The following is a 55,720-nucleotide window of genomic DNA, read 5'->3' as shown; positions in this document are numbered from 1 at the left end:
AGATCCGTACGAGCGCCGACCGCGGAGGCGCGTTGCGCGTGAGCGATCCGAAGCAGCTCCAGAAAATGCGCACGCGCCTTTCGATGGTCTTTCAGCATTTCAATCTCTGGGCGCACATGACCGTGCTCGAGAACATCATCGAGGCGCCGGTCAGCGTGCTTGGCCTCTCCCGCAGCGAGGCCGAGGCCCGCGCGCGCAAGTACCTCGAGAAGGTGGGGCTGGCCGCCGGCGTCGAGCACAAGTACCCCTCGCATCTTTCCGGCGGCCAGCAGCAGCGCGTGGCGATCGCCCGCGCGCTGGCGATGGAGCCCGAAGTGATGCTGTTCGACGAGCCCACCTCCGCGCTCGACCCGGAACTCGTGGGCGAAGTGCTCAAGGTCATGCAGAAGCTCGCGGAGGAAGGTCGCACCATGATCGTCGTCACGCACGAAATGGGCTTCGCGCGCAACGTGTCGAATCACGTCGTGTTTCTGCACAAGGGCAAGATCGAAGAGCAAGGCGACCCCAAGGAAGTGCTCAATGCGCCGCGCAGCGAGCGGCTCCAACAGTTCCTCGCGGGACGGTTGAAGTAAGGTCGTGGCGGGCAGTCGTTTCAGGGCCCGCCAGCACACCTCGGGGCCATGCGCAACGATGTGCGGACATCGACTTGCGGCCCCCGGTTACACGCCTTGTGTGCGCCAGACCACATTGGCGAAATCGCCCGGAGCTATAGTGAAAACGTGCACGAGAACGACGCGCAACGCTCGCCTCCACGCCTGGCATCAGGCTATCCGCCGGGCGAGCGCGCCACTCCATCGTCTCGAAGCAAGGCAGTAATCCGGCTTTCAGGAGACCTCCCATGAAGAAGCTGCTTGCCCTCCTGCTCATCGTTCCCGCTACGGCTTTTGCAGACTCCGCGGCATTCCCGGACGGTTCCGCGAACCCCAGCGCGGCCGACATCCAGCAACGCCTCTCGGGCAAGGCGTTCGACATCAAGATCGCCGACGGCAGCACGTGGCACGTGCAGTACGGCAATAACGGCGACTACGACTTCAAGTCGAGCAAAGGCTTCGCCGACCACGGCGACTGGAAAGCCGAGGACGGCAAGATCTGCAGCAAAGGCAGCAAGATGCCGTATTCGTGCAACGAAGTGCGCATGAAAGGCGCCGACCTGTACCTCAAGCGCGACAACGGCGAGATCATCCAGTTCGTCGAATCGCAGTGAGCGACGCCTGGCAGGCCCAACCGATCGAAAGCCGATCGTCGGCCATCGATCGCCGTTGGGCCTAAACTACCGGCATGCCGCCCGCTCCAGACGAATGCATGCCCGCTAGCGCAGCCCTCCACGCCGATGCGCCCACGCTCGCCCATGCGCATCCTGAACCGCCCGACGCCGAACCGCTTCTGGACCCAGCCCTGCTGCGCCGTCTGTTGCGCGCGAAAGACCGCATGGACGCCGCCTCTCACGAGGCCTGGCCCGTCAAGCGCCTGGCCGAGGTCAGCGGCGTTTCCGAAGCGCATTTCGCGCGCTCCTTCAAGCGCGCCTTCGGCCTCCCGCCGCATCGCTACCTGCTCACGCGGCGCATCGAGCAGGCCACCACCCTGCTGCGCGACACCGATCTCGACATCACGGATATCGCCTTCGCCACCGGCTGGGAGAGTCTTGGCACCTTTGGCCGCACGTTTCGCGACGTGACCGGCTCGAGCCCCAGCGCCATGCGCGTCCAGGCGCGGGCCAACCTGCCCGAGATCGACCGCGTGCCCGCCTGCGTACTGAAAGCCGCGCAGCGCCCCGACCTCACCACAGCAGTTTTGGAGAAGCGGCGGCGTACGGGCAAGGCTAAAGTGCGGACCTGAAGTGCGGTCACTAACCAGGGAGGTGTCATGAATCAGGGTATCAATGTGGTGGGCCTGTACGTCGACGACCAGGACGAGGCGCTCAAGTTCTACGTCGACAAACTCGGATTCCGTGTGCATACCGACGTGCGCAATGGGGCGTACCGCTGGCTCACGGTCCAGCACCCGGAGCAGCCATCGTTCCAGCTCGGGCTATTCCTGCCCGGGCCGCCGGTTCACGACGAGGCCACCGCGCAAACGCTGCGCGCCATGGTCGCCAAGGGCGCCATGCCGCCCCTCGTGCTCGCGGTGGCGGACTGCCGCGCCAGCTACGAGCACCTGAAAGGCCTGGGCGTCGAATTCACCCAGGAGCCGGTTGACCGCTACGGCAGCGTCGACGCGGGTTTTCGCGATCCTGCCGGCAACGGCTGGAAGATGATCCAGGCGCCGAAGCAGTCATAGCAGCCAGGCATGCGCGGCTTCGAAGGCGATGACTCGCGAGGTTTGCACACGCGTGCGATCGCCCACCGGGTCTAGATACGTTTTGCTAATGTTCCTGAACATCGTTGCCTCTATTTCAGCGCTGCCTGCCGCCGACTTTCAGTTACATGACAAGTCAACTATTGTGCCGAAATAACCCGCTCGCAGGCGACACCCTGTCGCGTGCGAGCGTTGAATGGAGCGCATCGGTCTTCAGATCATTGCCATTTGCGCTAATCGAGCGCAGCGAACGGCGCGTGGCCGTCCATCCAGTCGTACTGGCTGGACGGCGTCGCCCACGCCCAGTTCGAAGGCGAACGCGCAGCGGCGCTGCGGCTTGCGCGATCCGCCCCGCTGCGTAGCGCGGCGTTCGTCGCGCGATCCTCGGCGCTCGTCTCCTGGCTTTCCGCGATGATGTCTTTCATGTCAGTCCCGCTCCAAAGAAATTAGATCCGCATGCGGCGGCCGACGGTCTGCACGGCGCAACCCGCATGCTTTTCAATGTGAGCGGACGATACGGCAATCCATCGAAGCGCTTTTCGCTTCAAATGCCATTCTTTTATGCTTGGGCGCCACTGAGCGTTAACGCCTGGTCCGCCACGAAGCGGCATTGCGCTTCGCGGTGGCAATTTGATGACAATTCAATGACTGATCGCGTGCCGGAAATTCATGCACGGACCAGGAGGCGGTCAGGGCGTGGCGTCCCAGCCGTGTGACGCGAGGATCTTGTCGAGCAGGAAGCGCAGCGCGACGCGCTCGGCCTCGTTCAGCCCGTGGTAAAGGTCGCTTTCGCGCTTGTCGAGGGTCGGGCCGATCTTCTTGAAAATCTTGCGGCCTTCGGCGGTGAGCGAAATGATGACGCTGCGCCCGTCCTTGTCGTTGCCCGTGCGCGCGAGGATCTCCTTCGAGAGCATGGCCTCGACCGTGCGGCTCGCCTGACTCTTGTCGAGGTTGGCGCGCCGCGAGATATCCATCACGGTTTGCTGACCGAACGTGCCGATCGCGGCGATGATGCTTGCCTCCGGATACGGCACACCCAGCTTGTCGCGCGACATCTCGCTGCTCATGCGGTCGGCGATCTTGGTCAATGCCTTCAGCCGATAGGTCAGCGAGGCGTCTGCGCCTGGCTCATTCGTGCTTGCCATATACCCACTCGAGAATTGGATCCGGAAACTCGCCAAAGAAACCCGGGTATGTTGCCTTGATCCTGCCCGCGAGGTCAACTGCGAGGCACACATGTGGCAGAAGCCGAGAGTCGGGCGCCGTCCGCTTCAATACGGTGCACGCAATGTGTGACGGCGCGATACGCAAGGTCGATGCCCATATCCATTTTCATCACTCGCTTTCATCGTGGCCGCTTATACTGCACGCGTTCAACGCGCGAAGATGGCCATGAGCAAACGAATGACTGTCCGGCAGTCGCCGGTGCACGGAAAAGGCGTCTATGCGTTGCGTCCCCTGCGGGCCGGCGAGCGCATCTTCGAATACAAAGGCAAGCTCATGAGCTGGCGCAGCGCGGCCCGGCGTTATCGTCTGCGTGAAGACGGTGCGCATACGTTTCTCTTCGGCCTTTCCGATGGCCGCGTGATCGACGGCGGCCAGGACGGCAACTGGGCGCGCTGGCTCAATCACGCGTGCCAGGCGAACTGCGAAACGATCGAAATCAACGGTCACGTATTCATCGACGCGTGCCGCGACATCCTGCCAGGCGAAGAGCTGTTCATCGACTACGCGCTCGAACTGCCCGACGACGCCTGCGAAGACAGCCTGCGTGAATACACCTGCCGCTGCGGCGCGCCGCTGTGCCGCGGGACGATGCTTGCCGGCGCCGGTGTTGGCGTTGACACCGGCTTGAGCAGCATCGTCAGCCTGCTTTAGGCTGCACGTTGCCTGGAACCGGTGCCGCATGCCGATCGCAACAACCGTCTGCTGATTCGTCGATGAAGGCGACTGCCCGCTGATATCCGCACCGAGACCCGATCCATCCGCGCTGATGTGCTGGTAGCTCGCCTGCGCATAGACATCGGTGCGCTTCGATAGGAAGTAGTCGGCCTGCACCGACACCTCGTGCCAGCGCGGGTGATGCTCGCCGCCTGAACTCGAAAGCGCGCCCTGCGTGTAAGTGTACGCGCCGTTCAGGCTGAATTTCGGCGTGAACAGGTAGCTCGCGTTCACCTCATAGTTGCTGAAGCTCGCGCCCTGCCCGTTCTGCACGAGGCCGAGACTGTTCGCGCCGTTGATCGTGTCGGGGCCGCCCAGTTGAGTGCGGGTCCACACGAAGCCGAAGCGCGCCGGATTTGCCGCTGCCGCTCGGCGCGAGCAGCGCCGTGATTTCGCCGCGCGCGAGCGGCCCGGCGCTCAAGTCGCTCAGCACCTCGCGCTTGCCGTAGCGCACCGAAAGCGCGTGAATCGACAATCCGCTCATTGCATGGCTCCCTGCGAGCGCACGACGATGCCGAGAAAGAGCGGAATGCCCACGAGCGCCGTGACGAGCCCAACGGGAATCAGCACGCCCGGCACGAGCAGTTTCGAGGCAATGGAAGCGAGCGAGAGCATCAGCGCGCCGAGCAGCAGGCCGCCCGGCAAATAGAAGCGATGATCCTCGCCGAAAATCGTGCGCGCGATATGCGGCGCAATTCTCGCGCGAGTTTCTGCTCGACCAGGTGTTCAGCAAGAGCCTGACGCCGCTCGTTCGCGCCATCGACGTCTGCGTGAGCCGGCTGCGCCAGCACCTGAAGGACTCGGCGCGCGAGGCCACGCTCATTCGCACCGTGCGTAACGAGGGCTATATGCTCGTGGCCGACGTCGGGTACGAAGCGTGAGGCGGGTCGCGCAGATCGCGGCGCAGTTGCGCCGCTGGCCGCTGCTTTTGCCACTTCGGCCGCTTTGGCCAGACACGCTCTTTGGGCGCCTCGTCATGGTCCTCGCGGCGGGCATGTTCGCGGGACAGTTGCTGACCAGCACGATCTGGTTCGAAACCCACGACAACCTCACGCTCGAAATTCCGGCGCGGCTCTTCGGCAGCCGTCTCGCCGATACGGTGCGCCTCATCGAGCGCGCGCCCGACGCGGCGACGCGCGAGGCGATCGTCGGCACGCTCGGCGACGATCGCTACCGCCTGCATTGAGTGCAAGGCGCGCCGCTGGCCACGCCCGCCACGCTTTCGCTCGCACAGCGCGCCACCGCCGGGCTGATCGAAGGCGTGATCCGCAAGCGCCTGTCCGAAGCCATCGACGTACATCTCATCGACGCTCAGGTGCGCGACGGCGCGCGCCGGGAAGGCGGCGTGCTGAGCCTGTTCGATTCGCGCATGCCCACCGGCGACTTTCACGTGCAACTCGAAGTGCCCGGACACGGCTGGCTCGACATCCACGCGAACGAAGGCCAGGCGGGCATGCATACCGAGCGCGGCGCGCTCGTGATCGATTACCTGCTGCGGATCTATCTGCTGCGCTTCGCCGCTGTGTGCCTGATCGCCATGGTGGCGGTGCGCTTCGCGCTTGCGCCGTTGCGCCGCTTCGCGACGGCGGCCGAAGCGCTCGGGCGCAATATCTATCGCGCGCCTCTCGCCGAGGATCGTGCGCGCGCCCGTTCCGGACTTTGCGCGCAACCTCAAACGCTGTCTGCAGAATCTTTTCGACAACGCGATTCGCTATGGCAGCGAGGCGAGCGTCACCGTTTGCGATGTGGAGGATGGCGTGCACGTGGTGATCAGCGACAACGGGCCCGGCATTGCCGATGCCGCTCTGCTCGAACGCGTGTTCGAGCCTTATTTCCGCATCGGTTCGTGTGGCAGCGATGCGCCCGCCGGCACGGGATTGGGGCTCACGATCGCGCGCAGCGTGGCGGCCGCGCATGGCGGCACGCTCGTGCTGCGCAATCGCGTGGTGGATGAGCAAGTTGTTGGGCTCGATGCCGAGCTGGCTTTGCCGACGGGCGATTGAGCCGACGGGCCGTCAATTCGACGCCGTTTTGCGGGCAGCGTCGTCGGTGGACGGCCCGGTGCCGCGCAGGTTCGTCACGTTTTGCAGCAGATCGAACCAGAACGGCGCGCCGAACAACGTTGCGCTCGCCGTGAGAAGCCAGCCGACGATCATCCAGACCACGCCGTCAGCGTAGGCGTCATCCCTTTGCCAGCCGATCGGCAACTGGTTCATCAGGGAGACCGCACCAGAAGACGCGCTCGAGTGCAGCGCACCCGCGAGCGAGGGATGCACCCACAGAATCCTGAACAGAAAAACCGTATCGATGTTCAGCGCAATCACGATCACGAGCGCCACGGCAAATGAAATGAACTGCGACCAGCGCTTGTAGGTGCCGGAGAGCCTGTCCATGCCATTGTCGAACCACTTGCCGAGCGCGTCTGAAAACTGGCCGACATCCTGGTTGGCGTGCCGATACATCGCCTGCAACACCTCCCTCAATTGCTGGTTCTGGATGGTGGCAATCGACTGACCGATGTCCTGGTCCGCACCGGGCGCGCGCCGAAGGATATCGATCATCGCCAGGGCAAAGTCTTTCGACGGAATATAGGATGGCTTGTACTTCAGGTCGCGCGCATTCGTCGCGTCACCGGAGTCGCGCGGGCTCACGAGCGCGTGGTTATAGAGGTCGCGCGCCATGCCGTTGAACTGCGGGTCGTTCAGGATCTGCTTGACGCCGGATAGCAGACATTTCGCGCGCAACTGCAAGAGCGACGCAAAAAGCTCGGTCACGGTGCTGACGGCAAGGCTCACCGCGAAATAGCAGAACACCAGGCCGATGCCGACTTCGAGTACGGTGCTGTTGAACATGTGCGACTCCGCGTGCGTGCACTTCAAGAGATGAGAGACTGCGCAGCCCGCTGCAGATCGCAGCATGTTCGAGGCAATCGCGTGGCGGGCGCCCTCTCTTCAACGATCAGCGGTTTTGACACGACGCTCAAGACCGCGAATGCGGGTTGTGTGTGGAATGCCACACAGGGAAGGCAACGGAGGGACGACTCATCTTGATTGTTGTTACACGAATCCAAACCTTCGTAGTTCGAATCATTCATGAATCGAAATGATGATTCGAAACCTGTCGCATTCGGCACTTCGCTGCGCATCCAGACGATATCTAGAGCCGGAGCCGCGCAGTCTTCATGCGCGCGCGGCGCACCGGCCCGTTGCTGCCTACGCCAGCATACCTATGCCAGCAGGACCGCAGGGTCGATATAGCCCGGCACCGCAGCCGAAAGCGATTGCTTCAACTCACGGCTGCCCGCATCCGCGAGCACTTCGCTTTCGCCCGCTTCGAGCGCCTCGTAGGCCTGGCGAACGACATCGACGGGACTGGCTTTCGGCACGTCGAAATCCTTCGTGAGATCGGTATCCACGAAGCCGACATGCACACCGACCACGCCGATCTTGCGCTCGCTGAAGTGCAGCCGGATGTTGTTGGTATAGCTCCAGGCCGCCGCCTTCGAAGCGGAATACGGCGCGAGGAACGGCACGGCTCGCCATGAGACATCGGAGAGCACGTTGATCACGCCGCCGTTGCCGTCGCTGGGCAGCACGGATTCGAACGCGCGCGTCGTGCGAATAACGCCATAAAAGTTCGTTTCGAAGATGCGCCGCGCCTGTTCCTCCGCCTCTGCCGCAAGCGGCGACGCGAGAATTTCCGCAATCCCTGCGTTGTTCACGAGCAGCGTCACGTCCGCGGCGATCTTCGCGGCAGCCGTAACGGAGGCCGGATCCGTCACGTCGATCTTGACCGGGACGATGCCGGGCTCGCGGAAGCCTTCCGGATTGCGCACCCCGGCGTAGACTTTGGCGGCGCCGCGGGCCAGCGCCTCGCGTGCAAAAGCCAGACCGAGGCCACGGCTTGCGCCGGTGACAAACACAACGGCATTCTTGATCTTCATTTTGAATCTCCAATGAAATTAGTCCTGCAAAGTGTTCGTTTGAATCAGGCACGGAAAAGCTCGCGATGAGCGCGAACGAATGCCTCGACCGTCTGCGGCGCCTTGCCGGTAACCTGCTCGATGATGCTGTCGGTCCCCTTGAACACGCCGTTCTGGTAATCGACGGCGACTTCGATGAAGTGCTGGATCGCAAACTCGGGAAGGTCGTACTTCTGCAAATGCTCGCGATATTCATCGAGAGTGCCGGGGCGATAAACGATCTTCCGGTCGATCACCTTGCCGATCTCGTCGGCAATGCCCTGGTGGTCGAATTCGACCGGCCCGCAAAGCTCGTAGCGCTTGCCGATATGGCCCGACGGTTGCGCGAGCACCGTGGCGATGAAGCGGGCCTGGTCAACGGCGGCGATCGGCGCGTGGCGTCCCGCTCCGTAAGGCAGCGTGATCTGCCCTTGCTTGACGAGGGTGTCGCGCACCCACGGGAAGATCAGCCATTCGGAAAAAAAGGTCGGGCGAACATGAATGGTCGGTACCCCTGACCAGTCGAGCACGCGTTCGGCGATCCAGTGGTCGCGCGCGGCGTGGCTCTTCGCATCCTCGCGTGCGGAAATCTGCGACATTTCCACGACGACTTCGAGACCGGCGCGGCGCGCGGCGTCCGCGAAATACGCGGTGCCCTGAATAAACCCGGGCCGAACGGGATAGCAGAGGTACGCGCCCGTCACGCCTGAGGTGGCGCGAATCAGGTCGTCGTGATCGAGCAGATCGCCGACCACCACTTCGGCGCCGGCGGCACGCAGCGCGGCACTGCGCGCGTCTTCCGTACGGACCATCGCGCGAACCGCATGTCCGGCTTCGAGCAGGTTATTGACCACGTGCACGCCGGTTTTTCCCGTGGCGCCGGTAATCAGGAATTTTCGCTGTTGCATGATGAGTTCTCCGTTAAAAAGTGCATATACACATATGAGTGCGAATTGAATCGCCAGACTCTGGCGACAGCTTTCGTTCAGATCACTTCGATGTGTTGCCTGACGTCTTCCAGCAACGACGCGGAAGCATCCTGATCGGGGATGATGCGCGCCAGGGTCAGCGCGCCGATCATGGCCGCGAGCGCGAAAACGGCCTGCGAGCGGTTCGCCTCTTCCTCCGGTGTTGCCATGCGCGCCGCCAGCATGTCCACGAGCGCGTCGAACCCGCGCGAAGCCGCCGCGCGGGTCGCGTCGTCCGCGCGCGCCAGCTCGCTGCCCATGCCGGCAAGCGGGCAACCGTTCGCGCGCGCGTCGCGATGACCGGTGGACATGTACGCGTCCACGATCGCCCGGAACGCGTCCTCGCCCGTGGCCCCATCCGCAGCGGCGACGAGGTTTTCGACGATGCCGGCCAGCCCCGCTTCGCACGCCTCCGCGACCAGCTGATCCTTCGACTCGAAATGGCGATAAAAGCCGCCATGCGAGAGCCCTGCAGCGGCCATCACGTCGGCGAGTCCCGTTGCATGGATGCCATTCGCCCTGAATGCTCCAGCCGCGACTTCCACGATGCGCTCCCGCGTCTGCGCCGTTTCGACCTTCGACTTCCTCATGATGACCCGCTCCGTGATTCGATGTTGTTTAGATGCTAGTCATCATCTAAACGGAAGTCAAGGCGCGTTTTGGCTATTCGGGCATCGCAGGGCAGCCGCGGACCCGTTTTCTGCACGCATTTAACGGCGGCGCTACACTCGAACGGTTGTCGAAAGGCCGTGCCCACGGGCCTGCGCTTTTGGCTTGCTCATTAGGCAAGCCAGGCGGAACAGCCGGCGCGCGGACACTTCGATTGCACGATCAAGAACGACAAATCCCCACTTTCCGAGAGCCGCACCATGACGACGCTAACAATCAACGGAGAAACTCATACGGTCGACGCGCCGCCCGACATGCCGCTGCTCTGGGTCCTGCGCGACATTGTCGGCCTCACCGGCACGAAGTTCGGCTGTGGTATTGCACAGTGCGGCGCATGCACGGTGCATCTCGACGGCGTGGCCGCGCGCTCGTGCGTGCTACCCGTCGCGGCCGTTGCGGGCCGCAGGATCACCACCATCGAGGCCATCGGCGCGACCCCCGCCGGACAGAAGGTGCAGAAGGCGTGGCGCGAGATCGACGTCGTGCAGTGCGGCTACTGTCAATCGGGGCAGGTGATGTCGGCGACAGCGCTCATCGCCGCGAATCCGAACCCGAGCGACGCAGATATCGACGCCGCCATGGCGGGAAACATCTGCCGCTGCGGCACCTATGCGCGGATTCGCGCCGCCATCAAGCAAGCCGCGAAGGAGGCCTGAGATGTCACAGGGTCTCCTCGATGCGCAGAACGGCGCGCCAGAACGCAAGCAGCCTGTCACAGCAAGCGGCCCACTCTCGCGCCGCACCTTTCTCAAGCTCGGCGCGGCGGCGGGCGGCGGCCTGCTGCTCGGCATCAGCTTTTCTGCCGGCGCGCAGGGCGACAGCCAGACGCGTCAATCGGTCGTTGGTGGCGATGGCAACGAAGCGCCGCAAGACGGCGTGTTCGAGCCGAACGCGTTCGTGCAGATCGACCGCTCGGGCAAGGTCACGCTGATCGTCCCCAAGGTTGAGATGGGGCAAGGCGTGTACACCTCGATTCCGATGCTGATCGCGGAAGAACTCGAAGTGCCGCTCGATAGCGTCACGATCGATCACGCGCCGCCCAATGCGAAGCTCTTCACCGACCCGCTGCTGGGCGGCCAGCTCACGGGCGGCTCGACGTCGATTCGCTTTGCCTGGCAGCCCATGCGAGAAGCGGGCGCGGCCGCGCGCACCGTTCTGACTCAGGCGGCAGCGCAGCAGTGGCAAGTCGATCCGGCCACCTGCCACGCCAAAGCAGGTGAGGTGCTGCACGACGCGAGCGGCCGGCGCATCGCCTATGGCCAGCTCGTCGATGCGGCCGCCCATCTGCCCGTGCCGCAGAAGGTGGCGCTCAAGGCCCCCAAAGACTTCACGCTGGTCGGCAAGCCCACCAAGCGCCTCGACTCGCCCGAAAAGGTCGACGGCTCGGCGCTTTTCGGCCTCGACGTGCGCCTGCCCGACATGGTCTACGCCGCCATCGTAAACTGCCCTGTGTTCGGCGGCACGCTCGCGAAGGTCGACGACACCCACGCGAAGCAGGTGCCCGGCGTCACGCAGGTCGTGAAGATCGACAACGCCGTGGCCGTGATCGGCGCGCACACGTGGGCCGCGAAACGGGGCGCTGCGGCGCTCGTCGTCGAGTGGAACGAAGGCGCGGGCGCGAACGTTTCGATGCAGCAGATCGTCGCCGATCTCGCGAGCGCCTCGCAACGCGAAGGTGCCGTCGCCCGCAAGAATGGCGACGTGCAGCAGGCGTTCGGCACCGCAAAAACACGCATCGACGCCGTCTATCAGCAGCCGTTCCTTGCGCACGCAACGATGGAGCCGATCAACTGCACGGTCAACGTGCAGGCCGATGGCTGCGAGATCTGGGTGGGCACCCAGGTGCCCACGCGCGCCGTGGATGCCGCCGTGGCCGTCACGGGCCTGAAACCCGAGCAGGTCACGCTGCACAATCATCTGCTTGGCGGCGGCTTCGGGCGGCGGCTCGAAGTCGATGCGATCACCCAGGCGCTCAAGATCGGCAAGCAGCTCAAGGTGCCGGTGAAGGTGTTCTACACGCGCGAGGAGGACATTCAGCACGACATGTACCGGCCGTACTACTACGACCGCCTGTCCGCCGGGCTCGACGCGAACGGCAAGCCCGTGGCCTGGCAGCACCGTATCGCTGGCTCCTCGATCATTGCGCGCTTTGCGCCCCCCGCGTTCCAGCACGGCGTCGACCCCGACGCCGTGGAAGTCGCCGCCGACCTGCCCTACGACCTGCCGAACCAGTTGATCGAATACGTGCGCCAGGAGCCGCATGCGGTGCCCACCGCGTTCTGGCGCGGCGTGGGGCCCACGCGCGGCACGTTCGTGGTGGAGAGCTTCGTCGACGAACTCGCGGTGGCCGCGAAAACCGATCCGGTCACCTACCGCCGCAATCTGCTCGGCAAATCGCCGCGCGCGCTCAATGTGCTCGACGTGGCCACGCGCGCCGCGAACTGGGGACCGCCCATGCCGAAGGGCCAGGGGCGCGGCGTTGCGGTGATGCACGCGTTCGGCAGCTTCCTCAGCATGGTCGCGGACGTCACCGTGGACGACGGCGAAGTGCGCGTGGACCGCGTGGTGTGCGCCGTGGATTGCGGCATGGCCGTCAATCCCGAGACCATCGAGGCGCAGATCCAGGGCGGCATCGTGTTCGGCATCACGGCCGCGCTGTGGGGCGAGATCACGATCGAGCACGGACGCGTCACGCAAACCAACTTCACCGACTACCGGATCATGCGCATCGACCAGATGCCGGTAATCGAAGTGCATCTGGTGAAGAGCGCCGAAGCGCCCGGCGGGATCGGCGAGCCCGGGACTTCGGCGGTCATACCGGCCGTGGCGAATGCGATCTATGCGGCAACCGGAAAACGTCTGCGGCACTTGCCCGTGGGCCGCCAGCTCGTGAACGCGGGCGCGTCCGCGCAATCGGCTTGAGGGAGCGAACCATGACGAAGACGATCGACGCATCCCAACGAGCCCGCGGCCTGCGCCGCGTTGCCGCCGCATCACTCGCACTCGCCGCATTCGCGTGCGTGACTGCGCGCCCCGCGTTCGCCGCGGGCGCAGCGGACGCCGCCACGATCCAGCACGGCGCCTACCTCGCCGCCGTGGGCGACTGCGCGGCGTGCCACACCGCGCCGCACGGCAAGCCGTTTGCAGGCGGCCTGCCGATGAGCACACCGCTTGGCCGCATCTACACGACCAACATCACGCCCGACCCGGACACCGGCATTGGCGGCTACACGCAAGCGGACTTCGCGCGCGCCCTGCGCGAGGGCGTCGCCAAAGACGGCCACAACCTCTATCCGGCGATGCCTTATCCCTCGTATGCGAAGGTGCGCGACGAGGACGTCGCCGCGCTCTACGCGTACTTCATGCAAGGCGTGAAACCGGTCAGGCAGAGCAATCGCGACGCCGACATCAAGTGGCCGATGAACCTGCGCTGGCCGCTCAAGATCTGGAACGCCGTCTTCCTCGAGAAAGGCGCGTACCAGGACAAAGCGGGCAAGGACGTGGCATGGAACCGCGGCGCGTACCTCGTGCAGGGTCTCGGCCATTGCGGCTCGTGCCACACGCCGCGCGGCATCGGCTTCAACGAGAAGGCGCTCGACGAAAGCGGCGACGCCTGGCTCACGGGCGCCGTGCTCGACGGCTGGTTCGCCTCGAACCTGACCGGCGCGCACAACACGGGCCTCGGGCGCTGGAACGAAGCGGACCTCGCGCAGTTCCTGAAGACGGGCGCGAACCAGCACGCCTCGGCGTTCGGCGCGATGACCGATGTGGTCAACAAGAGCACCCAGGCCATGAACGACGCGGATGTCAACGCGATCGCGCTCTACCTGAAGTCGCTGCCCGCGAAGGGCGGCGACGGCGCACCGGCTTACGCCTATGACGCGCAGGCGACGAAAGTATCGCTCTCGCGTCCGGCGAACGATGCGGGCGCGCGCGTCTACACGGCGTATTGCATGCATTGCCACGGCGCCGACGGGCGCGGCTTCGCGCCGATGTTCGCGCCGCTCGCGGGCAATCCGAATGTGCTGGAAAAAGACGCGTCGTCGCTCATCAACGTCACGCTCAACGGCACGGGCGATCTTGTGATCCAGGGCATGCCCGCGCCGTACCCCATGCCCGCTTATGCAGATGTCCTAAGCGACAAGCAGATCGCCGATGTGCTCACGTTCGTGCGTGCGGGCTGGAACAACAAGGCAGGCGGAGTGGGCGCGGCGGAAGTCGCGAAGCTGCGCACGAGGACGCAGGCGGCGCGGTAGGAAGGAATGTTGAAGCGAAACGCGCCGGCCCTGAAGGCGGCCGGCGCGAGTATCGAGAAACGCCAGTAGCGTTAGTGAGCGAGCGGTTGCGTCACGTCCTGGCCGAACCACTGCATGGAGATTTTCTTGAGCGTGCCGTCCTGCTTGAGCGAGGTGAGCGCGTCGTTGATCGCCCTCTCGAACTTCGGATTGCCCTTGCGGAACGGAATGGCCATTTGCTGATCGGCGCCCGGCAACACGGCGCCCGGACGCAGCGGCAGGTTCGACGTCTTGATGATGTACGGCAGCATCAGGCGGTCGTCCATCGTTGCGTCGATGCGCTTCGTGGCCAGGTCGCGCAGCTTCTCGGGCGCGCCGGGATAGGTCTGCACGTTGATGCCGGGCACGGCGCGCGCCATCTGGTCATAGTTGGTGCCGAGCGTCACGCCGAGCTTCTTGTCGCCCTTGAATTCGTCGAGCGTCTTGAATTCGCGTTTGTCGTCGGAGCGCTGGATCAGCTGCGCGGCCGAGTACGTGTACGGCTGGCTGAAGTCGAGCGCCTGCTGGCGTTGCGGCGTGATGGTCACCTGATTGACGATCACGTCGAACTTGCCGGCCTGCAGCGCCGCGATAATGCCGCTCCACTCGGTGGGAATGAACTCGGGCTTAACCCCGAGCTTGGCCGCCACGGCCTTCGCGACGTCCACGTCGAAGCCGACGAGTTCGCCCTTGCTGTCACGGGAATCGAATGGGGGATAGGTGCCTTCCAGACCGATCTTGAGCACCCCGGCCTGTTTGACGGAATCCAGCAGGTCTTCCGCATGGGCGGATATGGCGGTAAATCCAAGTGCCGATACGGCAAGCGCGCTTGTGAACAGGAGCTTCGTCAACTTCATTCAACCTCTCCTCTTTATGTGGATGTCTGGACTGCTTCGCGATGGCACATCAGCGCCCCCCGAGGCCGCGTCGCTAGAGAATACTACGATCGGCAGCGCGATCGTAGCCCGCACAACTGAGTACTTTCCCGCGCTGGGCGGCGCGCAGAACGGGGCACATCGCCTTTGAGACCGGCTGCTGTCTGAAAGGTAGGGATTCGCTTAATAGCGTGTTCACGCGCGGCGCAATCAACCCGCGGCGGCGTTCATCGCCTTCACGGCCTCGAGCGCGCCGCCCATCATCCTGCTCACCACCGGCTCGACTTTCTGCGCGTGCGACGGCATGTAGTCGAACGGCGCTGCCTCGCTCATGTAAGTCGACTGGCACATTTCGAGTTGCACGGCATGCACGCCGTCCTGCGGCGCGCCGTAATGACGCGTGTTGTAGCCGCCCTTGAAGCGGCCATTCGCGATCCACGTGTAGTCGCTCGCGGCCGCCGCGCGCTCGACCGCCGCCTGCACCGCCGCCGCCGCCGTGCGCCCGTCCTGCGTGCCGATGTTCAGATCGGGCAGCTTGCCGTCGAATAGCCGCGGCAGCACGCTCGCAATCGAGTGCGCTTCCCACAGCAGCACGTTGGCGTGCTGCGCGCGCAGGCGTTGCAGCTCGGCGCGCAGCGCGTCGTGATACGGCTGCCAGTAGGTGGCGACGCGGCGTTGCCGCTCGTGCGCATCAGGCGCGCGGCCCTCGCGATAGAGCGCCTCGCCGCGGAACGTTTCGGTCGGGCACAGCGAAGTCGTCGTCTGCCCCGGATACAGGCTTTCGTCGTTGGGCGGCCGGTTCAGGTCGATCACATAGCGCGACACGCGCGCACCGAGTATCGTCGCGCCCAGCGACTTCGCAAACGCATAGAGCCGGTCGAGATGCCAGTCGGTATCGGCGACCGTGAGCGCGATGTCCGTATAGGCGTCGCGCAGCGCCTCGGGGATCTGCGTGCCGAGGTGGGGAATCGAGATCAGCAGCGGCGCCGTGCCGCGTTCGAGTGAAAAGAGGTCGGTCATGGGGGCTCCGTTCGGTTGGCCGCGCGCTCAGGCGCCGGCGAGGAGATGGTTCAACACCTTGCGATAGCTGGCGTACAGGCGCGCTTCGTCGCGATGCCGGCGCTGCGCGACGACTTGCTCGCCGCCCACATAGACGTCGCGCACCGGCGTCTCGCCATGCTCGCAGAACACCACGGCGGAAAGCCAGCTTGGCGGCGTCTGCTGCGCGAGGTTCGGATGCTGCGCGTCGAGCACGAGCCAGTCCGCGCGGGCGCCCTCCTGCAGCGCGCCCACCGCGCGCCCCGTCGCGCGCGCACCGCCCGCGAGCGCCGCGTCGAAAAGACGGTCGGCCACCTGCGCCGTCTCGGCCGACGCGAGCACGTTGCGTTCGCGCCGCGTGAGCCGCTGTCCGTATTCGAGCAGGCGCAATTCGGCGCGCCAGTCCACGCCGATATGGCTGTCCGAGCCGATGCCGAACGCGCCGCCCGCATCGAGATACTCGCTTGCGGGGAAAATGCCATCGCCAAGATTCGCTTCGGTCGTGAGGCACAGGCCCGCAATCGCGCCGCTCTGCGCGAGCGCGGCGGTCTCCCGCGCATCGATATGCGTGGCATGGACGAGGCACCAGCGCGCGCTCACGTCGAAGCGATCGAGCAGCCATTGCACGGGCCGCGCGCCCTCGGTCGCGAGGCACGCGTCCACTTCGGCCGTCTGCTCGGCGATGTGGATATGCACCGGCGCGTGAGGAAGCGCGTGATCCAGGCCTTCCAGCAGCGCACGCAACGAGTCGTGCGAAACCGCGCGCAGCGAATGCGGCGCGACGCCATAGCGCAACGCGCCGTGCTCGGGCCGCCACGCACGCAGCGCCTCGACAATGCCGAGCAACTGGTCGGGCGTGTTGATGAAGCGCCGCTGATCGTCGCGCGGCGCTTGCGCGCCGAAGCCGCGGTACTGGTAGAGCACGGGCAGCATGGTCATGCCGATGCCGGTGACGTCGGCCGCCTCGACCACACACTGCGCCAGTTCGGCAGGGCTCGCATAACGCTGGCCGTCCTGCGCGTGATGCACGTAGTGAAACTCGCAGACGGAGGTATAGCCCGCCTTGAGCATTTCCACGTAAAGCCAGCGCGCGACCGCGGCAAGATCGTCGGGCGTGATGCGCGCCGCGAAGCGGTACATCAGGTCGCGCCAGCTCCAGAAGCTGTCGGTCGGGTTCGCGCGATATTCGGTGAGGCCCGCCATGGCGCGCTGGAACGCATGCGAATGAAGATTAGGCATGCCAGGCGTGATCGGGCCCGGCGCACGCGCGACGCCTTGAGGCGCTTGCGCCAGATCGGGCGTTACGCCGCGCAGCGTGCCCGTAGCGTCCCATTCGAGCAGCACATTGCGGCGCCAGCCGCAGGGCAAATACGCATGGTCCGCGAAGAGCGCGTTCGTCATGGCAAGCGGAGGCATCGGGGGGCTCATGAAATCAGGCTCGCGCGATATCGAGTGTGACGGCCAGCAGCGCGCCTGCGCCGCGCGTTTCGAGGTCCACGGCCTGCGCCGCGTCCACGCGCAACGTGTCGGCGGGCGCGAGCGCGATGAAGCCGTCGCCCGCCACGCTCACCTCGACTCGACCTTGCACGGCATGCAGCAACACGGTCTGCGCATGCACACTGCGCCGCCCTGCCTCGCGCCACACTTCGAGCGCGCCGCGCGCGGCCTCGCGGCGCACCATCAGGTTGAACACGCGCACGGGGCCGGCGGCGATCCGTGCATCGATCGCAGATTCGCCGGCAAAGCGCGCGATGTCCAGGGCGCGATCGAGCGTATGTGTGGCGTGAGGCGCTTGTCCTCCTGCGCACGCTTCGTCCAGCTGCAAGGCGGCGCCCTCGATCAACACGAGCGTACGGTCGATGCCCGCGAAGCACGAAAACGGCCCGGCCTGCGCGATATCCGCGAGACTCGCGCGCCAAGCGAACCCATCGGGCGGCGCGCCCGCTGCGCAACCCGTCACGATTTCGCGCGTCACGCCGCCGCCGTTTTTCCAGGGCGCGGGCACGAGATCGGCGCCGCGCAGCAGCGTCACTCTTGCGCCTGCCCTGCCTTCGGGTGCGGAAGAGCGGCTCATGCGCGCGACAACACCGCTTGCAGGAAACTGCGCGTGCGCGGTTGTGCCGGCGCGGTGAAGATCGTCGAAGGCGGCCCCGACTCGACGATCTCGCCACCGTCCATCACCACCACGACATCGGCCACTTCCTTCGCGAAGCCCATCTCGTGCGTGACGACCACCATCGTCATCCCCTCGGAAGCCAGCAGCTTCATGACCTGCAACACCTCGCCGACCAGCTCCGGGTCGAGCGCCGAAGTCGGCTCGTCGAACAACATCACGCGCGGCTGCATGGCCAGCGCGCGCGCAATGGCGACACGCTGCTTCTGCCCGCCCGAAAGGCTCGCCGGCATCACATGCGCCTTGTGCGCGAGCCCGACTTTCTCGAGCAAGGCAAGCGCGGCGGACTCGGCTTGCGCCTTCGATGCCCCGCGCAACATGCGCGGCCCGACCGTGATGTTGTGCAGCACCGAGAGGTGCGGAAACAGGTTGAACGACTGGAACACCATGCCGACTTCGGTACGCAGCGCATTGAGCGCGCGGTCCTTGAGCATCGCGCCGTTTTCCACGAGGCGATGACCGCAGATATCGACGGTGCCGCCCTCGGCCTGCTCGAGTCCGTTGCAGCAGCGCAGGAACGTGCTCTTTCCCGAACCGCTCGGGCCGATCACCACGACCACCTGTTGCGGCTGAATGTCGAAGTCGATGCCGTTGAGCACGAGGTGCGAGCCAAACGACTTCTTGAGTCCGCGAATGCGAACGATCGGATCCGGTTGCGCGCTCATTGCACCATCCCTCCTGCGCGCAGACGGCGCTCGACGCGATGCAGTGCATAGTTGGTCGTCTGCGTCAGCACGAGATAGACGAGCGCGATCACGAGGTACACCTCCAGCGAGCGATACGAAACGCTGATGATCTTCTGGCCTTCATGCATCAGGTCGTCGATCGTCAGCAGCGAGACCAGCGCGGAATTCTTGATGAGCGCGATGAATTCGTTGCCGAGCGGCGGAATCATGCGAACCACGGCCTGCGGCAGGATGATGGCGCGCATGGCCTGCCCCGACGACATGCCGATCGACCGCGCGGCTTCCATCTGCCCGCGATCGACGGACTGGATCGCGCCGCGCACGATCTCCGAGACGTAGGCCGCCGAATAGAGCCCGAGCCCCAGCATGCCGCAGACGAACGCCGGCAAGAGGATGTTGAACTGCGGCAGTCCGAAGAACAGCAGGAACAGCTGCACGAGCAGCGGCGTGCCGCGAAAGAACACGAGGTAGCCCGTGCAGAAGCCGTAGACGAGCCGCCGCTGCGGCGCGAGCCGGCCGATGCCGATCAGGAGGCCGAGCATACAGCTGAGCACGAGTGCGGCAGCGGTCACTTCCACCGTGACCAGCGCGCCGTGTGCGATGTCGGCCCAACCGGCGATAGCCGGAGAGAAGTCGAATTGCATGGATCAGATCCACCGGGTCACTTCGAACTCGAGCCGAACCACTTGTTCACAATCTGGGCGTAGGTACCGTCCGCCTTGATCTTCGCAAGTGCCGCGTTCAGCGAATCACGCAGCTGCGGTTCATCCTTGCGCACGGCAATGCCATAGGCCTCCTTCGTCAGCTCCGTGTCGAGCACGCGAAAACCCGAGCGCGTGCGGGCGAACTGGTACGCGGCGGGCTTGCCGGTCACGGCGGCGTCGGCACGGCCAATGCCGACCAGGTCGAACATTTCCTGGTTCTTCTCGACCTCGACGCGCGTGACCTTCGGGTAGTTGTCGCGCAGGAAGTTCACCGACTTCGTGCCGACCTGCACCGAGACCTTCTTGCCGTCGAGATCGGCGAGCGTCTTGATGGGCGAGTCGGCCTTCACGAGCGCGACGAGGCCGCCTGCGAAATACGGCTGCGTGAAGTCCACCACCTGGCTGCGTTCCGGCGTGATGTAGATGCCGGAGATCGCGGCGTCGAAGCGGTGTGCGATCAGCCCCGGAATCAGCCCCTTGAAGTCGATGTCGGTCCACTGGACCTGCTTGCCCATTGCCTTGGCGAGCGCGTTCATCAAGTCGACGTCGAACCCGGTGCGCTGACCGTTTTCCGTGAACTCCATCGGCGGGAACGTCGCATCGGTCGCGACCTGGAGGACGTTCTGCGCTTGCGCGCTCGCGGTGCCGGGAGCGGCGGCGGCGAACATCGCGAGGGCGACGCACGTGGCGGACAGCAGTTTGTGCAGTTTCATGTTGGACTCCTGTGTGGTTGGTCGGGACGCTGCGTTTTTTTGCTTCGATCGTTGGCTTTGCTCGTGGGCTTCGTTCGTTGCGGTCAATCGGTCTGCAGGCGGGCGGAAATGGTGTGCGCGGTGCGCAAGGTCCAGTCGGCGAGCTGCAATTCGCGGCCTGCCACGCGCGAGGACGGCGCCATCAAGGTGATCGACGCGTTGGCCCCCGCGCCGCGCGCAACGCGCCGGAACACGGGCGCGCTCACGCCCCATACGCCGGGGTCGACTTCGCTTTCGCTCACCGCGTAGCCGCGCGCGCGAATCTGCTTCAGTTCCGCTTCCATGGCGGCGCGGCCCTTGGTGTCGCCGGCGAAGAGGCGATCGAGCGTCTCGCCGCGCGCCTTTTCGTGCATGAACGCGAGCAATGACCTGGCCGACGCCCCGGCCTTGAGCGGCACCGCGCGCCCCTTCTCGAACGAGCAGCGCAGCGAATGTGTGCTTTCGACCATTTCGAGGCAGACCACCTGGTCGTTCACGGCGACGACGAGCCCGACGCTCTCCTGCGAGGTCCGCGCGAGTTGCAGCATGCCTTCGCGGCTCGATTCGACGAGCAGCGAATTGACGTCGAAGCCAAGCGCAAGCTGCAGACTGATGGGGCCCGGCGCGTAGTAGCCGGCGTCTTCGGTCACGAAGCCCCAGCGCTTGAGCACCGCGACCTGGCGGTAAAGTGTGCTTTGCGCGAGCCCGGTGGCCGCGAGCATGTCCTTCGCGGACATTGCCTTGCCGCGGCTCGCGAGTGCCGAAAGCACCAGTAGCAGGCGCTCTGCGCCAGTAACACCGGGTTCCTGTTTCACCTGGAAGACGAAGGCTGAATTGATGCACTCAGCATGCCACGTCACTCCCAGAAATCAAAAATACGATTCCCAACGAATGGGAATGCCATGAGAGGGTTTTCCCTGGAGATGTTCGATGTCCCGTGTGGGTCCGTGCGATGTCTTTTACCCGCTTCTGGTAATGTCACGCACATGCAAACGATCCTATCCATCGAGAATCTCTCGAAAGTCTATGCATCGGGACTCCGGGCGCTCACGAACGTCAATCTGGACATTGCGCGGGGCGAAATCTTCGCGCTGCTGGGGCCGAATGGCGCCGGTAAGACGACGCTGATCAGCATCATCTGCGGCATCGTCAATGCGAGCGAAGGCAGTGTGCGCGTGGCCGGTCACGATATCCTCGCCGACTATCGCGCCGCGCGCTCGCTGATCGGCCTCGTGCCGCAGGAGCTGACGACCGACGCGTTCGAAACGGTCTGGGCCACCGTATCGTTCAGCCGCGGCCTGTTCGGCAAGCCGCCCAACCCCGCGTATGTCGAGCGCGTGCTGCGCGACCTCTCGCTGTGGGAAAAGCGGAACAACAAGATCATGACGCTCTCGGGCGGCATGAAACGCCGCGTGCTGATCGCGAAGGCGCTCGCGCACGAGCCGCAAGTCCTGTTTCTGGACGAACCGACGGCGGGGGTGGACGTCGAGCTGCGCCGCGACATGTGGGAACTCGTGCGCGGGCTCAAGGCGAACGGCGTGACGATCATCCTGACGACGCACTACATCGACGAGGCGGAGGAGATGGCCGACCGCATCGGCGTCATCAACGCGGGCAAGATCATGCTCGTCGAGCGCAAGGACGTGCTCATGCGCAAGCTCGGCCGCAAACAGTTGACGCTGCAGCTCGACGCGCCGCTGGGCGCGATTCCGGACGGGCTGGCTGCCTGGGGGCTGGAGCTGGCCGACGGCGGCTCCGAACTCATCTATACGTACGACAGCGAAAACGAACGCAACGACATCATCACGCTGCTGAAGAACCTGAACGAGGCCGGCATCGGCTTCACGGACCTGAAAACGAGCCAGAGTTCGCTCGAGGACATCTTCGTGAGTCTCGTCCATAGAGACCCGGCGGCCGCTTCACGGCCCGCCGCAGCTTCGGTCGCAGAAGACGGCAAAGGACAGGTAACCTCCCGATGAACCACTACGCAATTCGCGCCATCTACCGATTCGAAATGGCGCGCACCCGGCGCACGCTGATGCAGAGCATTGTCGCACCGGTCATTTCGACCTCGCTCTACTTCATCGTCTTCGGCTCCGCAATCGGTTCGCGCATCAAGGAAGTGAACGGTGTCAGCTACGGCGCGTTCATCGTGCCGGGCCTGATCATGCTGTCGCTGCTGTCGCAGAGCATCTCGAACGCATCGTTCGGCATCTACTTCCCGCGCTTCACGGGCACGATCTACGAGCTGCTCTCGGCGCCCGTGTCCTACCTCGAAATCGTGGTCAGCTATGTCGGCGCGGCGGCGACCAAGTCGGTCGTGCTCGGGCTCATCATCCTCGCGACCGCGGCGCTCTTCGTGCCGATCCAGATCCAGCACCCCGTATGGATGGCGCTGTTCCTGCTGCTGACCGCGGTCACGTTCAGCCTGCTCGGTTTCATCATCGGCATCTGGGCGGACAACTTCGAGAAGCTGCAAATCGTCCCGCTCCTGATCATCACGCCGCTGACCTTCCTCGGCGGCGCCTTCTACTCGGTCGACATGCTGCCGACGGCGTGGAAGGTGATCACGCTATTCAACCCGATCGTCTATCTCATCAGCGGTTTTCGCTGGAGCTTCTACGGGCTCGCCGATGTCGACGTCGGCGTGAGTCTCGGCATGACGGCCGCCTTTCTCGCGGTGTTCCTCGCGATCACCGCGTGGATCTTCAAGACGGGCTACCGGCTGAAAACCTGACGTTAGCGAATCAACCGGGTGCCCGCCTCGAACTTCAGGCCGGCACCTCTCCCGGCGCGCCGTCGAGCGGCCGGTCCTTCGGGCCGTTCAGGGGAGCGTCGAACGAGCCGTCCAGAATACGCAGCTTGTCGGTCATATCGGGAAAGGCGTGACCTGCCGCGCGCAGCTCGTTCACGAGCCGGTGCGCAACGGCCCGGCAGTGGGCCAGCGTCTCATGCAGGCGCGGCTCCGACTGCAGACCGGTCACCGCCCTCTCCAGCTCCGGTGGAGATTCGCTCAGCAGAGCCGGAACGACTTCGTCCGGCGGGATCAGCGAGCCGTGACTCAGCAGTTGCGCGGTCCAGTCGCAGCCATACAGCAGTGCGCGCCGTTCGGCCCTGCGCGCTTCGTCCTGCTCGAGCGTGGCGAGGCTGTGGCGATTCTTCTGAATCTCGGCGCGCCACGGCGCCAGAATCTCGGCACGCAGCGCCGCTATCGCTTCGCCGAGCGCCGCGTTCTGCCCGCCCGCAACGAGGCGGCGCTCGTCGAGCCTGTCCACCTCGTCCCGGTAGCTTTCGAGGTACGCCAGCCAGTTCAACGGCAGCTCCGGCTTTTCGAAGAATGCGCGGCGCACTTCATTGAGTTCGTTGCGAATATCCTGCAGCGCCTGGTTATCGGCAAGACGCGCCTCATGCACGTCGTGAGCCGTCACCATCTGCCGATGCAGCGGAAAGAGTGGATTGCTGTAGCGCCGCTGCAGATGCCGCTCGGCCGCGCCCGGCCGGGCGCTCCATTTCCAGTTGGGCAACGATTTCGCGTCGAATTCGACCGCCTGGATCATCGGCCGGAACACGGACAGCGCTTCGTCGGTGGCGTGGCGAAAGCAGTCCGCCAGCTTGTAGTCGTTGCCTTGCAGGGAGGCGGCCACATCCCCCGCGTAAGGCGAGTCGGGCCTGAGCCTCAGGGTGCCGGTGGCCAAAAAGAATTCCATCGGCAGTTCGACGCTCTGGCCTTCCAGTCTGAACGCGCGCTGCTCGGCGGAAATCGCCTCGACAGCGTGCGCGAGGCGGTTTTCCTGATCGAGGAGCGCATCGATCGCGTCTCCCGACGACGGCTGCGCTGCGTCGGCCAGCAGGCAAAACGTCTCGCGTGCCATTCTCGCCGCGATGGTGCCGTGCTTCTCGGCAAAGAGCCAGAACCAGAGGGCGAGCTGGTAGCCCTTGACCCCATTTTGAGCGGTCGCTTCGACCTCGGGTGTGAATGCGATGCCGGGCGCGGCCCAGTTCGCAAACGGCGGCGTGCCGACGCCCTGATACATGCCCAGGAGTTGGCGTATCGATTCATGCGTGTTGGCAGGCCAGTTGCGCGCCTCTTCCTGGCGCTTCTCGGTCTTCCAGAACCTCCAGTCCATTCTGCACCTCGCAAGAGAGCAAGAGTCTCGGTGCGACTCGCTGCGAGGGATACTTGCACACTCCGCCGAGGGCGTAAACCGGTGATCTCCGCGCTTGCCCTTTAAGCCCCGCTCAGTTCCTGATGGAGCGCGAGGAATTCGCGCGTGAGCTTGTGCGCCGGATCGAGGTGAACGACGGGCTTGGCCTGCTGATGCGATTCGCGAATCTTCACCGACGATGAAAGCCGCGACGACAGCACCGGCAACCCTTCATCGACGAGTTCGTCGACGAGTTGCTGCGGCAGGCTCGCGCGCGGCTGGAACTGGTTGATGACGATGCCTTCGACCGTAAGCGCGGCATTGTGGTCCTGCTGAATTTCTTTCACGTTTTCGAGCAGCGTGTAAAGTGCGCGGCGCGAGAAGTCGTCGCAGTCGAACGGAATGAGGCAGCGCTCGACTGCGATCAGCGCCGAGCGCGTGTAGAAGTTCAGTGCGGGCGGCGTGTCAATGTAGATCGCGTCGTACATGTCGAGTTCTTTGAGCGCGTCGCGCAGCTTGTAGATCTTGTAGCGCGACTCGAGCTTCCCGTGCAGCGTGTCGAGATCGGGATGCGCGGGCATCACGTCCAGATTCTCGAAGGGTGTCGAATGAATGAACGACGTGACCTCGACCGGCCGGAAGCTGAACGTCAGCGCGGTTTCGAAGAAGTCGGCGACATTGGGCTTCGCGTCGGTGGAAGCCGCGCCGAGCAGGTACTGGCTCGAATTTGCCTGCGCGTCGAGGTCGATGACGAGCGTGCGCCGGCCCTCGTTCGCGCTGATCGCAGCGAGATTGCAAACGATCGTTGACTTGCCTACGCCACCCTTCTGATTGAACACCACGCGCCGCATCTCTTCGCTCCCCTGTTTCTCTCTCATTCAATGAGATGGATGGGGATGAGCATACCCGATGCGGCGGTGCAAAAAGATTTTGGTGGCCGTTTTCCAGGCAAACGGCTAGTTATCTAACCGTTTCATTTTCCAGAGCCTGGCTGGTTGTAACCCGTACCGTCGCATGCGTAACTCGCGGTGGCTGGCAGCGCCAGGACAAGCGATACAGCCAACAGGGCTGCAAAGATGCGCCGAGCTTTCATTTGCGTTTCTCCTGTTCAAAGGTACGCCGGTGCGTTAAGCATAGGTCAGCCGACTTACAGAGCGATTTCGCGTGATTACGGCATGAAGTCACTGCTCAAATGTGTCCCCAAAAATTGCGCTGCACCTGCATCACTTCTTCCTCGACCTCGGCTACGGGCCCGATCAGGTCAACGCGCTTCTGGCAATGATCGAAGACATAGCGCGACGACACACTCATCGTCGGATTCTCCGCGTGATTGCCCGTGGCCTGCAGCAGCCGCTCTTCCGTCATGCCGAACACCACGCGCCCAATGTTCGCCCAGTAGGCCGTGCCCGCGCACATGCAGCACGGCTCGACCGTCGTATACAGCGTGCAACTCCACAAGTATTGCGGCGTAAAGTTGAGCGCGGCGATGCGCGCGAGCACGGCTTCCGCATGATTGACGGTATCGACATTGCCCTGTTCGATGAGAACCGATTCCTGATCGGGCCCGACGAGAATGGCGCCAAACGGGTGATGGCCCAACTGCGTCGCGCGTTCCGCGATCACGCTTGCGTGCCGCAAATGGCGGACGATCTGATCGCGCGTCGGCGCGAGCCCTTGCTCCGGGAATTCAGAAGCGTTCTGTTGTGGGGAAATGGTCAGGCTCAAAGCGAGCCTCCTCCTTGTTGGCGGTTTCATTTCGGCAACGCACCGTCTACGCCCTGCACGAACCAGTTCAGCCGCAGCAACTCGGCGTCGGGCAGCGACGCGCCCGCTGCCACCTTGATCGCGCCGCTCTGATCCTTGATCGGCCCCGAGAACGGATCGAATTTTCCGGCGATGATGTCGTCGCGCTTTTGCGCGAGCGCCTTTTGCGCGGCGGGCGAGACGGTTGCGGTGTTGATGTCGGCGAGGTCGATGGCCTTTTCCTTGAGGCCCCACCACGTCGGCGTGTTGGTCCACGTGCCGGCTTGCACCTCTTCGACCAGGTGAGAGTAATACACGCCCCAGTAACTCACGCAAGCCCCCAGTTGGGCATTCGGGCCGAACTTCTTCATGTCGGAGTCCCAACCGAACGCATGCACTTTCTTCTGCTCGGCAGTCTGCATCGTCGCCGTCGAGTCGGTGTTCTGGATCAGCACGTCCGCGCCCTGGCCGATCAGCGTTTCGGCCGCCTGCTTCTCCTTGCCCGGATCGAACCAGCTATTGATCCAGATGACCTTGACCTTCGCATTCGGATTGACCGAACGCGCGCCCATTGTGAAGGCGTTGATGTTGCGCACCACTTCGGGCACCGGCACCGAGGCGACGAAGCCGAGCGTATTCGTCTTCGTCGTATAGCCGCCGACGAGCCCGGCCAGATACGCGCTCTGGTACGTGCGCACGTCATAGGTCGCGAAGTTCGCGGCCTTCTTGTATCCCGTCGCATGCTCGAACACAACGTCGGGATAATCCTTTGCGGTCTTCAGTTCGAAGTCCTGAAAGCCGAAGCTCGAGCCCACGATAATCTTGTTGCCCTTGCTCGCGAGGTCGCGAAACACGCGCTCCGAGTCGGCGGATTCGGGGACGTTCTCCACACGTGTGACCTTGATCTTGTCGCCGTATTTCGCTTCGATCGCCTTCACGCCCTGTTCGTGCGCGTAGGTCCAGCCTGCGTCGCCGGGGTTGCCGAGATAGACGAACGCGACGCCCATCGGGGCCGCAGCGATGGCGGTAGGGCTCAACGCGACCCAGACGCCGAGCGTGGCGAACAGCGCAGCCACGAGGCGCAGTGAGCGCACCGACTCGCGAGCGAATCTTGTTGCCATGAGGTCTCCGAAACAGGGAATGGAAAGGTCAGATACTGGTCAGTCAAAATTGAGGTCGAAATTTCGATTCATTATGTGATGAATAACGGAATCGATATACCGCTCAACGCGCCGTTGAAGCACGGAATCGTCGGTGGCTTCATGCTGGAACGCGTCGTGCTTGCCGAACCCCTTGCCCCTTCAACCTTTGCGCTCGGGAGACCTGTCATGCAAACCGCACTCGCCACGGATTTTTCGCACGTCAAGCCGCAGGACACCTCGTTCACGGGCGGCGGGCTGCGCGACTTCTTTGTCTATCGCGACCTGGGCATCGCCAAAGCCACGCATGGCAAGGTGGTCGCGCAACTCGTCAGGGCAAATCTTGCGCCGGAACTGGGCACGGGCTGGCACCGGCATGAGGCAGAGTTTCATATCGTCATCATGCTCAAGGGCTGGGCGCGCTTCATGTACGGCGAGAAGGAAACGCTCGTTGAAGCGGGCGACTGCGTGCATCAGGCGCCGGGCATCGCCCATTACCTCTTCGATTACTCGCCCGACATGGAGTACCTCGAAATCGTGAGCCCCGCCGACTTCAAGTCGATCGATGTGGAAGCGCCCTGCGCGGTGCCCGCGCCGACACCCTGGCAAGCGAGCCCCGCAATCTAACGCGCTAGCCCTGGTTGGGCTGCGTTTCGGCGGCGCGGCTGATTGCCGTTGCGGCATGCGCATCGGCGTCGAGCAGCGCGCGCAGGGTTACCCGATCGTCGCCCATCGCCTCCGGCGCCGCAATGCGCCGCGCGCGCGGCTCGTGGTCGTGAATCGTCGAACGCACGAGCGGATAGATCTGCGTGTCCCAGCGACGGCCATTGAAGACGCCGTAGTGACCCACGCCCGTCTGCACATGATGCGTCTTCATATAAGGGCGCAGCCCCCGGCACAGGTCATGGGCGGCAACGGTCTGGCCGACCGCACAGATATCGTCCTTCTCGCCTTCGATCGTGAGCAGCGCGGTGCGGCGAATCGCGTGCGGCTCCACGAGGCGCTCGCCCACCTTGAGCTTGCCTGACGGCAGGGCGTATTCCTGAAACACCGATCTGACCGTTTCCAGGTAGAACTCCGCGGTGAGATCGGAAGTGGCGAAGTACTCGCGATAGAACACGTTGAGCGCATCCGCTCTCGTGGGGTCGCCCTTCGCCCGCTCGTGGCGCATCTCCTCGAACGAAGCGATGTGACGCTCCAGGTTCATCGACATGAACGCACTGAGCTGCACGAAACCCGGATACACGCGCCGCTGCGCGCCGGGAAAACCGCCTGGCACCGCGCTGATGAGATTGCGCTCGAACCACGCGATCGGCTTGCTGTTGGCGAGTTCATTGACCTTGGTGGGATTCACCCGGCAATCGATCGGTCCCGCCATCAGCGTCATGCTCGCGGGCTGCGCGGGATCGTTGTCGGCGGCCATCAACGATACGGCCGCGAGCGCCGCGACCGTCGGCTGGCAGATCGCCACCAGATGTGCATCGGGGCCGATCCGCCGAATGAAGGACATGACGTGCTCGACGTATTCGTCGAAGCCGAAGCGCCCCGCCGATAAAGGTACGTCGCGCGGGTTGTGCCAGTCGGTGATATAGACGTCGTGATCGGCGAGCATGGTGCGCACGGTGCCGCGCAGCAGCGTCGCGAAGTGCCCCGACATCGGCGCGACGAGCAGCACGCGCGGCTGCGGCGTGGCGACGTCCTTGCGAAAGTGCAGCAGCGAGGCAAACGGCGTGCGCTTGACGATGGCTTCGGTCACCGGCGTGCGCACGCCACCCACTTCCACCCCATCGATTTCGAACGGCGGCCGCGCGTGCGAGAGCCCGGCAAGCTCGATCTGCTCCCACCAGGCGTCGAGATAGCGCGCGTCGAAGCCGCACGCGAGCGCGGGCCACGCCGCGAGCGCCGCGCGGGAGAACGACGCGGTGGCGCGCCCGAACCTCGTGAAGTCCGCGAACGTCTGGTAGGCCAGATAGGCGAGCAGGTTCATGGGCAGAGATCCCGATTTGTCTTGAACGCGAAGCAAAGCAGGCAATACGTATGCCAGAAGCGCTCGTTGGCACAGTGCTTGCACTTTCCCGGCATGGCGCGCTTGCACTCGCGCCCTGGCCGGCGCGCTGCGTCACGGCAGCACGGCGCGGACGCTTCGCAGGAAGCGGCGGCATTGCCTTCCTGCATGCCGCAATGTAGTGCGCCCAGTTGGCGTGAGCGGTGCATGCAGCGGCGATGCGCGCATTCGGTGCATGCGGCTGCCTGACCGTCACACTGTTTGCCGTCATGTCCTCACCGTTCAGGAGCCTCCATGAGTCAGACGAATACGACCCTGACGATCAGCAGCCGGAACTATTCGTCGTGGTCCATGCGCGGCTGGCTGCTTGCCAGACTCGCCGGACTCGAATTCGACACGGTGACGGTGCCGCTCGACGACGCGGCCACGCGTGCCGAACTGCTGCTGCTCTCGCCTTCCATTCTCGTTCCCTGCCTGCGCCACGACGGCATCGCGGTCTGGGACACGCTCGCGATTTGCGAATACCTCAACGAGATCCAGCCGCAGGCGCAACTGTTGCCCGCGGACCGCACGGCGCGCGCGCACTGCCGCTCGGTGAGCGGGGAAATGCACTCGGGCTTCAGCGCCTTGCGCTCCGCACTGCCGATGAACCTGCGCGGCCACTTTCCGAACTTTCGCGTCTGGTCGCGCGCGCAGGACGACATCGCGCGCATCGTGACTATCTGGCGCGAATGTCTGCAGAAATATGGCGGGCCCTGGCTCTTCGGCGAGATCGGCGCGGCGGACGCGATGTATGCGCCCGTCGTCACGCGCCTGCTCACCTATGACGTGCCGATCGACCCCGATATCGGCGACTACTGCATGCGCGTGCTCAAGCAGCCTTACGTCGCCGAATGGATTGCAGCTGCACAGTCGGAAACCGAGGACATCGACGAGCTCGATATGGAGTTCTGAGCGTCGCCGCGCACCAACATCGAGCACGTCTTGCCGCGGGCTTCGGCATGGAAGTTGCATCGCCCCCATGCAGCCCGGCACGAACAAACACGAATAAGCGAGCGCAAAAAAGCAGCGAACGGAAAAACGCACATGACGCCAACAGTCTTCAACGAGATGTTCGAGTACGGGGAGTTCGACGTTCGGGGCCTGGCCGCCACGGCGTTCGCGCAGGCCGGCGAGCCGCGCACCCACTACCGCGAATTCTTCGCCTGGATGCGCAGCCAGAGCGAGCAGCAGATGCTCAAGAAGCGCACCGAAGCCGATGCCATCTTCCGGCGCGTGGGCATCACCTTCGCCGTGTATGGCGAAAAGGACGTAACGGGCGCGGGCACCGAGCGCACGATTCCCTTCGACGTGATCCCGCGCATCTTCCAGCGCCAGGAGTGGAACACGCTCGAGCGTGGCCTGCGCCAGCGCGTAAACGCGCTCAACCGCTTCATCCACGACATTTATCACGAACAGGAGATCGTCAAGCGCGGCATCGTACCCGCCGACCAGATCCTGCGCAACGCGCAGTACCGCCCCGAGATGCAGGGCGTGAACGTCGCGCACGGCATCTATGCGCATATCGCGGGCATCGATGTCGTGCGCGCCGGCGAGGGCGAGTTCTACGTGCTCGAGGACAACCTGCGTGTGCCCTCCGGCGTCTCGTACATGCTGGAAAACCGCAAGATGATGATGCGGCTCTTTCCCGATCTGTTCGTGCGCAATCGCGTGGCGCCCGTTGCGCACTACCCCGACCTGCTGTTCGACACGCTGCGCGCCGCCGCGCCGTCCGGCGCCGACAACCCGACGGTCGTGCTACTCACGCCAGGCACGTACAACTCGGCCTACTTCGAGCACGCGTTCCTCGCGCAGCAAATGGGCATCGAACTCGTGGAAGGCCAGGACCTGTTCGTCGAGAACGATCACCTCTATATGCGCACCACGCAGGGCCCGCAGCGGGTGGACGTGATCTACCGGCGCGTGGACGACGACTTTCTCGATCCGCTCGTCTTCCGCTCCGACTCGACGCTCGGCGCCGCAGGCCTCATGAACGTCTACCGCAAGGGCAACGTGACGCTGTGCAACGCCGTGGGCACGGGCGTCGCCGACGACAAGTCGATCTACCCCTACGTGCCCGACATGGTGCGCTTTTATCTGGGCGAGGAACCGCTGCTCAAGAACGTGCCCACGTGGATGTGCCGCAAGGCCGACGACCTGCACTACGTGCTCGACCATCTGCCGGAACTGGTCGTGAAGGAAACGCACGGGGCGGGCGGCTACGGCATGCTGATCGGTCCGGCCGCCACGCGCGCCGAGATCGAGGCGTTTCGCGCGGCGCTCGTCGCGAACCCGGACAAGTACATTGCGCAGCCCACGCTCTCCCTTTCCACCTGCCCAACGTGGGTCGAAACGGGCGTGGCGCCGCGCCACATCGACCTGCGTCCGTTCGTGCTCTCGGGCAAGGAAGTGCGCATGGTGCCAGGCGGGCTCACGCGGGTCGCACTGCGCGAGGGCTCGCTCGTGGTCAATTCCTCGCAGGGCGGCGGAACGAAGGACACCTGGGTGCTGGAGCGCTGAGCCGGCGCAGCAACGAATTCGCGCGGCGCGTGGGCGTTCACGACCGCGAACACGAAGCCGAGATCACGCGATGAACGAAGCGCAACTTGTCGATGACGGGCGAAGCCAGCGCGAACGGATAGCCGTCGGGCATGCCGAGGCTGCGGTTCAGGCTGTTCAGCGCATAGGTGAGGGGAAACCAGCGCGCCATCAGGCTGTCGAAGCTCGCCTCGTCCACCGGCGTCTGGTCGACCAGCGTGGGCTCGTCGGGGCTGTCGGGCAGCAGCGCGAGGCCGCAGGCCGTGGCCGTGTCGAGCGTATCGACGATATGCAGGTAATGCGCCCACGTCTCGGCCCAGTCCTCCCACGGATGCACGGACGCATACGCGCTCACGTGGCGCTCGGCCCAGTCGGGCGCGGGGCCTTCGGCATAATGGGCGGCGAGCGCGGCCGCATAGTCGGCGCGCTCGTCGCCGAAGCAGCGGCGAAACGCTTCGAGCCAGCGCCCCGTTGGCTCCTGCGCGATGAGACGGTCGAAATAGTAGTGGCCGACCTCGTGGCGGAAATGCCCCAGCAAGGTGCGATACGGCTCGTGCAGCGATACGCGCGTGCGCTCGCGATGCGCGTCGTCGGCCTCGGCGATGTTCATCGTGATGAGGCCATGATCGTGGCCCGTCATGATGCGCTGGCCGTCGCCCGTCTCTTCGAGAAACTCGAATTGCAGGCCATGCTCCGGGTCTTCGGCGCGCGTGACGAGCGGCAGGCCGAGCGCCCCCAGCGCGTAGAGCAGGCGCCGTTTGGCCGTCTCGAGGCGATACCAGTAAAGGCGGTTCTCGGGCCGCGAGAGGTCGGGGATCGTGTGCGTGAACTGGCAGGCGCGGCACAGCGTGTCCTCGCAATCGGCCGGGATCATGCCGTTGCAGACATTTTCGATTGCGTAGTTGTGGCACTGGCGAAAGAGCGTGCCTTTAGCCTGCGCATTCAGGCTGCGCCAGCGGCCCTCGCCCGCCTCCTCGAACGCGTGCATCTCTCCTGTCAGCGGCACGTAGCCGAGGCGCGCCTCGCAACGCTCGCAGCGCTCGTTTTCGAAAAACACCAGCTGATTGCAGTGATCGCAGTGAAAGGTCTTCATTGCCGTATTCCTGTGAGGGCCGCGCGCTCCGCTGTGCCTCGCGCAGCACGCCGCGTGCCTCGCACGCACGTGGCCGCCGCTGTCACATCCTGCACTCGCGCCATGCGCATCATAGGCGCGCTGTGCCGTACGCTTTTTCCGCCGTTCCATCCACGTCGATCGAGGAGTCGGGAGTGTCCATCCGTGTCGCGTTAAACCATGTCACGCAGTATCGCTATGACCGGCTCGTGCGCCTCGCGCCTCACGTGGTGCGCCTGCGCCCCGCGCCGCACTGCCGCACGCCCATCCTCTCGTACTCGATGCGCGTGGAGCCCGCCGGTCATTTCGTCAACTGGCAGCAGGACCCGTTCGCCAACTACCAGGCGCGGCTCGCGTTTCCCGAGCCGACGCGCGAGTTCCGCGTCACGATCGACCTGGTCGCGGAAATGGCGGTCTACAACCCGTTCGACTTCTTTCTCGAACCCGGCGCCGAGCGCTTTCCGTTCGCGTACGCGCCCGAGCTGGCCGCGGAGCTTGCGCCGTATCTGGCGCACAGCGAGCCGACGCCGCGCTTCGCCGCGTTCGTCGAAACGATCGACCGCACGCCGCGCGTGACCATCGACTTCCTCGTCGATCTGAACCAGCGCCTGCAACGCGAGATCGGCTACCTGATCCGCATGGAGCCGGGCGTGCAGACGCCCGAGGAAACGCTGGAGAAAGGCTCCGGCTCGTGCCGCGACACGGGCTGGCTGCTCGTGCAGACGCTGCGTCAGCTCGGGCTCGCGGCGCGCTTCGTGTCGGGCTATCTGCTGCAGCTCACGCCCGACGTCAAGGCGATCGACGGCCCGCGCGGCGCCGAGGCCGACTTCACCGACCTGCACGCCTGGTGCGAGGTCTATCTGCCGGGCGCGGGCTGGATCGGGCTCGATCCGACCTCGGGCCTGCTCGCGGGCGAAGGCCATATTCCGGTGGCTTGCACCCCGGAACCCGGCAGCGCCGCGCCGATCTCGGGTGCGCTCGAAGAATGCGAAGTCGAGTTCGCGCATTCGATGTCGATCTCGCGCGTGCTCGAAACGCCGCGCGTGACGAAGCCTTACACCGAAGCCCAATGGGCCGATATGCACGCCATGGGTGTCCAGGTGGACGCCGCGCTCGCCGGCCAGGACGTGCGCCTCACGATGGGCGGCGAGCCGACCTTCGTGGCGGCGGGCGACCGCGACGCGCCCGAATGGAACACCGATGCGCTCGGCCCGACCAAGCGCCGCTATGCCATCGCGCTGATGGACAAGCTGCGTGCGCACTATGGCGCGCTGGGCTTTCTGCATATCGGCCAGGGCAAGTGGTATCCGGGCGAGCAGTTGCCGCGCTGGGCGCTTTCGCTCTTCTGGCGCGCGGACGGCGAGCCCTGCTGGCACGATCCCGCGCGCTTCGCCGACGAGCGCTCGCTCACGCACCACACGGCCCAGGACGCGCAGCGCTTCATCGAACACGTCGCTGCGAAGCTCGCGGTCGATCCACAACACGTGCAGCCGGGCTACGAGGACACCTGGTATTACCTGTGGCGCGAGCGCCGCCTGCCCGTGAACGTCGATCCGTTCGACTCGCGCCTCGACGACGAACTGGAACGCATGCGGCTGCGCCGCGTGTTCGACTCGGGCCTCGATACCGTGACCGGCTACGTGCTGCCGCTTGCGTGCGAGCGCGACGAGCCGTCTGCGGCCCAGCCCGCCATGCAGGGCCCGCGCTGGGTGAGCGGCCCATGGTTCTTTCGCGACGACCGCATGTATCTGATTCCCGGCGACTCGCCGATGGGCTACCGTCTGCCGCTCGATTCGCTGCCGTGGGTCGCGGCGGGTGACTACCCGTGGCAACACTCGCGCGATCCGTTCGCCGCGCCGGCGCCGCTGCGCAGCGCGGCCGAACTGCGCATGCAGTACGAGGCGGGCTTCGATGCTGCCACGCAATCGCGGCAAGAGGAAAGTGCGGGAAGCGCGAACGGACCTGAAACAAACCGCTACCCCGAGCGCGGCGAATCCGCCGGCTGGACCCACCGCACCGCACTGTGCGTCGAAGTACGCGACCCCGCGCGCGCCGCTGGGCCGAAAGCCGAAGCCGCCTCCTTTGGCCGCTCGCAAGGCCAGCTGCATGTATTCATGCCGCCACTCGCCGAACTCGACGATTACCTCGCCCTGCTGGCCGCCGTCGAAGCTACCGCCGCCGAGCTGGAACTGCCCGTCGTGATCGAAGGCTATCCGCCGCCGCGCGACCCGCGCCTGAAGATGCTCCAGGTCACGCCCGACCCCGGCGTGATCGAGGTGAACATCCACCCGTCGTCGACCTGGGACGAACTAGTCGAGCGCACCGAATTCCTCTATCAGACCGCGCACGAAACCCTGCTCTCCACCGAGAAGTTCATGCTCGACGGCCGGCACACCGGCACCGGCGGCGGCAATCACCTCGTGCTCGGCGGCGCCACGCCCGGCGACAGCCCGTTCCTGCGCCGGCCCGACCTGCTCGCGAGCCTCGTGGCCTACTGGCACAACCATCCGTCGCTGTCGTACCTGTTTTCTGGCCTCTTCATCGGGCCGACGAGCCAGGCGCCGCGCGTGGACGAAGCGCGCAACGATCAGGTCTACGAACTGGAAGTCGCGTTCGCCGAGATTCAGCGTCAGGTCGATTTGCTGCGTGGCTTCGGGAGCCCCTTCGACGACCGCCCGCGCGTGCCGCCCTGGCTCATCGACCGCACGCTGCGCAACATCCTCATCGACGTGACCGGCAACACGCATCGCGCCGAGTTCTGCATCGACAAGCTCTACTCGCCCGACGGTCCGACCGGCCGCCTCGGCCTGCTCGAGCTGCGCGGCTTCGAAATGCCGCCGCACGCGCGCATGAGTCTCGCGCAGCAACTGCTGCTGCGCGCGCTCGTCGCGCGCTTCTGGCAGACGCCGTACACGCAACGCCTCACGCGCTGGGGCACCGAACTGCACGACCGCTTCATGCTCTCGACCTTCGTGCGGATGGATTTCGACGACGTGCTCGCCGAAACGTCCGCGGCGGGATTCGCGCTCGAGCCCGCCTGGTTCGCGCCGCACTTCGAATTCCGCTTCCCGCTGGTCGGCGAGTTGCAGACGAGCGGCATCGCGCTCTCGGTGCGCCATGCCCTCGAACCGTGGCACGTGATGGGCGAAGAAGGCGGCGCCGGCGCGACGGTGCGCTATGTCGATTCGTCGGTGGAGCGGCTCGAAGTGCGCGTGCTCGGCATCAACGAAAGCCGCCACGTCGTGACCGTGAACGGCCGCGCGCTGCCGCTTCAATCCACCGGGCGCGTGAGCGAGAGCGTGGCGGGTGTGCGCTTTCGCGCGTGGCAACAGTCGACGTCGCTGCATCCCACCATCGGCGTGCACGCGCCGCTCACGATCGATATCGTCGACACCTGGAGCGCGCGCGCAATCGGCGGATGCCAGTATCATGTTGCGCATCCGGGCGGCCGCCATTATGAGACGTTTCCGGTCAATGCCTACGAGGCCGAGAGCCGGCGGCGCGCGCGCTTCTTCACGACCGGCCACACACCGGGGCCCGTGGAAGTGGCGCCGCCCGAGCGCAGCCTCGAATTTCCGTTCACACTGGATCTACGCCGCGGCTAATTGCGGCCGATAACCCGTCAAGAGCCCTAACCGAAGGCGCGCCTCACGAACGAGGCGCGCTGCCACGACCCACGATCTTGCCGACTCAATCCACCCTGCCGTTCGATTCCTCCGCCAGCGACGACCAGGCGGGCGCGCCGCTGCGCACGCTGCCGGTGCGCGCCGGACACTGGGACGAACTGCAAACGGCGGAAGGCGAGCTGCGCGAGCCCTGGCGGCAGTTTTTCGGGCTGCTCGGCAAGCCGGGCGCGGCGGGGTTCGACGGCGCCGCCGCATCGGTCGCGCGCCAGGTGCGAGAGAACGACATCACCTATAACGTCTACGCCGACGCGGGCGGACCGCGGCCGTGGGCGCTCGACGTGCTGCCGTTCATCATCGACGAAGCCGAATGGGCGCAGATCGAGCGCGGCGCCGCGCAGCGCGCGCGCCTGCTCAACGAGATCGTCGCCGATATCTACGGGCCGCAAACGCTGCTCGCGCGCGGCCTGCTGCCGAGCGCGCTGGTGTTCGGCCACCCGGGCTATCTGCGCGCCGTGAAAGGCTTCGTGCCGCCCGGCCGCCAGTATCTGCAGATCGTCGCGCTCGACCTTGCGCGCTCGCCCGAAGGACAATGGACCGTCGTTTCTCACCGCACGGAAGCACCCTCGGGACTCGGCTATCTGCTGGAAAACCGGCTCATCGTCTCGAGCCTCTTCGCCGAGCCGTTTCGCACCATGCGGGTGCACCGTCTCGCGCCGTCCTATTCGCAGCTCATCGCCACGCTCGCCGCGGCTGCACGCGCGATCATGAGCGCCGACGAGCGCAGCGTGAGCGGCGCGTCTGCGCATATCGTGCTGCTCACGCCGGGGCCCTTCAGCGAGACTTACTTCGAGCACGTGTTCCTCGCGCGCTACCTCGGCCTCACGCTCGTCGAGGGCAAGGACCTCACGGTGCGCGACGACATGCTGTACCTGAAAACGCTGGACGGGCTGGAGCGCGTGCACGCCGTGCTGCGCCGCCTCGACGATACCTTCTGCGACCCGGTCGAGCTTCGCGCCGACTCGACCATCGGCGTGCCGGGGCTGCTGCAGGTCATGCGCGCGGGCAACGTGATGGTCTCGAACGTGCCCGGCGCGGGCTTCGTCGAATCGCCAGCGCTGCACGGATTCATGCCCGGCATCGCGCAGGCGCTGCTCGGCGAGGAGCTTGCGCTGCCGGGCGTCGCGACCTGGTGGTGCGGCGAAGACGCGGCCTGGCGCGATGCGCTCGCGCAGGTGCCCGAGGCGCTGCTCGTGCCGACGTGGCCGGGCGCGGCGAACGCGTCGTCCGCGCCGCCCGGACTCGCCGCCGGCGAGCAATCGCTCGCCGACTGGCGCGAGCGCATCGAGCAGTTGCCCGACGCCTTCACGGTCCAGCAGCCGCTGCGCTACAGCTATACGCCGCGCTATGAGACCGGTGCGGGCATGCTCGGCGCGCGGCCTGCCGTGCTGCGCGTCTACGCGATTGCGGACCAGGAATGCGGCTGGCGTGTGCTGCCTGGCGGCTTCACGCGCCTCGCGGCCGAACATCAGGAATCCGTATCGATGCAGATGGGTGGCAGCAGCGTGGACACCTGGGTGCTGTCAAGCCAGCCCGGTTCGACCTTCACGCTCCTGCCGAGCCCGATCAAGCCCGCAGAGCTGCGCCGCGAGCGCCGCCGCGTGCCGAGCCGTTCAGCGGAGAACCTGTTCTGGGCGGGACGTTATGGCGAGCGCGCCGAAAACGGCGTGCGCCTGTGCCGACTGATTCTCGGCTCGCTCGAAGGCAGCGACGCCGAAGAGCTGTTCGGCACCTTCATCGAGCTGGCCGCCGCCAACGGGCTCGTGCCCTCAACGGTCAGCGAAGCGCGGCGCAGCCTCGACGACTTCGAGCGCGCGCTCGTGGCCAATCTGCACGAAAATGCCGGCGCAACGGGCATCGGCCGCACGCTCGCAAGCCAGGCGTATGCGTGCGGCGAGATTCGCGGCCGGCTTTCGAACGACCATTGGCGCACCGTGCTCGCCTCGCGCAACGACTTCCGTGACGCGCTTCAGGCGCTTTCGCTCGTGCCTGCGGCCGCGCGCCAGGGAGCGGCGATCGAATTCAGGCGTCCCACGCCGTACGACCGCATGGCGCTGATGGGCGCGCTCGATGCGCTCGCAACGCAGTTGAGCGCCATCAGCGGCTGCCAGGGCGACCGCATGACCCGCGACGAAGCCTGGCGCCTGCTGTTCGCCGGACGCCATATCGAACGCGTAGCCGCGTTGGCCACCATGCTCCGTATCGCCGCGCACGAACGCACGCTCGCCACGCCCGCGGGCTTCGACGTGCTGTTGCAACTGTTCGACAGCACGCTCACGTATCGCTCGCTGTATCCTGGGCGCCTCGAAGTGCCTGCCCTGCTCGACGTGATCGTGACCGACCCGACCAATCCGCGCGGCCTCTACGGCGTCTATGCGCGGCTGCGCGCGCGGCTCGACGAAATCGCCCAGGCGGCGCGCGGCCCGAAGCGCGAGCCGTTCGCCTCGCAACTCCCGTCCGTCGAGGCGCTGCCCACGCTGGAGGCGCTCTGCGAGCCCGGCGACGACGGCCGCTACCCCGCGCTCACCGCTCTGTGCGACAGCCTCGCCGAGCGGATGGCCGCGATGTCGAACGAGATCAGCGCGCGCTGGTTCAGCCACGCCGTGCCGCTCGCCGCGCAGGTCTGGTCATGAACGGCACGCGCCTCGCGGTCACGCACCGCACGACCTACCGCTATTCGACGCTCGTCGAGACCGCGCAGCATCTCGCGACCATCCGCCCGCTCGATCTTCCCTGGCAGCGCGTGCTCACGCACCGCGAGCGTATCGAACCCGCGCCGTCGTATCAGACGAGCCGCCGCGACGCCTTCGGCAACGAGGTGCTCTACTTCTCGTTCGACGCGCCGCACGACTACCTGCAGATGACGAGCGAAACGAGCGTGCTGCTCTCGTCGCGCTACGCAACGCTCGATGCAGACGGCACGCCGGTCTGGGAAGAGGTCGCACAAACGCTGCGTTACACGGCGGGCGGCGCCTTCCATGCGGAGTCGGAGTTCTGCTGCGCCTCGCCGAATATCGCCTTGCTGCCGGAATTGCGCGCTTACGCGCTGGAGAGTTTCGCGCCCGGCGCGCCGGTTCTGGCCGGTGCGATCGACCTGATGCATCGCATCCACGCCGATTTCGCCTACCGCCCCTCGGCGACGTCATTCGACACGCCCGCCGCGCGCGCATTCGAATTGCGCCATGGCGTGTGTCAGGATTTCGCCCAGGTGATGATCGGCTGCCTGCGCTCGCTCGGGCTCGCCGCGCGCTACGTAAGCGGCTATCTGCGCAACGACCCGCCCGAAGGCGCTCAACCGATGATCGGCGCGGACGCCTCGCATGCATGGGTGTCGCTGTACGTGCCTGCGGCGCCGTCTGCACCGACCGCCGGCTGGATCGATCTCGATCCGACCAACGACGTGCTCGCCGACCAGGGCCACGTGACGCTCGCCATCGGCCGCGATTACACCGACGTGTCGCTCCTGCGCGGCGTCATTCTTGGCGGGGGCGCGCATCAGGTGGATGTGGCGGTCAATGTGAGCGCGGAATGACAGCCGCGCTCAGACCCAGCGTCGAAGCGACGCCGACGGGTTCATTCAGGTCTCGCACGGCGGCTTCAACGAGCGGAAGTCCCTTGCGCACATGGCTGCTCGAAGGAAAGAGCAACACGCACTGGCAACCAATGCTTGCGCTCGCTGTCGGCAACCACGAACTCAGGCGCAAAGCCTTCCCCGCTCAAACGCTGGGATAAACCCACGAAGCGCCGCGCCAGCCAGCGCTTGTCGGCCGTGCTGGCCTCCGGATGCACCGCCACGCGTTGGGCGTAACGGCGGTGCCGAAACTCCAGCGGCGCACGAATGCCGTTTGTGCGTGACTCACACGGGCGGGTTGTGGCATCGGTTACGTGTCCAGGCGGGTTTCGGCTATGGACACGCATGGTGCCACTGTGGCGCGCTTTGCAGATTACGTGATCTTTCTGCGGATTTCTTCCGCGCCACGCCAGCGCGCCTGAACGTTACGGGACCCATTACGCGTTAAGAAATAGCAATGTTTCCGGAGTTCGAGAATGCGACGCCACCTGCTACGCTGGTCTCGCCTGACATTGCGCGGGAAGCCTCGACCGCAGATGAAGGGTGCTTTACCTTCAACCCTTTGCATACCCGGCGAACCGCCGGGTTTTTTTTATCCACGTGCAGCGGCCAGGTCCAGATCGGGAAGCGCGTCGTCGGGGCAAAAAACATAACCGTCCCGGTAACGCGTTTGAATATATTGGCGGCCGCAAGGCGACAGGCCGAGCAACTTGCGCAGACGAAAGACGACAACGTCGACGCTGCGCGCGTGAAGCGACGAATTGCGATCGATCATGCTCACGATGCGCTCACGTGAAAGCGGCCGCCGGCGGTTCGCGGCGAACACCGCGAGCACGGCGAGCACCAGGGGAGGCGCGGGAATCTTGAGGCCGTCCCTGAACAGTTGATTGTCGATGGCGTCGAGTTCGAAGCCGTCGAAGACGTACTTCGTCTCCCTGCGCGGCGACGCGGGATAGTCGATCTTGCAGCGCAATGCGTGGTGCAGGCGCGCGAGCAGTTCGCGAGGGTCGAACGGATCGACCATGTAGTCGTTGGCGCCGAATTCGAAGGCGAGCACCTTGTCGGCCACGTCGGCGGACTGGCTCACGACGATGGCGGGCGTCAGCCACCCTCGCTCACGCAGCGTGCGCAGCGCTGCAATGCCGTCGATCTTGAGCGCATCGTGCCGCACGATGATGAGCGAAGGCGTTTCTCGCGCGAGACGCTGCTCCAGCCGCTCGACGCCATACAGCACCGACACCGCGATCTGCTGACGCTGCAAATAAGTACGCAGGTCGTCCCGATACGCCTGATCGGGTTCGACAAGCAGCACGTGGATGTCCATCGATATGCCCCTTCCTCTGAGATACGCGTCTTTCCATTCGGATCCCGCGCACGAACGCATGGATGCGCTTCGATCTGCAGCGGATCATACGGAACAACGGTGCAGGAAAAAGAAGGGAAATCTGGAGAAAATGTGGATTCGGACGGGCCACGTACACCTTGCGGTACGCTTCGGGCGAAAATAGTGCCGAATAATTTCGCACTCACCTTTATTGCTCCCTGCTGAACCCGTCATGAAAGTCAGCGTCACCTCCAAACTCTTCCTCGCGATTCTTTCGGCTTGCGTGCTCGCCGCCGTGGCCATGGGCGTCGCGATCCGGACGAGTTTCGAATTCGGCTTCGTGGATTTTCTGCAGGAGCAAAGTGCGAGCGAACTGTCGGCGCTCCAGCAGGAACTCGAAGCCTCGTACGCCCAGCATGGCAATTGGGATTTCGCTCGCGAGCCCGCGCAAGACCGGCCGCCGTTCGATGGCGGCCCGCCGCCTGGTGCGCCGCCCGGCGATGCGCGCCCGCCCGATGCGCCGGACGGCTTCCACGGCGGCGACGGCAACGGTGGCCCCTTCGCCCCCGGCCTTGCCGGGCGCCCGCGGCCGTTTCGCCCGCCCTACACGCTTTACGACGCGAACATGAAGCTCGTCACGAGCGCGGGTCCGCCCCCGCCGCCCGACGCCGTGCGCCATCCGCTGCGCGTCAAGGGTCAAACGGTCGGCTGGATCGCGGTGGCGGGACCCACCTCGCTCATCAATCAGGCGGAGCAGCGCTTCAAGGACCGCCAGCTGCAGGCGACTTGGATCATCGTGGGCTTTACCGCGTTGCTCTCCGCCGCCATGTCGATCATCCTCGCGCGCACGCTGCTCACACCGATCAAGCGGATCGTCACGGCCACGCATCGCCTCGCGGGCGGCGACTACGCCACGCGCGTGCCGGCCAAAGGCAGCGACGAATTGCAGATGCTCGCGAGCGATTTCAACCGGCTCGCGGCGTCGCTCGAAAAATCCGAAAGCGACCGCCGCGACTTTATCGCCGATATTTCGCATGAGCTGCGCACGCCCCTCTCGGTGCTGCGCGGCGAACTCGAGGCGATCGAGGACGGTGTGCGCCGGCCCGACGCGGCGACCATCACTTCTCTGCAGTCCGAAGTAGCGATGCTCAGCCAGTTGATCGACGATCTTTACGAGCTATCGCTGGCGGACATCGGCCAGCTTTCGTTCGAAAAAGTGCCGCTCGATCTCGTGCCCATCGTCGAAGCGGCATGCGACGTATTTCGCGAGCGCCTCGCCGCCAAAGACATCTCGCTGGAATTCGGTCCGGACGACGCACATGCAACGCTCTCGGGCGATCCTTATCGCCTCACGCAGGTCTGGAAAAACCTGCTGGAAAACGCGCTGCGCTACACCAATGCCGGTGGCCGCGTGAGGCTCTCGGTCACGTCGAACGACAACGACATCTATGTCGACGTTCAAGACTCGTTTCCGCCGGTTCCCGCGCCGCTGCTGCCGCATCTGTTCGACCGGTTCTTCCGCGTCGATCCATCGCGCAGCCGTCAAAGCGGCGGCGCGGGTCTCGGGCTCGCATTGTGCAAGCACATCGTGGAGCAGCACGGCGGCACCATCGAGGCATCGCGCTCCCCGCTTGGCGGGCTGCGGATCCTGGTCCAACTTCCTCGCCTACACACGCATCATGATTGATCCGACCACGCGGCCATCCATACTCATCGTCGAAGACGAGCCGAAGCTCGCGGCCCTGCTCGCCGACTACCTCGCGAAGGAGGATTTCGCCACGACGATCCTGGCCGACGGCCGCGAGGTCGTGCCCTACGTGCGCGAACATCAACCGTCGATGGTGCTGCTCGACCTGATGTTGCCCGGACGCAGCGGCCTCGACGTGTGCCGCGAACTCCGCACATTCTCCGCGATACCCGTGATGATCATCACGGCGCGCGTGGACGAAATCGACCGTTTGCTCGGGCTCGAACTGGGTGCCGACGACTACGTGTGCAAACCGTTCAGTCCGCGTGAAGTCGTGGCGCGCGTCAAGGCGATCCTGCGCCGGGCCGAGCTGCTTGCGCGGGCGCACCAGGAAGCGGAGGGCACCGTCGCCTCACCGTTTTCAATCGACGTTGCGCAACACGCCGTGCGCCTGGACGGTCGGGATCTGCACCTCACACCCATCGAGTTTCGTTTGCTCGCGCTATTGCATTCGGGCCCGGGCCGCATTTATGCGCGCGACTTTCTTCTGCGCGCGCTATACGACGATCACCGTATCGTGGCCGATCGCACGATCGACTCGCACGTCAAGAACCTGCGGCGCAAGATCCAGTCGATCCGGCCCGAGCAGGACATGATTCGCTCAATCTACGGTGTGGGTTATCGCCTCGAGATCGCGCCTGCCGGCGAATGAATTTGACAGGCTGTACACCGACAAATTCGGATCGAACGAAAAGCGTCGCTAGATAGGCTAAATGTATTGGCGCGCCGGACGCGCGATGCAGTCTAATGGCCTTCCCGCGTTCCCCTCTATACGCATGGAGGCATCGATGAACCAGCACGCCACAGAAGAACTCGTAAAGGCGATTGCAGCCGAGACCCATGCTCCCATGGAGACCGTTTCCAGGATGTACGAAGAAACCTGGGCGGCATTCAGCGACGGCGCGCGCATCATGGATTACCTGAGCGTGCTGGTCGCGCGGCGTGTGCGCGAAAATCTTCGGAGTTTGCGCAGCGACGCGCACTAGGCTGACCAGGCCTCGAACGCTCAGCGTGGCTGGAGACAGGCGCGCAATGCATGCGCGCCTGCATTCCATTGCAGGTTAAGGTGCGATCGGCTTGCCGCTCGCGTCCTTGACCTTCTCCTTCCACTGCGACTTGATTTCGCTGACGACCGACTCCGGCAGCGAGATGTAGTCGAGGCTATCGGCGGCGGACGAGCCGTTCTTGAAGGCCCAGTCGAAGAACTTGAGCGTTTCCTTGCCCTGGTCCGGCTTGTCCTGTGCCGTGTGCAGCAGCACGAAGGTCGCGCCGACCACCGGCCATGCGTCCTTGCCCGGCTCGTTCGTGAGGATCTGGTAGAACGACTTCTTCCAGTCCGCGCCGGCGGCCGCTGCCTTGAACGTTTCGGTGCTCGGCTGAACGACTGCGCCCGCTTCGTTCTTCATCGCGGCGTAGACCATATGGTTCTGCTTGGCGTACGCCCACTCGACGTAGCCGATCGCGCCCGGCAGACGCTGCACGAAGGCTGCCACGCCGTCGTTGCCCTTGCCGCCCGTGCCCGTCGGCCAGCTCACGGTCGTGCCTTCGCCGACCTTGCTCTTCCACTCGGGGTTGACCTTCGAGAGGTAGTTCGTCCAGATGAAGCTGGTGCCCGAGCCGTCGGCGCGGCGGACCACGGCGATGTCGAGATCAGGCAGCTTGACCTTCGGGTTCAGCGCGACGATGGCCGGATCGTTCCACTTCTTGATCTTGCCGAGGTAGATGTCGCCGAGCACCGGGCCCGACAGGGTGATCTCGCCGGCCTTGATTCCCGGCACGTTGATCGCCGGCACCACGCCGCCGACCACCGTCGGGAACTGGAACAGGCCGTCCTTGGCCAGCTGGTCGTCCTTCAGCGGAGCGTCCGAACCCGCGAAATCGACAGTCTTGGCCTGAATCTGCTTGATGCCGCCCGACGAGCCAATGCCCTGGTAGTTGACCTTGCCGCCGCCCGCCTTCTGATACGCGTCCGCCCATTTGGTGTAGATCGGCGCCGCGAAGGTGCTGCCCGCGCCCGTGATATCCGCGGCCTGGGCGATGCCCGTGCCCAGCGCGAGAATGACAATCGCAAAGAGTCTGACTCTCATCCCGTACTCCTTAAAATCGTTATTGATGCGCTGGACGTTACGTTCGCAATGTGACGATTAGGTGACAGTGCGGTCGAGCGTAAAAGAGAGCTTATGGATGCTGACCTCCCCATTCAGAGGACGTGTTAGCAAGGACTCACTGAACAGGTTCGAAGATGGATCGCGGCACGTGTGGAATGTCGCTATAAACCGTATATACTGTTTATACCGTTTTCAGACCGGAGATCGACATGACTGTAGCGACCACACGCAAACCCACCAAGAAGGCGTTCCACTTTCCGAAGTCCGAGGCAACCGCGGCAACCGAGGCAACCGCGCAAGAGCAAAGCGAAGCAGCAAAGCCCGCCGCGGCAGCGGAAGCGGCGGTTAAGTCCAAACGCAAAAAGGCCGTACCCAAAGCGGCGGCGAAACCCGCTCGCGCCGCTGCAGAGGCACCGGCTCCTGCACCTGCAGCCGCACCGGCCGAAAAGGTCAAGGCCAAGCGCGTGAAGAAAGACAAGGTCGTGCGCGACAGCTTCACGATGCCCAAGACGGATTACCAGCGCATCGCCCTCCTCAAACGCAAGTGCCTGGAGGCCGGTGTTGCGGTGAGAAAGAGCGAACTTTTGCGCGCCGGCCTTCAATTGCTGGAATCGGCCCCGCAGAAGCGGCTGCTGGCTGCGATCGAAGCGCTCGAGACCGTCAAGACGGGCCGTCCGGCCAAAGGCGACGAAAACGCGTGATGGGCGCGAAGCGTTGGTGACGATGGGCTTGGGGCATCTGCCTGGATGGCAGATGCATCCGGATTGAACGCCGTGGGCGTTCAATCCCTCACCACGAGGGCCGTGGTGTTACTTCCTGCGCCGCTGGTTGATCAGCCGCACGATATCGTTCGTTGGGCCGCTGGTGATCAGGCGCGGGATGTCGTCGAGATGAACCCATCGACACCTGGCTATCTCGCTGCTCGGCCGTGCCTTGGCCTGCCTCGGTATTTCGCAGGAAAAAACGTGGTGGTGTTTCTGCTTGCCGCGAATGTCGAACAGATATCTGGCCGTTTTGCCCAGGAGCCGGGTCTCCTCCTTGAGTTCCCGAAGCGCGGTCTCCGTAAGATGCTCACCGCGTTTCAACATGCCACCCGGTAGTGCCCACTTCGACTGACTGCGTGCTACCAGGAGAATTCGCTTGCCTCTACGACAGATCACGGTGGCCCGTTTCTTCAACTCGAACTCCCACTTCGTTCCCGGGGGGCGCTTCTCGATGCATCCGCACAGCAACGCCTGACTTAGCTAAGCATCGTAATACAGAAAATCAGAAGTTCAACCTGCTGGCGACGCAAAGGCTGTCAACTCGTCAGAATTTGCACACTTCATCAAATCGTCACGAAGATTAGGTTGCTAACCGCCCATATGGTATGGTTTGGGCCAACCTGTTTTTGTCAGACTCGAGGCTGAAATGGATATGGACGGTGACTGGCCCTTGCCGCGGCCGCGCACTCGCTTCAGAATCGATCGGCGCCGCCCCGCTGCGTCACTCACCAGCAAGACCTCCATCGCCAGCACCTTCTCGTCATTGGCCATGCCAGTGGTCGTCGAGGTGGTGCAAAGAACGAAAACCCTGGCGACAGAAGTCGACCCCGAAGCGTTTCATCAGCTTCGGGTGGCCTTCAGAAAACTTCGTGCTTTGTACTGGGCGTACTCGCCCTGGCTCGGTGAGGAAGCCACCGCGCACGCCAGCGAAGAATTCAAGCGTCTGGCCGCCGTGGCGGGCGGAACGCGCGACTGGGACATCGCGGGCGATCTCCTCAAAACCGCACAGAAGTCAGACGCATCCATCGAACTGCTCGTGAGCGCCGCGCGTGAGAAGCGCGCGCAAGCGGTGGCGCATAGCCAGGCCATGATCAAGAGCGACGCCGTCGAGGCATTTCTGAACGACGCCGTGCTGCGTGCGCAAACCACGCTGCAGTCGTGTTGCAATGATCTTCCGATCCGCGCGTTTGCCAGGCGGCGAGTCCGTATGGCGCAGCGCACGCTTCGAAAGCGCAGCAGACGCGCCGCGCGAAGCGAGGCCAGCCACGAGGAAAATCTCCATGACGTGCGCAAGGCCGGTAAAAAGCTGCGCTATCTACTCGAGTTTTTTCAACCCGTGATCAAAGGCGAGCACGAGCGCACCATCAAGGAACTGACGTCCGTGCAAAAGACGCTGGGGGAGTTCAACGACATTGCCGCGAGCGAGACATTGATCCGCAACACGTCATTCGACGAGGTGCCTGCCGACATCGTCGAGAAGTCATTGCAGTGGCTGGAAAGAAAGAAGTGCCAGCGAATCGACGTGGCCTCGCGAAGGGTGAGAGCCATCTCCGACTGAATCGGCGCCGCCGCCATCACTGGCAGGTCACGACGCTAACGGGCAGGTTCTCACTCGCCGCGCCGAGCCGCTCGCGCGACGCGGTGGTGATGGAACCGCCAGGCGGTAGGCATTCCGATTGCCCCATTCCCCCGCCTTCCGCTTGCGGCGCGCCGTTGTTGAATGACTGCCACGTGATGATGACCGATGCGCCGCAGTTGTTGATCAGGTCGGTGTAGTCGAGTCCCAGTCTGGCGTTCTTCCCGCGATATTCCCGGTCGATGCAGTCTGTCGAAAGCTCGCTCGGCTCGAAGCGGGGTGAGGCTGCGGGCGCTGCACGATCGCCGGCAGCGCTGGCCATCCCATACGCGAGAAGGAGCAGCAGAAGGACGGTAAGCTGGCTGATAGCCAGATTGCGGGAGGCTCTCATTTCCTCACCTCGCTTTCGGGTGTCGATCACCGTCAGTTAGCTTCCCACAAAAGCTGGCGTCAAGCGTCAGGCGCTGCCTTACGTGGGCAAACAGACAGTCTCGCCCACGCGCCCCAGGCCTTTTACTAAGGAATTCGAAATGACCGGGACGATGCCCGCGACACTCACAAGGCTTGCACCTGCACTGCGGGTCCGGGCGCGCCGCCCACGTTCGGAGCGATCACGAGATATCTTCGGTGATCGGCCACGCCCGGCGTGCCAGGCATGACGACCTGTCGAATCTGGCCCAGCGTGTCGACGATCGCCGAGCCGGCCGGATTGGCCTTGAAGCTCGCGAGGACGTCGATGCGGCCACTGCCGTCGGCATGGTCCGAAAGTCCGAGGAAATACGGCTGGCCCGCCTGCAATCCCGTCACCGCAGCCTGCAGCACCTGCAGCAATCCCTGATCGAACAACGCCACCGAAGTGGGCGCAGCGCCATGGTCGGCCGCGGCGCCGCCCACCGGAACCAGCATGACGTGCGTGGCCTCCCCCGCCGCGCCGAGCGGCTGCGTGTTGGCCGTGCCGTCGCCATCCGGCACGGCGTCGGGCACATACGCCACGGCTTGCGGCGCCTGGCCGACCGGCACCGTGGCGATGACCTTGTTGGTCAGCGTGTCGATTGCCGTCAGCGCATCGCCGTTTTCGAGGCCCACATAGACACGTGTGCCGTCGCCGGACGGCCAGATGCCGTGCGGCAGGCTGCCAACCGCAATGGTCGCTGCCTGCGAAAAGTCGTCGGTGCGGAACACCTTGATCTGGTTCAGGCCTCCGACCGTCACGTATGCAAACATGCCGTGCGCGTTCTGCACGATGTTCACATGATTGGTGATCGGCCCCGTATCGAGCGTTTTCAGCAGCGCAAACGGTGGGCCGCCGTCGAACACCTGCGTCTTGCCCACATCCTTCAGCGTGAACCAGACCTGCCGGCCATCCGGCGTCGCCGCAATGTTCGGGCAGAACGGGCTCGCCTGCGCGACGCGGGCCACGACCTTGTGATCGGCTACCGAAACGACGTCGGTTTCCGGGTTGAAGGACGAACAGATATACCCGTACTTTCCATCGGGCGAAAAGATCTGCATGCCCGGCCCGGCTGGCACGACAATGCGCGTCTTCTCTTCGAAGGTCTTGCCGTCGAGCACGTCGACGTAATTCTCGCCGCGCACGGTCACCCACACTTCGGTGCCGTCGGGCGTGAAGAAAGCCTCGTGCGGGGAGCGGCCCACATAGGTCACGTGCTTGACCGCATTGGTTTGCGTATCGATGAAGGTCACCGAGTTCGAGCCGATGGAGACAATGGCCAGCGTGCGGTGATCGGGCGAAAAGCCCATACCGTGCACGAGCAACTGACCGTGATAGAGCGGGCTGAAGTTGGCCGGGGTCGGCTCTCCGAGGCGGATGACACCGACCAGACGATTGGCTGCGGGATCGACGATCGATACGGTGTTCGAAAACTGATCAGACGAATAAACGCGGTCCCGATGGCTCACCGGAATATCGGCCGCCGCTAGCGAGCCGGGAACCTGCCCCGCCTCGGCGAGCGTTGCGGCGGCAAGCGCAGCGGCAGTCAGGGCCGCGCCAAGCATGGCGTTGTATTTCATGACGTTGTCTCCTGCGTCTTGATGCGAGTGGGTCAGTGGGACATCGGCGCCGTGTTCGGGTCATGCACCGCGAGGCGCATGGCAACGATCTCCTGCTGTTGCTCGACCACGATCTCCTGAGCGATCCTGCGTAACTGTTCGTTGTGTCCATGCCGCAGTTCCGCCATGGCCATGTCGATGGCACCCTGATGATGGGGAATCATTGTTGCGACGAAATCGCGGTCGACGTCGCCCGTGGGCCTGGCCGCCATCCCGGTCATCATCTTCGTCATGGCCGCGTCGTTTTCAGAGAGAAACGAGGCTTCCTCACTGTCGCGAGACGCTCCCGCGTCACTCGACGACGCGGCGCATAGACCGGCCAGGGAAAGCACGGCCGCACCGCTCACCGTTGCCCGCAAAACGAGTCGAACTGCAGCGTTCATCACGTCCCCTCCGTATTGGTCGAATCCCAGTCGATGTGAAGGCAAACAGCGGACTCGCCGATTTACTCCATGCAGAGCGAAATTGAATTGCAGATCGACGAGCCGCGAAACGTTGGCAAACGCTTCCGGACTCACCTGGCCTCGCGCGGGCCCGGTGGAATAACTTCGTCGATGGCGTGTTCGTTCCGTGACATTCGCATCAGCGGGCGTACCATCATTGCACAGCGCATGAAGGTCGCACGCGCGGGCCCGACCGATTGATCTTTTGCTGGGCGCCGCATAGCAGATTAGCCGCGTCGCAGCGGTGAGGAGCGCTACATGGCCACGAGCATTGGGCTTCACGATCAGGCGCGGCAGCTGTTGCCGTTTCGCGAGTCGGTATTGGCGATGCTCGGCGTCGCGTCGGTTTCGATGCTGATCGCGCTCGACCAGACCATCGTTGGCACCGCACTGCCGCGCATCGTCGCGGAGCTCAAGGGGTTCGAGCTCTATGCGTGGGTCGCGACGGCCTACATGCTTGCGTCGGTCATCACGATTCCGATCTTCGGGCGTCTGGGCGATCTGTTCGGCCGCAAACCCTTCATGCTGGCAGCGATTCTGGTCTTCACTCTCGCCTCGGTGCTCTGCGGGATCGCGACCAACATGCTGTTTCTCGTGCTCGCGCGCGGCCTGCAGGGCATCGGCGGCGGCATCATGATGGGGACGGTGTTCGCAACCGTCGCCGACCTGTTCCCCGATCCGAGGCTACGCCTGCGTTGGCTGGTGTTCGTCTCGTCGGCGTTTGGCCTTGCAAACGTGGTCGGGCCAACGCTTGGGGGCATGCTGACCCAGCACGGCAGTTGGCGCCTCGTGTTCTTCGTCAACGTGCCGGTGGGTGTGGTGGCGCTCTTCTTCGTGCACGCTTTCCTGCCGCATCTGCACCATGCCCGCGAAGGCGCGCGACTGCGTCTAGACTGGCTCGGCGCTTGCGTCGTCGCCGTCACGTTCGGCGCGCTGCAACTCGCCATCGAGCTCTTGCCGAGGCAAGGCTGGACGACTTCGACGATCGTGCTCGCGGTGATCGTGCTGGTCTGTTCATTGACGCTTTTCTTCTGGGAAAAGCGCATGGGCTATCCGATCATCCCCGTGGACATGCTGCTCGACCGCAAGCTCGGTCCGCTCTTTGCGATGTCGGTGCTCGGCGGGTTTGCGTTGTTCTCGCTCGTTTTCTATGTGCCGCTGCTGTTCCAGGGCGGCTATGCGATGTCGCCGCGCGCCTCGGGCATGCTGATCACGCCACTCCTGCTCGGCACGACGGTCGGCAGTTTCGTGAACAATCGCGTGGTCACCCGTATCCGGCGCGCCAACGCGATTCTCTACGTCGGATTTGCGTTGTCCGCTTTCGCGAGCCTCGCGGTGGTCGTGCTGCGAGGCAATGAGCCGCATCTCGTGTGGATGGCGTGCATGGGCGCGAGCGGCCTGGGGCTGGGCCTCGTGGGCACGAGCCTCACGGTCTGCTCGCAGCAGATCGTCTCGCGCGACCATCTCGGCGCCGCCACGGCGATGCTGCAATCGCTGCGCACATTCGGCGGCATGCTGGGCACGGCGATGACGGGCGCGCTGCTCGGGCATATTTACACGATGGGCGTAAATCGCTCGCTCGACTCGTATCAGGCGACGCAATGGTTCAAGTCGTTTGCGAGTCCCGAACTCCTCGTGGACCGGGCCGACCAGGCCGCGCTGATCGGCCGCCTCGTGAGCGCCGGCCATGCCGGCGACGCGATGATGAATTCGGCGCGCAGCGCACTCGTGGATTCGATCCACATGGGCCTCATCGTCGCTGCCGTGGCCGCGCTAGCCGGCCTCTGTCTCGCGTGGTTCGTGCCGCCCGTACGGGTCGGCTATCTCGAGGCGCGGCAGTAAATGAACGGCGAATCATATTTCACCCGTACTTCAATTCCGTTACCGTTTAACATCAGCGTAATAAATTAGTAATTAGGGAGTAATCGAGGGTAAGCATAATTCGCCGCCGTCAGTCAGGAATAACCACACCGCATCCACCACGACGACGGAGCCCTCAGCATGCCCGCATCACGCCACCGAATTGCGCTGCCGCTCTACCTGGCAGTGCTTACCAGCATTGCCGCGCTGACCGCCTGTGGAGGCGGCAATAGCGATCCCGCCACCACTGCCGCCATTCCCGCGCCGCCCACCGACCCCGGCTTCGTGGACAACGCGCCGATTCCCGACGTACCTGCTTTCGTCGACAATATCGCGACCAACCAGCGCGGCGACGCGCGTTACGCCACGCTCGCGACCAATGCGGGCGTGCGCGTGGTGGCGCGCTTTCTCGATCTCTGGCAGCCGCTCACGCTGCTCGTGGACGCGGGCGTTTCCGCGCCTGCCAACGGCACGTTCCCCGCGGTCGTGCAGTCGACGTGGACGGGCGTCCCCACCGACGGCACGCCCAACGGCACGATCCTCAACAGCACGGCGCTGAACGCGAACATCCAGTACGTCGTGACCGCGACGACCCAGCGCAGCCAGGCGCAGGCCGATGCGGCCTACTACGACGACCGGCGCGGCAAGGGCTACAGCGTGACCGACGGCATGGGGCCGCTCACCGCCGCCTGGCGCTCGGCTGCCCAGCAAACCACGAGCATCACGTCGATTCCCGCGGACGCAACCACGACGCTCTACAACGACTCGGGCAACAACACGGGCGTAGGCAGCACGAGCAACGCGACCTTCGGCAAGGTGGTCGACCTGCTCAACACGATGGGCAACAACGCTTCCACCGAGCCCGCCAAGCGCTTCTACAAATACGCGCGACCGTTCCGCTGGAGCACGAGCGTCGTGGTCGATCCCACGCTCGTGCCGGCCATCAGCACGACGCCTTCGACGGATGGCGGCTTCATCAGCGGCCACGAAGCCGAAGCCATGCGCGACGCGATGACGATGGCGTATCTCGTGCCCGAGCGTTACCAGGAAATGGCGAGCCGCGGCCTCGAACTCGGCGAAAACCGTATTCTCGCGGGCATGCATTCGCCGCTCGATGTAATCGGCGGCCGCATGTTCGCGCTGGCCGCCACCGCCGCGAATCTCTACGACCCCGCCAACGCCACGCTCAAGAGCGCGGCCTACGCGCAGGCGCACAGCGCGCTCGAACAGGCCACCGGCACGAGCGCCACGACCTTCCCCGCCTTCGCGCATTCGGCCACGACCGCGACCGACCGCTTCGCCGACTATGCGACCAACAAGTCGGAATTCGCGCGCCGCATGACGTTCGGTTTCAGCCAGATTGAATCGACCGAGGCGCCGCCCGTCGTGCCCAAGGGTGCCGAGGTGCTGCTCGAAACGCGCTTCCCATACCTGAGCGCCGGCCAGCGCCGCGTCGTGCTGAAGACGACCGAAGTCGTCTCGGGCTATCCGGTCATGGACGACGCCGAAGGATGGGGCCGTCTGAACATGTTTAGTGCCGCAGATGGTTATGGCACGTTCAACGGCAACGTGATCGTGGCGATGGACGCAACCCAGGGTGGGTTCAATGCCGCCGACAGCTGGCGCAACGACATCGCCGGCTCGGGCAAGCTCACACTGCAGGGCAGCGGCACGCTCACGCTCGCGGGCAACAACAGTTACACGGGCGGCTCGCAGGTGAGCGGCGGCGTGCTCTGCGCAGCGTCGACCACGGCCTTCGGCAACGGCGACGTGTACGTCGGGTCCGGCGGCCGCGTGACCGTGGCGACGAGCGCGCCGTTGACGGTGACGGGCAAATACACGCAACTCGACGGCACGACGCTCGAACTCGACATCGACGGCAACGGCGGCGGACGCCTGCGCGTGGGCGGCCAGCTCACGGTGGCGGGCGGCACGCTGCATGTGAAGTTCGTGAACGGCTATACGCCGAAAGCGGGCGACTCGATCGACGTGATCGACGGCAGCGGCGCATCGGTGAAATTCGCGACGGTCACGGTGGATGGCTTCAAGGCCACCCCCGTTTATTCTTCGACCGGCGTTGCAGTGAAGCTTTCGGCTTCGTGATCTAGCCACGCGGTATAACGGCCCCGAATCGCAAGGGTTCGGGGCCGCTTTGTGTGTGCGTCAGAAGCGATGCCGGATGCCCGCCGCCACGAGCACCTGGTTGCGGCCGCCCGACGGGTCGCAGGTGTTGATCATCGCGAACGCACCGGACGACGCGCGCTGATAGATCGCCTCGGTATACACGTCCGTGCGCTTCGACAGCTGATAGTCGGCCTGCAGCGCGCCTTGATGCCAATGCGCGGAGGTCGCGCCCGTATAGGCATACATGCCCGCCAGCGAGAACGCGGGCGTGACCTGCCAAAGCGCATTCACTTCGTAGTTGCTGAAGGCGATCGAGGGCAGTGGCGCACCGCCGTCGGCCTCGCTCACGCCGGTATGAATGGAACGTGACCAGGCCGCGCCGAGCGTCACGTCGCCGAGCACGTAGCTCATGCCCGCGCCGATGGTGTCTTCGCGCTGCACCGCGACCTCGGTCGGCACGAGGCCCGCGCCCGGCAGCACCGACGTATCGTACGCACCTACCGAAGAGGCGCCGCGTCCGTCGATGTGCATCCATGCCACACCGGCGCTGAACGGACCACCCTCGTAGTGCGCGCCGAAGCCGTAGGCGCGGTTCTGCGCGAAGCGGCCCGCCGCGTTCGAAAACGCGTACATCGCGCCGGCGCTGAAACCACCGTACGTGGCGCTCGCGAACTTCACGGCGTTCGAGGCGAGCCACGAATTGTTGGCATTGTCGTTGTCGAACGGATGCGCGAATGCCGTGCCGCCCGTGCCGCCCGTCAGCGTGAACGGGGCGAAGTAGTCGTGCATCGTGTCGTACTGGCGGCCCAGCGTGATCGTGCCAAATCGTTCGGATTGCAAACCAACGTAAAACGGATGGTCGTTGAAGGCTTCGCCAGACGTGACCGAGAAGCCGCGCTCGAGGCGAAAGATCGCGGCGTTGCCGCCGCCGAGATCCTCGCTGCCCTGCAGGCCCCAAAAACTGCCGTCGATAAGGCCCGAGCCTGCGCGATACTGGGTGTGGCCGCCAACGTCGCTGACATAGTCGACGCTAGCGTCGATCTCACCGTACAACGTGACCTGCTGCGCCGAGGCGCCAGCGCCTGTGAATGCCAAAGCCGCGCCGCCAAGGACGGCCAGAATGTGCTTGTTCATGAGTCTTCTTGTTTGTGCTTGTAAAGAATGCATGGACGAGCGCCGTCAACCCTCGATCGATGCGGCGAGGTGCCCCGACGTCCTCGTTAATCCGTCAATATCCAGCGGTGCTTTTGAACGGCGAACGCATGGCGGTCCGTGAGCGGTCTATCGCCGCATCGCGGCCAGTGGTGGCGACCGGATTGGGCCGCCTTTCTAAGGTAGGCGGGTGTGCATTGACGGCTCCTTGGGTTACGCGCCCTGGAATGAGTCGTGAAATAAACGCAGCGAGGTCTGACTTC

General features: G+C 64.7%; 53 protein-coding genes, 3 pseudogenes and 1 riboswitch (2 of these 57 cut by a window edge). Of the genes and pseudogenes, 26 read left to right on the top strand and 30 right to left on the bottom strand.

Annotation, left to right across the window (positions count from 1 at the left end; all coding sequences use genetic code 11):
- The 4 genes from M3I56_RS07520 to M3I56_RS07505 all read left to right on the top strand — a co-directional run.
- Positions 1-572 carry the 3' portion of an ABC transporter ATP-binding protein gene (locus M3I56_RS07520; protein ID WP_254353222.1) on the top strand. 196 nt of this gene lie to the left of the window's left edge, so 572 of the gene's 768 nt are visible here — the last part of the coding sequence; its start codon lies beyond the left edge, outside the window; it ends in the stop codon at positions 570-572.
- A 266-nt stretch (positions 573-838) separates the two neighbouring features.
- A complete protein-coding gene (locus tag M3I56_RS07515; protein WP_254353221.1) occupies positions 839-1,204 on the top strand; it encodes a hypothetical protein in 366 nt (121 codons plus the stop codon).
- A 98-nt stretch (positions 1,205-1,302) separates the two neighbouring features.
- Positions 1,303-1,836: a helix-turn-helix transcriptional regulator gene (locus tag M3I56_RS07510; protein WP_254353220.1), complete on the top strand. Its 534-nt coding sequence runs from the start codon at positions 1,303-1,305 to the stop codon at positions 1,834-1,836.
- Positions 1,837-1,863: 27 nt separating this feature from the next.
- Positions 1,864-2,277, top strand: coding sequence for a VOC family protein (locus M3I56_RS07505; protein WP_254353219.1), 414 nt, complete (start codon positions 1,864-1,866; stop codon positions 2,275-2,277).
- Between the two features lie 251 nt (positions 2,278-2,528).
- Here the strand turns inward: M3I56_RS07505 and M3I56_RS07500 are convergent, their stop codons facing one another.
- Together M3I56_RS07500 and M3I56_RS07495 are read right to left on the bottom strand one after the other, a co-directional pair.
- Positions 2,529-2,720 (bottom strand): hypothetical protein, encoded by a 192-nt coding sequence (locus M3I56_RS07500; RefSeq protein ID WP_254353218.1) that lies wholly within the window; start codon positions 2,718-2,720, stop codon positions 2,529-2,531.
- A 264-nt stretch (positions 2,721-2,984) separates the two neighbouring features.
- Complete coding sequence (locus M3I56_RS07495; RefSeq protein WP_254353217.1) at positions 2,985-3,440, bottom strand: MarR family winged helix-turn-helix transcriptional regulator; 456 nt, start codon at positions 3,438-3,440, stop codon at positions 2,985-2,987.
- A 247-nt stretch (positions 3,441-3,687) separates the two neighbouring features.
- Here M3I56_RS07495 and M3I56_RS07490 point away from each other — a divergent pair, with 247 nt between their 5' ends.
- The gene (locus tag M3I56_RS07490; protein ID WP_254353216.1) at positions 3,688-4,173 is read left to right on the top strand and encodes an SET domain-containing protein; all 486 of its coding nucleotides are present in this window, start codon (positions 3,688-3,690) and stop codon (positions 4,171-4,173) included.
- Between the two features lie 177 nt (positions 4,174-4,350).
- On the opposite strand, the pseudogene M3I56_RS07485 reads toward M3I56_RS07490, so the two are convergent.
- The 3 genes and pseudogenes from M3I56_RS07485 to M3I56_RS07475 form a co-directional block, all read right to left on the bottom strand.
- Positions 4,351-4,470 (bottom strand): annotated as a pseudogene (locus tag M3I56_RS07485) (porin); the annotation flags it as partial.
- A 1-nt stretch (position 4,471) separates the two neighbouring features.
- A complete protein-coding gene (locus M3I56_RS07480; protein WP_254353215.1) occupies positions 4,472-4,720 on the bottom strand; it encodes a hypothetical protein in 249 nt (82 codons plus the stop codon).
- Positions 4,717-4,932 (bottom strand): annotated as a pseudogene (locus tag M3I56_RS07475) (iron chelate uptake ABC transporter family permease subunit); the annotation flags it as partial. The pseudogene M3I56_RS07475 and the gene M3I56_RS07480, both read right to left, overlap by 4 nt.
- 2 nt (positions 4,933-4,934) lie before the next feature.
- Here M3I56_RS07475 and M3I56_RS07470 point away from each other — a divergent pair.
- From M3I56_RS07470 to M3I56_RS07460, 3 genes and pseudogenes are all read left to right on the top strand, one after another.
- Positions 4,935-5,117: pseudogene (locus M3I56_RS07470) on the top strand (helix-turn-helix domain-containing protein); the annotation flags it as partial.
- Positions 5,114-5,422: a hypothetical protein gene (locus M3I56_RS07465; protein ID WP_254353214.1), complete on the top strand. Its 309-nt coding sequence runs from the start codon at positions 5,114-5,116 to the stop codon at positions 5,420-5,422. The pseudogene M3I56_RS07470 and the gene M3I56_RS07465, both read left to right, overlap by 4 nt.
- Positions 5,423-5,873: 451 nt before the next feature.
- Positions 5,874-6,239 carry a sensor histidine kinase KdpD gene (locus M3I56_RS07460; protein ID WP_254353213.1) on the top strand — a complete coding sequence of 122 codons (366 nt, stop codon included), beginning with the start codon at positions 5,874-5,876 and terminating at the stop codon, positions 6,237-6,239.
- A gap of 12 nt (positions 6,240-6,251) precedes the next feature.
- On the opposite strand, the gene M3I56_RS07455 is transcribed toward M3I56_RS07460, so the two are convergent.
- The 4 genes from M3I56_RS07455 to M3I56_RS07440 all read right to left on the bottom strand — a co-directional run bounded on the left by M3I56_RS07455 (position 6,252) and on the right by M3I56_RS07440 (position 9,755).
- Complete coding sequence (locus M3I56_RS07455; protein WP_254353212.1) at positions 6,252-7,088, bottom strand: hypothetical protein; 837 nt, start codon at positions 7,086-7,088, stop codon at positions 6,252-6,254.
- A 374-nt stretch (positions 7,089-7,462) separates the two neighbouring features.
- Positions 7,463-8,179, bottom strand: coding sequence for an SDR family oxidoreductase (locus M3I56_RS07450; RefSeq protein WP_254353211.1), 717 nt, complete (start codon positions 8,177-8,179; stop codon positions 7,463-7,465).
- Positions 8,180-8,223: 44 nt separating this feature from the next.
- Positions 8,224-9,105 (bottom strand): NAD(P)H-binding protein, encoded by an 882-nt coding sequence (locus M3I56_RS07445; protein ID WP_254353210.1) that lies wholly within the window; start codon positions 9,103-9,105, stop codon positions 8,224-8,226.
- A 77-nt stretch (positions 9,106-9,182) separates the two neighbouring features.
- Complete coding sequence (locus M3I56_RS07440) at positions 9,183-9,755, bottom strand: TetR/AcrR family transcriptional regulator (protein WP_254353209.1); 573 nt, start codon at positions 9,753-9,755, stop codon at positions 9,183-9,185.
- Positions 9,756-10,034: 279 nt separating this feature from the next.
- On the opposite strand from M3I56_RS07440, the gene M3I56_RS07435 reads away from it, so the two are divergent.
- From M3I56_RS07435 to M3I56_RS07425, 3 genes are read left to right on the top strand one after another with little or no spacing between them, the layout of a single operon-like run.
- Positions 10,035-10,490: a (2Fe-2S)-binding protein gene (locus tag M3I56_RS07435; protein ID WP_254353208.1), complete on the top strand. Its 456-nt coding sequence runs from the start codon at positions 10,035-10,037 to the stop codon at positions 10,488-10,490.
- 1 nt (position 10,491) lies between these two features.
- Entirely contained in the window at positions 10,492-12,756 is a 2,265-nt protein-coding gene (locus M3I56_RS07430; protein WP_254353207.1) for a xanthine dehydrogenase family protein molybdopterin-binding subunit, read from the top strand.
- Between the two features lie 11 nt (positions 12,757-12,767).
- A complete protein-coding gene (locus M3I56_RS07425; protein WP_254353206.1) occupies positions 12,768-14,090 on the top strand; it encodes a cytochrome c in 1,323 nt (440 codons plus the stop codon).
- 71 nt (positions 14,091-14,161) lie between these two features.
- Here the strand turns inward: M3I56_RS07425 and M3I56_RS07420 are convergent, their stop codons facing one another.
- The 8 genes from M3I56_RS07420 to M3I56_RS07385 form a co-directional block, all read right to left on the bottom strand.
- The gene (locus M3I56_RS07420) at positions 14,162-14,965 is read right to left on the bottom strand and encodes a transporter substrate-binding domain-containing protein (protein WP_254353205.1); all 804 of its coding nucleotides are present in this window, start codon (positions 14,963-14,965) and stop codon (positions 14,162-14,164) included.
- Between the two features lie 228 nt (positions 14,966-15,193).
- Positions 15,194-16,003 carry an N-formylglutamate deformylase gene (gene hutG / locus M3I56_RS07415; RefSeq protein ID WP_254353204.1) on the bottom strand — a complete coding sequence of 270 codons (810 nt, stop codon included), beginning with the start codon at positions 16,001-16,003 and terminating at the stop codon, positions 15,194-15,196.
- A gap of 27 nt (positions 16,004-16,030) precedes the next feature.
- Complete coding sequence (locus M3I56_RS07410) at positions 16,031-17,437, bottom strand: formimidoylglutamate deiminase (protein ID WP_375541686.1); 1,407 nt, start codon at positions 17,435-17,437, stop codon at positions 16,031-16,033.
- 16 nt (positions 17,438-17,453) lie between these two features.
- The gene (locus M3I56_RS07405; protein ID WP_254353203.1) at positions 17,454-18,095 is read right to left on the bottom strand and encodes a HutD family protein; all 642 of its coding nucleotides are present in this window, start codon (positions 18,093-18,095) and stop codon (positions 17,454-17,456) included.
- Entirely contained in the window at positions 18,092-18,859 is a 768-nt protein-coding gene (locus tag M3I56_RS07400) for an amino acid ABC transporter ATP-binding protein (protein ID WP_302056689.1), read from the bottom strand. Before M3I56_RS07400 ends, M3I56_RS07405 begins: the two co-directional genes overlap by 4 nt.
- Complete coding sequence (locus M3I56_RS07395) at positions 18,856-19,524, bottom strand: amino acid ABC transporter permease (protein WP_254353202.1); 669 nt, start codon at positions 19,522-19,524, stop codon at positions 18,856-18,858. Before M3I56_RS07395 ends, M3I56_RS07400 begins: the two co-directional genes overlap by 4 nt.
- A gap of 17 nt (positions 19,525-19,541) precedes the next feature.
- A complete protein-coding gene (locus M3I56_RS07390) occupies positions 19,542-20,297 on the bottom strand; it encodes a transporter substrate-binding domain-containing protein (protein ID WP_028206924.1) in 756 nt (251 codons plus the stop codon).
- A gap of 83 nt (positions 20,298-20,380) precedes the next feature.
- Complete coding sequence (locus M3I56_RS07385; protein WP_254353201.1) at positions 20,381-21,130, bottom strand: IclR family transcriptional regulator; 750 nt, start codon at positions 21,128-21,130, stop codon at positions 20,381-20,383.
- A gap of 171 nt (positions 21,131-21,301) precedes the next feature.
- Between M3I56_RS07385 and M3I56_RS07380 the strand changes: the two genes are divergently transcribed.
- Both M3I56_RS07380 and M3I56_RS07375 read left to right on the top strand, forming a co-directional pair.
- The gene (locus M3I56_RS07380; RefSeq protein ID WP_254353200.1) at positions 21,302-22,294 is read left to right on the top strand and encodes an ABC transporter ATP-binding protein; all 993 of its coding nucleotides are present in this window, start codon (positions 21,302-21,304) and stop codon (positions 22,292-22,294) included.
- Positions 22,291-23,052 (top strand): ABC transporter permease, encoded by a 762-nt coding sequence (locus M3I56_RS07375; protein WP_028206926.1) that lies wholly within the window; start codon positions 22,291-22,293, stop codon positions 23,050-23,052. The genes M3I56_RS07380 and M3I56_RS07375 overlap by 4 nt, the downstream gene beginning before the upstream one ends.
- A 34-nt stretch (positions 23,053-23,086) precedes the next feature.
- Here the strand turns inward: M3I56_RS07375 and M3I56_RS07370 are convergent, their stop codons facing one another.
- The 4 genes from M3I56_RS07370 to M3I56_RS07355 form a co-directional block, all read right to left on the bottom strand.
- The gene (locus tag M3I56_RS07370; protein ID WP_254353199.1) at positions 23,087-24,442 is read right to left on the bottom strand and encodes a tryptophan leader peptide; all 1,356 of its coding nucleotides are present in this window, start codon (positions 24,440-24,442) and stop codon (positions 23,087-23,089) included.
- A gap of 101 nt (positions 24,443-24,543) precedes the next feature.
- Complete coding sequence (locus tag M3I56_RS07365) at positions 24,544-25,311, bottom strand: ParA family protein (protein ID WP_028206927.1); 768 nt, start codon at positions 25,309-25,311, stop codon at positions 24,544-24,546.
- Positions 25,312-25,648: 337 nt separating this feature from the next.
- Positions 25,649-26,185 (bottom strand): nucleoside deaminase, encoded by a 537-nt coding sequence (locus tag M3I56_RS07360; RefSeq protein ID WP_254353198.1) that lies wholly within the window; start codon positions 26,183-26,185, stop codon positions 25,649-25,651.
- Between the two features lie 26 nt (positions 26,186-26,211).
- Entirely contained in the window at positions 26,212-27,324 is a 1,113-nt protein-coding gene (locus M3I56_RS07355; RefSeq protein ID WP_254353197.1) for a BMP family ABC transporter substrate-binding protein, read from the bottom strand.
- A 207-nt stretch (positions 27,325-27,531) separates the two neighbouring features.
- On the opposite strand from M3I56_RS07355, the gene M3I56_RS07350 reads away from it, so the two are divergent.
- Entirely contained in the window at positions 27,532-27,969 is a 438-nt protein-coding gene (locus M3I56_RS07350; protein WP_254353196.1) for a cupin domain-containing protein, read from the top strand.
- A gap of 4 nt (positions 27,970-27,973) precedes the next feature.
- Here M3I56_RS07350 and M3I56_RS07345 read toward each other — a convergent pair whose 3' ends face one another.
- A complete protein-coding gene (locus tag M3I56_RS07345; protein WP_254353195.1) occupies positions 27,974-29,329 on the bottom strand; it encodes a polyhydroxyalkanoate depolymerase in 1,356 nt (451 codons plus the stop codon).
- A gap of 312 nt (positions 29,330-29,641) precedes the next feature.
- Here M3I56_RS07345 and M3I56_RS07340 point away from each other — a divergent pair, with 312 nt between their 5' ends.
- The gene (locus M3I56_RS07340; protein ID WP_254353194.1) at positions 29,642-30,301 is read left to right on the top strand and encodes a glutathione S-transferase family protein; all 660 of its coding nucleotides are present in this window, start codon (positions 29,642-29,644) and stop codon (positions 30,299-30,301) included.
- A 156-nt stretch (positions 30,302-30,457) separates the two neighbouring features.
- Positions 30,458-31,906 carry a circularly permuted type 2 ATP-grasp protein gene (locus M3I56_RS07335; protein WP_254353241.1) on the top strand — a complete coding sequence of 483 codons (1,449 nt, stop codon included), beginning with the start codon at positions 30,458-30,460 and terminating at the stop codon, positions 31,904-31,906.
- A gap of 37 nt (positions 31,907-31,943) precedes the next feature.
- Here M3I56_RS07335 and M3I56_RS07330 read toward each other — a convergent pair whose 3' ends face one another.
- Positions 31,944-33,017: a putative zinc-binding metallopeptidase gene (locus M3I56_RS07330; RefSeq protein WP_254353193.1), complete on the bottom strand. Its 1,074-nt coding sequence runs from the start codon at positions 33,015-33,017 to the stop codon at positions 31,944-31,946.
- A 173-nt stretch (positions 33,018-33,190) separates the two neighbouring features.
- Here M3I56_RS07330 and M3I56_RS07325 point away from each other — a divergent pair, with 173 nt between their 5' ends.
- The 3 genes from M3I56_RS07325 to M3I56_RS07315 all read left to right on the top strand — a co-directional run bounded on the left by M3I56_RS07325 (position 33,191) and on the right by M3I56_RS07315 (position 40,250).
- Positions 33,191-36,640: a transglutaminase family protein gene (locus M3I56_RS07325; RefSeq protein ID WP_254353192.1), complete on the top strand. Its 3,450-nt coding sequence runs from the start codon at positions 33,191-33,193 to the stop codon at positions 36,638-36,640.
- Positions 36,641-36,717: 77 nt separating this feature from the next.
- A complete protein-coding gene (locus M3I56_RS07320; RefSeq protein WP_254353191.1) occupies positions 36,718-39,351 on the top strand; it encodes a circularly permuted type 2 ATP-grasp protein in 2,634 nt (877 codons plus the stop codon).
- Positions 39,348-40,250, top strand: a complete 903-nt coding sequence (locus tag M3I56_RS07315; RefSeq protein ID WP_254353190.1) for a transglutaminase family protein — start codon at positions 39,348-39,350, stop codon at positions 40,248-40,250. The genes M3I56_RS07320 and M3I56_RS07315 overlap by 4 nt, the downstream gene beginning before the upstream one ends.
- A 631-nt stretch (positions 40,251-40,881) precedes the next feature.
- On the opposite strand, the gene M3I56_RS07310 is transcribed toward M3I56_RS07315, so the two are convergent.
- A complete protein-coding gene (locus M3I56_RS07310; protein ID WP_254353189.1) occupies positions 40,882-41,613 on the bottom strand; it encodes a response regulator in 732 nt (243 codons plus the stop codon).
- A 232-nt stretch (positions 41,614-41,845) separates the two neighbouring features.
- On the opposite strand from M3I56_RS07310, the gene M3I56_RS07305 reads away from it, so the two are divergent.
- From M3I56_RS07305 to M3I56_RS07295, 3 genes are all read left to right on the top strand, one after another.
- On the top strand, positions 41,846-43,300 hold the full coding sequence (locus M3I56_RS07305) for an ATP-binding protein (RefSeq protein ID WP_254353188.1): 1,455 nt from the start codon (positions 41,846-41,848) through the stop codon (positions 43,298-43,300).
- Positions 43,293-44,012, top strand: coding sequence for a response regulator (locus M3I56_RS07300; RefSeq protein WP_254353187.1), 720 nt, complete (start codon positions 43,293-43,295; stop codon positions 44,010-44,012). Before M3I56_RS07305 ends, M3I56_RS07300 begins: the two co-directional genes overlap by 8 nt.
- 136 nt (positions 44,013-44,148) lie before the next feature.
- On the top strand, positions 44,149-44,346 hold the full coding sequence (locus M3I56_RS07295) for a DUF3562 domain-containing protein (protein ID WP_254353186.1): 198 nt from the start codon (positions 44,149-44,151) through the stop codon (positions 44,344-44,346).
- A gap of 75 nt (positions 44,347-44,421) precedes the next feature.
- On the opposite strand, the gene pstS is transcribed toward M3I56_RS07295, so the two are convergent.
- A complete protein-coding gene (pstS, locus tag M3I56_RS07290) occupies positions 44,422-45,447 on the bottom strand; it encodes a phosphate ABC transporter substrate-binding protein PstS (protein ID WP_254353185.1) in 1,026 nt (341 codons plus the stop codon).
- 230 nt (positions 45,448-45,677) lie between these two features.
- Here pstS and M3I56_RS07285 point away from each other — a divergent pair, with 230 nt between their 5' ends.
- Positions 45,678-46,169 (top strand): hypothetical protein, encoded by a 492-nt coding sequence (locus M3I56_RS07285; protein ID WP_254353184.1) that lies wholly within the window; start codon positions 45,678-45,680, stop codon positions 46,167-46,169.
- A gap of 108 nt (positions 46,170-46,277) precedes the next feature.
- On the opposite strand, the gene M3I56_RS07280 is transcribed toward M3I56_RS07285, so the two are convergent.
- Positions 46,278-46,646, bottom strand: a complete 369-nt coding sequence (locus M3I56_RS07280; protein WP_028208124.1) for an NUDIX hydrolase — start codon at positions 46,644-46,646, stop codon at positions 46,278-46,280.
- 232 nt (positions 46,647-46,878) lie between these two features.
- Here M3I56_RS07280 and M3I56_RS07275 point away from each other — a divergent pair, with 232 nt between their 5' ends.
- Positions 46,879-47,790, top strand: a complete 912-nt coding sequence (locus tag M3I56_RS07275; protein ID WP_254353183.1) for a CHAD domain-containing protein — start codon at positions 46,879-46,881, stop codon at positions 47,788-47,790.
- Positions 47,791-47,806: 16 nt separating this feature from the next.
- Here M3I56_RS07275 and M3I56_RS07270 read toward each other — a convergent pair whose 3' ends face one another.
- The 3 genes from M3I56_RS07270 to M3I56_RS07260 all read right to left on the bottom strand — a co-directional run bounded on the left by M3I56_RS07270 (position 47,807) and on the right by M3I56_RS07260 (position 50,261).
- Positions 47,807-48,199: a hypothetical protein gene (locus tag M3I56_RS07270; protein WP_254353182.1), complete on the bottom strand. Its 393-nt coding sequence runs from the start codon at positions 48,197-48,199 to the stop codon at positions 47,807-47,809.
- A 164-nt stretch (positions 48,200-48,363) separates the two neighbouring features.
- Positions 48,364-49,839: a YncE family protein gene (locus tag M3I56_RS07265; protein WP_254353181.1), complete on the bottom strand. Its 1,476-nt coding sequence runs from the start codon at positions 49,837-49,839 to the stop codon at positions 48,364-48,366.
- Between the two features lie 32 nt (positions 49,840-49,871).
- Positions 49,872-50,261, bottom strand: a complete 390-nt coding sequence (locus M3I56_RS07260) for a DUF305 domain-containing protein (RefSeq protein ID WP_309249135.1) — start codon at positions 50,259-50,261, stop codon at positions 49,872-49,874.
- Positions 50,262-50,579: 318 nt separating this feature from the next.
- On the opposite strand from M3I56_RS07260, the gene M3I56_RS07255 reads away from it, so the two are divergent.
- Complete coding sequence (locus M3I56_RS07255; RefSeq protein ID WP_254353180.1) at positions 50,580-52,163, top strand: MFS transporter; 1,584 nt, start codon at positions 50,580-50,582, stop codon at positions 52,161-52,163.
- Positions 52,164-52,322: 159 nt separating this feature from the next.
- Positions 52,323-54,284: a phosphatase PAP2 family protein gene (locus M3I56_RS07250; RefSeq protein WP_254353179.1), complete on the top strand. Its 1,962-nt coding sequence runs from the start codon at positions 52,323-52,325 to the stop codon at positions 54,282-54,284.
- 60 nt (positions 54,285-54,344) lie between these two features.
- On the opposite strand, the gene M3I56_RS07245 is transcribed toward M3I56_RS07250, so the two are convergent.
- Entirely contained in the window at positions 54,345-55,439 is a 1,095-nt protein-coding gene (locus tag M3I56_RS07245; protein WP_254353178.1) for a porin, read from the bottom strand.
- A 248-nt stretch (positions 55,440-55,687) separates the two neighbouring features.
- Positions 55,688-55,720, bottom strand: a riboswitch (cobalamin riboswitch); it runs 102 nt beyond the window's last position.

This window comes from Paraburkholderia sp. CNPSo 3281, assembly GCF_024206515.1.
Lineage (GTDB): Bacteria > Pseudomonadota > Gammaproteobacteria > Burkholderiales > Burkholderiaceae > Paraburkholderia > Paraburkholderia nodosa.
This window is presented reverse-complemented; position numbering and strand designations above follow the sequence as displayed.

Excerpts from the sequence above, each read along its gene's own strand:
- M3I56_RS07515 (WP_254353221.1), top strand. The coding sequence starts at position 839 with ATGAAGAAGCTGCTTGCCCTCCTGCTCATCGTTCCCGCTACGGCTTTT.
- M3I56_RS07510 (WP_254353220.1), top strand. The coding sequence starts at position 1,303 with ATGCCCGCTAGCGCAGCCCTCCACGCCGATGCGCCCACGCTCGCCCAT.
- M3I56_RS07505 (WP_254353219.1), top strand. The coding sequence starts at position 1,864 with ATGAATCAGGGTATCAATGTGGTGGGCCTGTACGTCGACGACCAGGAC.
- M3I56_RS07500 (WP_254353218.1), bottom strand. The coding sequence starts at position 2,720 with ATGAAAGACATCATCGCGGAAAGCCAGGAGACGAGCGCCGAGGATCGC.
- M3I56_RS07495 (WP_254353217.1), bottom strand. The coding sequence starts at position 3,440 with ATGGCAAGCACGAATGAGCCAGGCGCAGACGCCTCGCTGACCTATCGG.
- M3I56_RS07490 (WP_254353216.1), top strand. The coding sequence starts at position 3,688 with ATGAGCAAACGAATGACTGTCCGGCAGTCGCCGGTGCACGGAAAAGGC.
- M3I56_RS07480 (WP_254353215.1), bottom strand. The coding sequence starts at position 4,720 with ATGAGCGGATTGTCGATTCACGCGCTTTCGGTGCGCTACGGCAAGCGC.
- M3I56_RS07455 (WP_254353212.1), bottom strand. The coding sequence starts at position 7,088 with ATGTTCAACAGCACCGTACTCGAAGTCGGCATCGGCCTGGTGTTCTGC.
- M3I56_RS07450 (WP_254353211.1), bottom strand. The coding sequence starts at position 8,179 with ATGAAGATCAAGAATGCCGTTGTGTTTGTCACCGGCGCAAGCCGTGGC.
- M3I56_RS07445 (WP_254353210.1), bottom strand. The coding sequence starts at position 9,105 with ATGCAACAGCGAAAATTCCTGATTACCGGCGCCACGGGAAAAACCGGC.
- M3I56_RS07440 (WP_254353209.1), bottom strand. The coding sequence starts at position 9,755 with ATGAGGAAGTCGAAGGTCGAAACGGCGCAGACGCGGGAGCGCATCGTG.
- M3I56_RS07435 (WP_254353208.1), top strand. The coding sequence starts at position 10,035 with ATGACGACGCTAACAATCAACGGAGAAACTCATACGGTCGACGCGCCG.
- M3I56_RS07430 (WP_254353207.1), top strand. The coding sequence starts at position 10,492 with ATGTCACAGGGTCTCCTCGATGCGCAGAACGGCGCGCCAGAACGCAAG.
- M3I56_RS07425 (WP_254353206.1), top strand. The coding sequence starts at position 12,768 with ATGACGAAGACGATCGACGCATCCCAACGAGCCCGCGGCCTGCGCCGC.
- M3I56_RS07420 (WP_254353205.1), bottom strand. The coding sequence starts at position 14,965 with ATGAAGTTGACGAAGCTCCTGTTCACAAGCGCGCTTGCCGTATCGGCA.
- hutG (WP_254353204.1), bottom strand. The coding sequence starts at position 16,003 with ATGACCGACCTCTTTTCACTCGAACGCGGCACGGCGCCGCTGCTGATC.
- M3I56_RS07410 (WP_375541686.1), bottom strand. The coding sequence starts at position 17,437 with ATGCCTCCGCTTGCCATGACGAACGCGCTCTTCGCGGACCATGCGTAT.
- M3I56_RS07405 (WP_254353203.1), bottom strand. The coding sequence starts at position 18,095 with ATGAGCCGCTCTTCCGCACCCGAAGGCAGGGCAGGCGCAAGAGTGACG.
- M3I56_RS07400 (WP_302056689.1), bottom strand. The coding sequence starts at position 18,859 with ATGAGCGCGCAACCGGATCCGATCGTTCGCATTCGCGGACTCAAGAAG.
- M3I56_RS07395 (WP_254353202.1), bottom strand. The coding sequence starts at position 19,524 with ATGCAATTCGACTTCTCTCCGGCTATCGCCGGTTGGGCCGACATCGCA.
- M3I56_RS07390 (WP_028206924.1), bottom strand. The coding sequence starts at position 20,297 with ATGAAACTGCACAAACTGCTGTCCGCCACGTGCGTCGCCCTCGCGATG.
- M3I56_RS07380 (WP_254353200.1), top strand. The coding sequence starts at position 21,302 with ATGCAAACGATCCTATCCATCGAGAATCTCTCGAAAGTCTATGCATCG.
- M3I56_RS07375 (WP_028206926.1), top strand. The coding sequence starts at position 22,291 with ATGAACCACTACGCAATTCGCGCCATCTACCGATTCGAAATGGCGCGC.
- M3I56_RS07370 (WP_254353199.1), bottom strand. The coding sequence starts at position 24,442 with ATGGACTGGAGGTTCTGGAAGACCGAGAAGCGCCAGGAAGAGGCGCGC.
- M3I56_RS07365 (WP_028206927.1), bottom strand. The coding sequence starts at position 25,311 with ATGCGGCGCGTGGTGTTCAATCAGAAGGGTGGCGTAGGCAAGTCAACG.
- M3I56_RS07355 (WP_254353197.1), bottom strand. The coding sequence starts at position 27,324 with ATGGCAACAAGATTCGCTCGCGAGTCGGTGCGCTCACTGCGCCTCGTG.
- M3I56_RS07350 (WP_254353196.1), top strand. The coding sequence starts at position 27,532 with ATGCAAACCGCACTCGCCACGGATTTTTCGCACGTCAAGCCGCAGGAC.
- M3I56_RS07345 (WP_254353195.1), bottom strand. The coding sequence starts at position 29,329 with ATGAACCTGCTCGCCTATCTGGCCTACCAGACGTTCGCGGACTTCACG.
- M3I56_RS07340 (WP_254353194.1), top strand. The coding sequence starts at position 29,642 with ATGAGTCAGACGAATACGACCCTGACGATCAGCAGCCGGAACTATTCG.
- M3I56_RS07335 (WP_254353241.1), top strand. The coding sequence starts at position 30,458 with ATGTTCGAGTACGGGGAGTTCGACGTTCGGGGCCTGGCCGCCACGGCG.
- M3I56_RS07330 (WP_254353193.1), bottom strand. The coding sequence starts at position 33,017 with ATGAAGACCTTTCACTGCGATCACTGCAATCAGCTGGTGTTTTTCGAA.
- M3I56_RS07315 (WP_254353190.1), top strand. The coding sequence starts at position 39,348 with ATGAACGGCACGCGCCTCGCGGTCACGCACCGCACGACCTACCGCTAT.
- M3I56_RS07310 (WP_254353189.1), bottom strand. The coding sequence starts at position 41,613 with ATGGACATCCACGTGCTGCTTGTCGAACCCGATCAGGCGTATCGGGAC.
- M3I56_RS07305 (WP_254353188.1), top strand. The coding sequence starts at position 41,846 with ATGAAAGTCAGCGTCACCTCCAAACTCTTCCTCGCGATTCTTTCGGCT.
- M3I56_RS07300 (WP_254353187.1), top strand. The coding sequence starts at position 43,293 with ATGATTGATCCGACCACGCGGCCATCCATACTCATCGTCGAAGACGAG.
- M3I56_RS07295 (WP_254353186.1), top strand. The coding sequence starts at position 44,149 with ATGAACCAGCACGCCACAGAAGAACTCGTAAAGGCGATTGCAGCCGAG.
- pstS (WP_254353185.1), bottom strand. The coding sequence starts at position 45,447 with ATGAGAGTCAGACTCTTTGCGATTGTCATTCTCGCGCTGGGCACGGGC.
- M3I56_RS07285 (WP_254353184.1), top strand. The coding sequence starts at position 45,678 with ATGACTGTAGCGACCACACGCAAACCCACCAAGAAGGCGTTCCACTTT.
- M3I56_RS07275 (WP_254353183.1), top strand. The coding sequence starts at position 46,879 with ATGGATATGGACGGTGACTGGCCCTTGCCGCGGCCGCGCACTCGCTTC.
- M3I56_RS07270 (WP_254353182.1), bottom strand. The coding sequence starts at position 48,199 with ATGAGAGCCTCCCGCAATCTGGCTATCAGCCAGCTTACCGTCCTTCTG.
- M3I56_RS07265 (WP_254353181.1), bottom strand. The coding sequence starts at position 49,839 with ATGAAATACAACGCCATGCTTGGCGCGGCCCTGACTGCCGCTGCGCTT.
- M3I56_RS07260 (WP_309249135.1), bottom strand. The coding sequence starts at position 50,261 with ATGAACGCTGCAGTTCGACTCGTTTTGCGGGCAACGGTGAGCGGTGCG.
- M3I56_RS07255 (WP_254353180.1), top strand. The coding sequence starts at position 50,580 with ATGGCCACGAGCATTGGGCTTCACGATCAGGCGCGGCAGCTGTTGCCG.
- M3I56_RS07250 (WP_254353179.1), top strand. The coding sequence starts at position 52,323 with ATGCCCGCATCACGCCACCGAATTGCGCTGCCGCTCTACCTGGCAGTG.
- M3I56_RS07245 (WP_254353178.1), bottom strand. The coding sequence starts at position 55,439 with ATGAACAAGCACATTCTGGCCGTCCTTGGCGGCGCGGCTTTGGCATTC.